We start from the raw sequence: 44,101 nt of genomic DNA, 5'->3' as shown, positions 1-44,101 counted from the left end.
AACTATAATATTTTCTAGGTTCGGTTCCTGACCGCGCCGCTTTTTTGCGTCCGCTTCTCAGGCACTTATCTAATATAACGAAGCTCCACTGAAGTGTCAACTACTTTCTCAAAAAAGTTGTCAAACTTTTTCCCTTCCCTTACAACCTCCCCACACCAAGCCTTTCTACGCAACTTCAAACGAGATTAATTATTTATATATAAGTAATGTGGCTGTAAGCTGAATGAGTTTTTAACTTTTCAGTATGGTTCTCCCATATTTTTCCATCCTGACCCAACCATTGAATTGCTGTCTCTTTGCGTTAGGATTACCTAATTCCAATCCTGCTCTTCTTTTTTGCCACGACTTTTGTAAATTCCGCCTACGTCATGAATTTGCTGGGTTTTAGCAAAAAGTTCGGCTTCTGTTAAACCCCATTTTTGCATGACCTGATCTAACCCTTGTTTGATCTCTTGCGCTCCAGGGAAACCTTGATAACGAATACGCAATCGGGCTAATTCTGCCAAGTTATAGTCTGTAGGCTCCTGAGCGAGTAAAATATCAATAACGGGACGATCGCGGTTGTAAAGTGGATGTTGTTGATCTTTACTTCCGTGCTGTTCTGCCATAGTTTATACCTTTAGTCGGATTATTAATTCATTCTGAGTCTAGAGTTGGGAATCTTCTCACGGCGTGATAATAAAGATGAGGGCAAACACACCTTAACTCTTACGGCTCTCACCACTGCCAGTCAATATTAAATAAAGATACATTGTCTTTAAGAAAATACAAAAAAGTTTTATTTAGGGTGAACATTAGCTCACCCCCAAGTCCAAGCAGCAAGGGAGCAAGAACCCGCTATGTTTGAACACTTCACTTCCGAAGCCATTAAGGTAATTATGCTAGCTCAGGAGGAAGCACGTCGCCTGGGACACAACTTCGTAGGAACTGAACAAATTCTCCTGGGTTTAATCGGAGAAGGAACGGGAGTTGCTGCCAAGGTGCTGAGTGAGTTGGGCGTTACCCTCAAAGAAGCACGTCGGGAAGTCGAAAAAATTATTGGTCGAGGTTCTGGTTTTGTACCACCAGAAATTCCTTTTACTCCTAAAGTAAAAAACCTCTTCGAGCAATCGTTTAAAGAAGCTCATAGTTTAGGACATAACTACATCAACACTGAACACTTACTTTTGGGATTGACTGAAGCTGGCGAAGGTGTCGCCGCGAAAGTGTTGCAAAATCTAGGTGTTGACCTCAGACTGATTCGGACTGCTGTTCTACGTCGTTTAGGCGAAGATACTAATGTAGGTGCTGTGGCTGGTAATAGTCCAAGGCGCAACCAGCAAGCACTTACTTTAGAAGAATTCGGCAGAAATCTCAGTAAATTAGCTCAAGAAGGCAAGCTAGACCCTGTAGTTGGTCGGGAAAAAGAAATTGAGCGTGCTATTCAAATTCTTGGTCGTCGGACAAAAAATAATCCTGTGTTGATTGGCGAACCAGGGGTTGGTAAAACTGCGATCGCAGAAGGTTTAGCACAACGTATTGTTAACCAAGATGTTCCTGAACTCTTGTTGAATAAACAAGTTATCAGCCTAGATATGGGCTTGGTAGTGGCTGGAACTCGCTTCCGGGGTGATTTTGAAGAACGCCTGAAAAAAATTATGGACGAAATCCGCTCTGTGGGTAATATCGTCCTCGTAATTGATGAAATTCATACTCTCGTGGGTGCTGGTGGCACAGAAGGTGGCTTAGATGCTGCTAATATTCTTAAACCAGCATTAGCACGGGGTGAACTTCAGTGCATTGGCGCAACAACTCTTGATGAGTACCGTAAGCACATCGAACGCGATGCTGCTTTAGAAAGACGTTTCCAACCAATTTTAGTTGGTGAACCCTCAGTTGAAGAAACCATCCAAATTCTCTATGGCTTGCGTGGTGCTTATGAACAGCATCATAAAGTAGAAATTTCCGATGCTGCTGTATTAGCTGCGGCTGAGTTAGCAGATCGTTATATTAGCGATCGCTTTTTACCAGACAAAGCCATAGACTTAATTGACGAAGCTGGTTCGCGCGTCCGTCTGCGGAATTCTCAAAGTTCTGCGAACAAAGAACTGAAGCGTCAACTGGTTAGCGTTACCAAAGCCAAACATGAAGCCGTCAGACTTCAAGATTTTGACAAAGCGGGCGAACTCCGCGACAACGAACTAGAACTGGAAGCTCAAATTAGCCAAGAGCAAGGTATTCCTATTCCAATTGTTGACGAAGAAGACATTGCTCAAATCGTCGCTTCTTGGACTGGTGTACCAGTCAACAAACTGACGGAATCTGAGTCAGAGTTGCTGTTGCACTTAGAAGATACGCTGCATCAACGCTTAATTGGTCAAGAACAAGCAGTTACTTCTGTATCTCGCGCAATTCGTCGCGCTAGAGTTGGGTTAAAGAATCCCAACCGTCCGATTGCTAGCTTTATCTTCTCTGGGCCAACGGGAGTTGGTAAAACAGAATTGGCTAAAGCGTTAGCAGCTTACTTCTTTGGTTCAGAAGAATCCATGATTCGGTTAGATATGTCTGAATTCATGGAGAGCCATACTGTATCTAAGTTGATTGGTTCGCCGCCTGGTTATGTCGGTTACGACGAAGGCGGACAACTCACAGAAGCAGTACGCCGCAAACCATATACTGTGTTGCTATTCGACGAAATCGAAAAAGCGCACCCAGATGTTTTCAATATGCTGCTGCAAATCTTAGATGACGGTCAGCTTACTGATGCTAAAGGTCGCAAAGTCGATTTCAAAAATACCTTGATTATCCTAACTTCTAACATCGGTTCTAAGGTGATTGAAAAAGGTGGTGGTGGTTTAGGTTTTGAATTCGATAATCAAGCTGAAGCTAGCTATCACCGTATTCGCAACTTAGTGAATGAGGAACTAAAAGCTTACTTCCGTCCTGAATTCCTAAACCGGGTTGATGAGATTATCGTCTTCACTCAACTGTCTAAGGATGAAGTCAAGGAAATTTCTGAGATTATGCTCCGCGAGGTAGCTAATCGCTTGACGGAAAAAGGTATCACCCTGGAAGTTACTGAAGCATTTAAAGATTTGGTGGTACGCGAAGGTTATAACCCTAGCTATGGTGCAAGACCTTTACGCCGAGCAATTGTGCGTTTGTTAGAAGATTCGCTGGCTGAAGCTATGTTATCTGGTGAAATCGGCAATGGTGATACGGCTATTGTTGATGTAGATGACGACGGTCAAGTGAGAATTCGCAAGTCAGATACACGTGAGTTGCTTTTAGCTAATGCTCGTTAATCTTTAGGCTTAATAACTTTTAAGTAAGGTTATCCTCTGGCTATTCAGCCAGGGGATTTTTTTTGACAGGACTTACGCAAAATTATGAAAAAATGTACCGCAAAGGACGCTAAGGACACTAATTTATAAGAGTTTGAGAGAGTTCTTGCGTAAGTCCTGTCAGTGTTTCATTATAAACTCCGAATCAAAATCTTTGAAACCCTTGCTATTCATCGCACACGAATTTGTCAAATGGAGTAGTTCAGTTTCAAAACTAGCAGGAGGTAGAGCTTTTAATCTACTTTTTGTAACTGGGCTACTCTTGGGTCAATAATTTTCTGTCCTAGACTGGCAAATTTAATTGCTACAGATATTTTATTTCCTGTGCCGAAAACGTGAGTTATTGCACCAATACCAAAGGTTTTGTGTAATACTTTGTCACCAACTTGCCAATTATAAGATAAGTCTTGCTGTCCGCGATTTGTTATAGCGGCTTTGGTATAGGCTTGATGAATTTTATTTTGAGTAGATAATAATTCTGGGGGCAATTCGTCGAGAAATTGCGATCGCATGGCGGGTTCGCGTGAACCATATAAACGGCGTTCGCGGGCGAAGGATAAATGCAAGCGTTCTTGGGCGCGGGTAATTCCTACATAACACAAGCGGCGTTCTTCTTCTAAGGATGCAGGATCATTCATAGAACGGTAGTTCGGGAATAATCCTTGTTCTAAACCTACCAAGAAGACAACAGGAAACTCTAACCCTTTAGAAGCGTGCAAAGTCATCAGCGAAACTGCTGTTTGTCCCTCTTTTAAATTATCTAAATCAGAACTCAGGGCCGTACTTTGCAAAAAGGCTGTTAACGAAACATCCTCATTTTCTTCTTGAAATTGTAAGACGGCGTTATAAAGTTCCTGAACGTTTTGAATTCTGTCTTCCGCTTCATCTGTACCTTGACTTTGCAAGTCTTGGACGTAACCAGATTCTTCTAATAAACCCATGACAATCTCAGAAACTGGAACTGTTGCGGCTTGTTCTTGATGGCGGCTAATCATTTGGGCGAAATTATTCACCGATTTTGCCGAACGCCCCGCTAATGTATTGACAGATGTTTCATCGCTGAGGATTTCCCACAAGCTGACACCTAATTGTTGAGAGGCATTAATCAAGTTATCAATCGTAGCTTTGCCAATTCCTCGCCGGGGAGTATTAATAACACGTAACAAACTGACTGTATCAGATGGGTTAGCGATCGCTCTTAAATAAGCTAAGACATCTTTAATTTCTTTACGGTCATAAAATTTCATCCCACCGACAACTGTGTAAGGGATTTGATTCCTAACTAACAATTCTTCAAAAGGTCGAGATTGGGCGTTAGTCCGATAAAGAATGGCAAAACTACCCCAATTTAATTCAGGATGTTGATGTTCTAAAGTCCGAATTTGCCGAATCACAAAATCTGCTTCTGCAAGTTCATCATCAGCTTTATGACAATAAATTTGTTCGCCACTTCCCCGCGTTGGTTTGAGAACTTTATCAATCCTTTGGGTATTATTTTCAATTAATTCATTCGCTGCTTGCAAAATGTTTTCACAAGAGCGATAGTTTTCCTCTAACTTCACCATTGTGCGGGTATCTTCATCTGGCAGACCGTCGCCAAAGTCGTTCTGAAATTCCAGCAAAATTGTAAAGTCTGCCATACGAAAACTATAAATTGATTGGTCGGCATCACCTACGACAAATACTGAGCGATTTTGCCAATTCCACTCGCTCTTCCTGTCTTCGCCATTGGTTACTAACAACCGAATCAAATCGTACTGAGTACGGTTGGTATCTTGATATTCATCTACCAAAATATGACAGAACTTGCGATGCCAATATCCTAATACTTGCTCGTTTTGTTGAAATAACTTAGTAGGTACAAGAATTAAATCATCAAAGTCAAGGGCGTTGTTTTGGGCTAATTTATCTTGGTAGGAATTGTAGACTTGAGCAATTACTCGCCCACGATAGTTAGGTTGGTCTTTTTCAAAGTCTTGGGGTGTTAAGCCTTGGTTTTTAGCGTTACTGATAGCGTAGCGGACAGAACGCGGCTCAAATTTTTTATCGTCGAGATTTAGTTGTTTAGTAACGATTTCTTTAACTAAAGCTTGGGCATCAGATTCGTCGAAAATGGAAAAATTACGATTCCATTTCCTGCCTTTTTCATCTTGATATTTCTCGATATCAAAGCGGAGAATTCGGGAGAATAAACTATGGAATGTGCCACACCACAAATCTTTGACATAGGTGCGGTAAACTTGCGATCGCAACTTCGTCTGTTCGTATTCTTCTAGTAACTCCAATTTTTTACCATATTGCGTCATCGCCAATTGTTCAGCGAATAGCTTTTGAATACGTTCTTTCATTTCCCGTGCGGCTTTGTTGGTAAAAGTCACCGCCAGGATATTTTCAGGATTTACACGGTGTTTGAGAATTAAGTTAGCGATGCGATAAGTCAGCGCGCGTGTTTTACCGGAACCCGCACCAGCAACAACTAACAACGGGCCACAATAGTGTTCTACGGCTTGACGTTGGCTAGGGTTAAGGTGACTGAGAAAGTCAATCGTTGTAGTCATGGCTGTGAGGTGCTGGTGAGTCGCTGCTTGTCCTATGGTATTTTAGCAGCGTCAACCCTCCGGTTTGACTAGGTGCGATCGCATAATTATCAAGCCAGAGTATTTTTATGCAGCAAAATGACTCTCGTTTCATATCGCTGTCAGTAACTTTGACTTTCAATCGGCGATCGCTTTGAGTATAACCTTGAGATGTTGACTTTACTTGCACAAAAAAGAAAGGTATCAAAAAATCATCATGAAAGAGTTCTACGTAAAAGTCGATTGTTCGCTTTTTTTCTCCTAAAAATCGAGGATGCTCAAATAAATAACCACGACTGGGATGTTTACGTGTAATGAGAACTCGAAAAATAGATTCGCCACGTTCTCCGATAACTTCTCTGACATCCACTACATTAAATACTCCTCGAATCTCTTCAGTATAAGTCTGGTAGAGGATTAAATAACCTTACTATCTACCGCCTGTATTAAGCTTTCCTAAGTATCATTCACATCCTTACTTGTCAATGAGTACATATTTCATATACTGATCAGTATAGTAAACATAAAGTTTTATGTAGCGAGGACTAGTAATGTACATAGTACAGATTGCCTCGGAATGCGCTCCTGTAATTAAAGCAGGCGGTTTAGGGGATGTTGTTTACGGACTGAGTAGGGAATTAGAAGGCAGAGGGCATTGCGTCGAGATTATTTTGCCCAAGTATGATTGTATGCGCTACGACCATATTTGGGGACTGCATGATGCCTACAAGGACTTATGGGTACCTTGGTATGGTGCAGCAATTCACTGTTCTGTGTACTGTGGTTGGGTACATGGAAGACTGTGCTTCTTTATTGAACCCCACTCGCAAGACAATTTCTTTAATCGTGGCTGCTATTACGGGTGCGATGATGATAATATGCGCTTTGCCTTTTTCAGCAAAGCTGCTTTAGAATTTCTCAATCAAAGTAACAAGCGACCTGATATTATCCATTGTCATGACTGGCAAACAGGCTTAATTCCCGTCTTACTTGCGGAAATTTACAAGTATAACGGTATGGAATATCAGCGAGTTTGCTACACCATCCATAACTTTAAGCATCAAGGAATAGGCGGTGTACAAACACTCAGGGCGACAGGTTTAAATCGGGAAGAGTACTATTTCCAATACGATAAACTGCGTGATAACTTCAACCCCTTCGCTTTAAACTACATGAAAGGGGGTATTGTTTACGCCAATGCTGTGACTACAGTTTCACCAAATCACGCTTGGGAAGCTCGTTTTACAGAAGTTGGTTGTGGTTTGGGTCACACTTTGCATTTGCATCAAGATAAATTCACAGGGGTTCTTAACGGTATTGATTACGATTTTTGGAATCCTAAAATTGACCGTTATATCCCCACTAACTATACCTACGAAGATTTTGAACAAAAAATATATAACAAAAAAGCCTTGCGAGAGCGGCTCTTGCTTGGTGCTGCTGATAAACCAATCATTGCTTACATCGGTCGTTTAGATAATCAAAAAGGTGTGCATTTAGTACACCACGCTATTTATCATGCCCTGAATAAAGGCGCACAATTTGTATTACTCGGTTCGGCGACAGAAGCCGCAATTAATCAGCATTTCCAGCATGAAAAAGAATTTTTAAATGATCACCCTGATGTTCATTTAGAACTAGGATTTAACGAAGAATTATCCCACCTCATCTATGCAGGCGCGGATATGATTGTTGTTCCTAGCAATTATGAACCCTGCGGATTAACTCAAATGATTGGTTTCAAATACGGCACAGTTCCTATTGTGCGTGGTGTTGGTGGATTGGTGAATACGGTATTTGATAGAGATTATGACCAGAATTTACCACCGGAAAAACGCAATGGCTACGTATTTTATGAAACAGATAATTATGCGCTTGAGTCTGCGATGAATCGAGCAATAGATTTGTGGTATCAGTCTCCTGATGAATTCCGTCAACTAGCTATTCAGGGAATGAAATACGACTATTCATGGAATATTCCTGGCGCAGAGTATCTCAAGATTTACGACTGGATTAAACACCGTTGGTAAGTTAAGGGTGCGTTATGGCAAAACCGTAACGCACTAGTTTATGTTGCGGTGTGTTAGGCGTAGCTTATTTTGCATTAAAAATTATCTCAAAATATCTGCCTAACACACGCTACTGGCTAAGTGGATCAAAACAATGCATTAGATTATATTCGGTGTTGCAATCAACTAGTCCGATCGCAGCATATAGCCAAACACATATAGATTAAAAGATTTTGAGAAAGTGAGAACTGCTGCTATTTACCTAAACTTCACCTCTTGTTGTGGCGGTTACAGTACATTTTTACTATAATAGATATATAATTTAGACTATAGGTGTTAGTGCAAATTGTAGTTTCTGACGCTGACCCAGTATTTGAGTGAATTCCAAAATGTGATATTTACACAAATATCACAACAAGTGTAAAACCATAAGAACCGAGCAATCAGAGGTAATTTATCTTGCCTCTATATGTTTTACTGCGTTAAGAATCGAAATTCTTAGAGGAAGATTATTTGATGATGCAATTGAGTCATTATCCATCTGCGATCGCTCAAGCTGCTCAACGAGTTAATGAACTAGATTCGCAGCTGATGGCGGTACAGTACCAAATTAACCGTTTTGAAGGCAATGCAGATCGCGCTGCTGCATTTGATATGGATCTGAAAAATGATGGTCAACGCAAGGCGCGTCGTTTTGAAGTGCTGCTTGTCAATCACGAATATCAAAAGGCAATGGACACACTGATCCAATTAAGTGCGGAAAAAGCAAATGCGATCGCTCATTTAGAATATCTGCGTAATCAGTTTAGTGTGGCTAAATTAGAAGCAAGATTGACTATTGCCCAACAACTCACTGATTTTGAATCACGAGAATTAGTGGGGTTATAGTCAACTAGTTCCATAGAGACGTTGCAAGGAAACGTCTCTATTCATTAAACAGTGAACACAGTAGTTGAGCAATTTGTTGATTAATAGTTGCAACATCAAAACGCTGACTAGCAATACTCTTAGCACGATCAGCGATGGTTGCATTTATTTCTATTTCCTGAAGGCAGGTGTTGATTACTTGTGCAAGTTCCAGAGGTTGTTCTGGTGTTACAAGAAAGCCATTGACACCATGTTCAACTAATTCCATTGCACCACCAGCTTTTGCTGCAACTACGGGTGTGCCACATAGCATTGCCTCTACAATCACTCTACCAAAGGGTTCTGGTGCAGTGGAAGTATGGGCAACTAAGTTACACGCTGCCATTAATTGGGGAATATCAGAACGAAAACCTAGAAATTTGACACGATTTTCTAACCCTAAAGCTGTAATTTGTTGGTGTAATTGTTGAACATAATCTTGTTCGCCAAATAACGCGTCCCCAACGAAAATTGCGGTTACTTGTGGCGGACACTTTGTTAAGGCATCAATTAAAATATGCTGTCCTTTCCAAGGTGCTAGGCGGCTAAAGTGTCCGACAACAAATTTACCTTCTAATCCTAACTGGTGTTGTATTTTGTTTACATCAGACTCACTAACTTGGTAGTTTTTAGGGTCAAATCCGTTATAAACAATTGCGGTTAGTTCTGATTTTCCGCCTGCTTGTACAAAGGCTTTTTGACTAGCGGCAGAATTAGCAATTACTAAGGATGCAAATAGATTGGCTAAGGTAATAGCAACGCGCAGATTAGTTTGACTAAAGTGTTCTTGAGAAAGAATATCGTGCAAATGATAGACTAAAGGGCGACGGGCAAAAAAACTTGCTAGTGCGCCAATAACTAATGCTTTTTGAGTATTAGCGTAAATTAAATCATATTGTTTAGCTATTTTTACAACTTTAATTAATAAAGGTATTAGTTGTATTAAGCTTGCTAATGCTTGGGCGAAATTACTTTGCTTACGTACTTTGATGGCTTGTGTTGTCAAAACTTCTACTGGGATAGAATGCTGCTGGAGGATATTTTTAAAAGGGCCATCAGCAAATAAGCCAACTAAAGCGCGATCGCCATAAGGTTTAGCAATATCTATTAAACATAATTCTGCGCCACCAGGTTTACCACTTTGGTCTAAAAATAAAATTTTCATAAAATATATTAGATATTTAAATTTTACATTTTTAAGCTAATAAAATATTCCGAACTTTTTGAGCTATAAAATGCCAGTCATAATAAGTAACAGCATACTGACGACAGTCTTGACGGGAGGGAATTTGTAATTTTCCTAAAAGTATATTTTCTAATTTTTCAGCTATTGCTGAATGGTTAGGAGAAGCAGTAATTAAATCTGGAGAAAATGGTGTTAAAATTTCTGGCATTCCTCCAACTGGTGTACATAAAACAGGTGTGCCACAAGCTAAAGATTCAACAACTGCTAATCCAAAACCTTCAAAAGACTGGCTAGGCATTACAGTTAAATCAGCAGCTTGATAAGCCATAGGTAATTGTTCATCAGGCAAAAAACCTAAAAATTTAACTGTATCTTCTAAGCCTAATTCTTTAGCTTGTTGCTGTAGTAAATTCTGCATATGACCGCGACCAGCAATTGCTAACAAAACATCAGGAACTTTTGGTTTAATAATTGCTATAGCTTGCAATAATTTATCAATTCCCATACGATTGACTAAACGCCGGGTAGTAAATAATATCTGACGATTATCTGGCCAGCCTAATTTCTGACGCGCCTCATACTTTGATAAGTTTGGTTGAAAGCGATGAATATTTACTCCACCTGGAATAATGTGAATTTTTTCCCAAGGTATTTGATATTGCTGATGTAAAATATTACCAAATGCTTTGCTGAGAACAATGAAGCGATCGCAGCGTTTATAAGTATTTTTTTCGATTAACCAACGCTTTAAAATAATACTGAGTTTATTATTAACCATTTCTTGCTCACTTTCTGATGCCCAAGGGCCATGAAAGTTAAATGTAATGGGGATATCTTTAGGTAAGATATCCATAATCGGAAAGCTATATAATGCAAAATGTAAATTAATTGCATCTGGTTTTTCAATTCTAGTTTTTTGAAAGTTATTACGAATAGACCAAAGCCGTTGCCAAATGGGACTTTCTGGAGAAGCTAAATTAGTTAATTTAATTGATGAATCTAACTCAGCTTCTGGTAAACCAACTCCACATAATTCTATTTTGTCTTGACGGGCTGCTAATTCATAGGTTAGTTCATAAATATACCTTTCTAAGCCTCCGGGTGTTTTAGGAAACCAGCCTATACCAAGTGTAAGTATGGAAGCAGTTGTAAAATTATAATTTTGTTTTTTATCTTGCACTTAGTTAGCTCCTATGATGTATGAGCGTGCTTACATTTACTGCAAATTCAATCCAAACAATTTTGGATCTTGGGTTTGAATGCAGCTACTACATATATCCTGTAATTTTTGAGATAATCAGCACTCTTCACGTCATACTGCATGGAGATTTTGGTTAAATCTAAATATTTAGCAAAATTTGATAAATTGCTAATTTACAGCGAGGCTATATTTAAGCAAGCACTAATTTATATGTAAATAAAATTTTGGTTTTCTACGTTACAGATTCTCTCAAGCATATATATGTCAATGCTGCTTCAGCCATAAAGTCTAATATTATTTCACGGTAAATTTAATTTATTTGTATTAAGCTTTACTATTTAGAAACTTTTGTAAGTAAATATTGTTACTTGTACAAATGTGTCCTACTATTGCTTGATAATAGTGTTAATAAATCGTGTGTTTTTGATGAATTTTTTGTAAATACGAATTTTCAAATATCAAGAATTTGTTATTTATGTAATATGCTTTGCTAGGAGCAAAATTTGTAGTAAGTTTCATATTTTAGCTTCAAGTTAAAAAGCTACTCAAGGGCGCAAATACACATCACATAATCCATAAAAGGCAATAGTAAACCATTCATATGCGATACGTCAGGGTGGATAGTTAGTGGCTATGGAAGTTAAGTGATGGTCAAAAATTAGCTAAGTCAATATATTTTGAACATTGTCTAATTAATATTTGATTATTGAATAAATATTTTTTATTCAGTTATTTTGTCATGTCTATGTTTACTAATTTAGTAAGCAATCACATCTTTGGGTATGTTATGAAAAAAGTAATTGTGCTATTTAGCAAACTCTATCAGAGAGTTAATAAATACATTTTAAAAATAACTAAATTAAGCAATAAACGACAGTTAAAAGCATTATATTTTTATATTTTTGGTCTAGCTATTGCTTTTATAGCCATATCTGTTGATATAAATATTGATTCTAATGTTACTAGCATAGCTGCAACTACATATAAAACCTCATGGTTGGGAAACACTTTTGGCGGTGGAGATAAGTGGGTACAAAATAATATTGAGGCAATGTATGTTGCTCCTAATGGTACAGTCTACACCAATAGTCATTGGGATGAAGGTGGTAGAGAGGCAAGTATATATAAAGATGGCAATGTAATAGGTATCGTTGAGGATACTCACGGTTGGAGTCGCCTTGGTGGTAAAGCTGTTACAGCTAATAGTAAATATATTTATATTGCTTTATCTCAAGGCACAATTGGCAACACAGATAAAGATTATCCACCAGATGGCATAACTTGGTACACTGTCAGACGCTATGATTTATTCGGCAAACCAGCACCGTTTACTGGAGGGCGTGGTTGGGATAAAAGTATGTTAATTATCAGTAATAAAAGTGAAGTTACTGGATTAGCAACGACAGGAAACGAGTTATATGTGAGTGATTCTGCTAATAATAAGATTCGGGTTTTTAATAGCGAAACAATGCAAGAACTGCGTAGTTTTAGCGTAGATAAACCAGGAGCGATCGCTATTGATAAACAAGGTAATATTTGGGTTATTCAAAATCAAAATAAAATTCAGTCTTATTCCGCAACAGGTAAGCCATTATCCCAACAAATTACAAATATTGCTAAACCAACAGCGATCGCGATCAATAATCAAGACAGACTATTAGTAGCCGATAACGGCCCACATCAACAAATACTAATTTACAACATTAAAAATCAGCCTGTGCAGGTTGGCACTTTCGGCACTAAAGGCGGAATTTATGCAGGTGTTCCTGGTGAAGTGCAACCATTAAAACTCTATGGTATTACAGGAGTTGGTGTAGATGCAGCAGGTAATATCTATGTCAATAGCAACGGTTTTAACAAATCAGGTACAGACTTACGCAAGTTTTCGCCATCAGGAAAACAGCTTTGGCAATTACACGGACTGTTATTTGTTGATAACGCAGATGCTGATCCTAAAACCGATGGTTTAGAAGTCTTTACTAAACAAGAACATTTTTTGATTGACTATAACCAGCCTGCTGGTAAGCAGTGGACTTACAAAGCCTACACATTAAATCCTTTCAAATACCCCCAAGATCCACGCCTGCATACTTCTCCAGATGCTACCTTTGTTCGCCGCATTCAAGGTAAGCCGTTTTTGTATCTTACAGATATGTATAGCAGCTTTGTGCAGATTTATCGTTTCAATCCTGCTAAAGATGGTAAAGTTGCAATTCCGGCGGGGATGTTTGTTGGTACACATGGCGGTGGTGAAAAATCAATGCCAGGAAATTGGCCAGCACATCAACCAGAAAAAGGAGAATGGATCTGGCGCGATCGCAACGGTAATGGTGCTTTTGACAAAGATGAGTATGATAAAAGTGAGGACTATCCCTACATCGGTGGCTGGTGGGTAGACAGCAAAGGTGATGTCTGGAAAACCTTACGGACTCAAGATGGTATCCGTCGCTATCCTCTACAAGGACTAGATGCGAATGGGAACCCCATCTACACCTATGCTTCTATGCAAAAGCAAAAGACTCCCAGCATTTTTACCGATTTGCGGCGAATTGAATATTTCCCCCAAACCGATACTATGTATTTGTCAGGCTTTACTACAGATCATCCTGCGATCGGTGATGATACCAAAGTTGTAGGTTCAGAGATTGCACGTTTTGATAACTGGAGTAAAGGTAATTCCACACCTAGTTGGCGGACTGTAATTCCTTACGACACTACTGGTAAACGCGAAGTAGCCACCGCCGCCATGAGTGTCGCCGGAGACTATGTATTTGCTGTCACAGGAAAAACGGCAGAAGTTTACGTCTACAATGCCAAGACTGGAGAGATGGTTAAAAAACTCAAACCCGGCCCAGAAGTAGCAGGTGAAAGTGGCTGGATTGATATACCACACGGTATCCGCGCCATCCGTCGCTCAAATGGTGAGTATGTAGTTTTTGTAGAAGAAGATTGGAAAGGAAAGGTAATTATGTATCGACTGAAAAGTTAAGTTTTAAACTAAAGTTAATTTATTAGCCTGGGAATAAATTTCTCAGGCTTTTTTTGACCAAAACTAGGGTGTAGGGTGTGGGGACAAAAGAAAAAACTTTTTAATTTATGCACACCCCGCCCCGAAACCAAAAAGGGTTCAAGCCCCCACTCCCAACCCCTACACCCTTCTTCTTGACTCTATAATCTAATACAGTTCAGATACATATGTCGCATTTATTGAATTGATATAAAGCTTAATCAGAGTCCAACAGTTTAAAGTATGATTCTTTTTTATTTATCAATATCTAAGTTTATTCTTTCTTTAAATAAAATTTCTGGAAAGTAAAAAATAGCAGAGTAGATAGAATATAGTACTTTAGTGTCAAAAATTGAAAAACACTATTGCTTACTATCAAAAATTCCTATTTTGATATTGAAAAAATAAAAAGCTGATGAATATTAAAGGCTATTTGCAACAAATTCAAAAATTAGTTCCTCGTTTTTGGCTTGAGCAGATGCAATATATCCAATCTAACTTAATAGTGCATTGGATTTTGTTCCGGGGAAGCAAGCCGTTATCACTTAATCAAAAATCAGCAATGGTGTTTTCTCCCCACCAAGATGATGAAACATTTGGCTGTGGTGGAATGATTGCTCAAAAGCGTGAACAAGGTGTTTCTGTAGTGGTGGTGTTTCTAACTGATGGACAGGGTGGCGGGAATTCAGATGTAGAATCAAAAAATAAAATTGTTCAAATTCGTAAGCAAGAATCAATTAAAGCATTAACAATATTAGGTGTAGAAGCATCAAAAATTTATTTTTTAGATAAACAAGATGGCAGCTTGTTAAATTTAAAAACTGAGGCAAGACTATACACAATTTCACAAATAGCAGAACTTCTCAATAAATATAAACCAGAAGAAGTATATGTACCCCATAAAAAAGACTGCCATAGAGATCATGAAGCATCATATGAATTAGTGAAAGCAGCTATTAGTGAATCAGCACGTGAACTAGAACTGATACAATACCCCATCTGGTTATTCTGGAGAGCGCCATTATTTATCATGCTCAAATTGCAGGATATAGCAGCAGCTTATAGTTTATCTATCACATCAGTTCAACATAAGAAAAATCAAGCGATCGCAGCTTATACTTCTCAACTAAATGGTCTACCTCGTGGTTTCGTGAAGCGATTTTTTGGTGCTTATGAAATATTTTTTAAAGCAGATAGTTAATTTCTAAGTTTTGGGTTTGTCAAAAAGTAAAAAGAAATAACCAAGTTTATTTCTTTTCACAGTCAAAGATAGTTTAAATTACTGCAAAGTTCATAATTTGCTAACAAACTTTATTGAGAAAATTTACTATGAGAATATTACATATTACCAATCATCTACAAAAAGTCGGTAACGGCATTGTTAACGTGGCAGTAGACCTAGCTTGTTTACAATCTCAAGATAGTCATGATGTTGCTGTGGCTTCTGCTGGGGGAGAATTTGAAACATTACTAGCACATCATAATGTTAAACACTTTCGTTTAAATCAGTCCAGACAACCGCTAAATCTGCTCAAAGCAGTTTTGTGTTTAAGAGATATTATCCAAGAATTTCAGCCGGATATTATTCATGCACACATGATGACTGGAGTTTTGCTAGCAGGGTTTTTGAGAAAAGGCTACAACTATAGTCTGGTATCTACAGTACACAACGAATTTCAGCGTAGCGCAGTTTTAATGGGATTAGCAGATCGGGTAATCGCTGTGAGTCAAGCTGTGTCCGATTCAATGGTACGCCGTGGTATACCCCAAAGCAAATTGCGCGTAGTTGCCAACGGAACATTAAATAGTCCTCGCCATCCCAGCATTCAAAATTACCAACCCCTCCCCTTACATAGCCCAGCCATCACCACCGTTGCTGGGATGTATACTCGCAAAGGTATTGCAGAGTTAATCGCAGCTTTTAGCAAAATTGCTTCAGACTTTCCTCAAGCACACTTATATTTAGTCGGTGATGGGCCAGAACGTTCCATATTTGAGAAACTAGCAAAAAGTACATCCTTTAGCGATGCCTGCGGCGGGCTGCGCCAACGCATTCATTTTGAAGGTTTCCAGCCAGAACCGCAACGTTATATGCTTGCAACCGATATTTTCGTTCTTGCTTCCCACTGCGAATCTTTTGGTTTAGTGTTAACAGAAGCGCGTGAAGCAGGTTGTGCCATTGTTGCTAGTGATGTAGATGGCATTCCCGAAACATTAGATAATCGCCAAGCTGGTATTTTAGTACCGCCTAAAGATAGTCAAACCTTAGCAACTGCCTTAGCGCAATTACTCAGCAACCCTGTACAACTTCAATATTGGAAAAACCGCGCCAAACAAAACTTAGAACGGTTCAGTGCAGTGCGAGTTCACGAAGAAACTATGAGTGTATACCGCGAACTTGTCAAAAACTACAGCGTCCGCCCAGTTATGGAAGCGAAAGAAGTTTTTCTAATGAAAACTCCCGCAACCCCATTGCGTTGAAACGATATCAGAAATTGCGTACCGAGGTGGTTAGGTATAAGGGTTTTGAATGTCTCTACCCCTGCACCCTTCTTTAAACACTTGTAGTCCATCCAAACCAAGGTGATAATTAACGCTGTTGGTGTTGGCATACAAGGGGAAGAATTTATGGGGCAAGATTTTCAAGCACTGGCAGAACTTTATAAAAACGCCCTCCTCAATGATGTACTTCCATTTTGGGAACAACACTCTATAGACTGGGAACACGGCGGTTATTTCACCTGCTTAAATCGTGAAGGACAGGTTTACGACACTGACAAATTTATCTGGCTGCAAAACCGTCAGGTGTGGACTTTTTCGATGTTGTGTAATCAACTAGAAAAACGAGACAACTGGCTCAAAATTGCCAGTAATGGTGCTAAATTTCTCGCGCAACATGGCAGAGATGAAGAAGGAAACTGGTATTTTGCCCTCACCCGTGAAGGACAACCTTTAGTACAGCCTTATAATATTTTTTCTGATTGCTTTGCAGCAATGGCATTTAGCCAATATGCGTTGGCATCTGGTGAAGAGTGGGCAAAGGATGTAGCGATGCAAGCTTACAACAATGTGTTGCGTCGTAAAGATAACCCCAAAGGTAAATACACCAAAACTTACCCCGGTACTCGCCCGATGAAAGCTTTAGCTGTGCCAATGATTTTAGCCAACCTGACTTTAGAAATGGAATGGTTGTTGCCAAGTGAAACCCTAGAGAATGTTTTGGCTGCAACTGTCAAAGAAGTAATGACTGATTTTCTCGACCAAGAACGGGGACTGATGTTTGAAAACGTTGCCCCTGATGGTTCCCACATTGATTGTTTTGAGGGACGGTTAATTAACCCCGGTCATGGTATCGAAGCCATGTGGTTTATCATGGACATTGCCCGACGCAAAAATGACAATCAAATTATTAACCAAGCCGTTGATGTGGTGTTAAATATCCTCAATTTTGCTTGGGATCAAGAATATGGTGGTTTGTATTACTTTATGGATGCAGAAGGTCATCCTCCACAGCAACTCGAATGGGATCAAAAATTGTGGTGGGTACATCTAGAATCTTTAGTAGCACTGGCAATGGGCTATCGCTTGACAGGACGTGAAGCTTGTTGGGAGTGGTATCAAAAAATGCACGATTACGCCTGGACACACTTTGCAGATCCTGAGTATGGTGAGTGGTTTGGCTATCTCAATCGTCGTGGAGAAGTGCTGTTAAATCTCAAAGGCGGCAAGTGGAAGGGGTGTTTTCACGTACCCCGCGCGTTGTACTTATGCTGGCAGCAGTTTCAAGCTTTAGGTTCACAGTCATAAATTTAAGATCCCCGACTTTTTTAAAAAGTCGGGGATCTGTGCGATCGCACTCCTATACTTAGTTTTATCCGTTCTCACAATTACCCTGACTACGCTGCTTCTCGCATGGGCGACGGCACAGATACCTCTGAAAAAGAAAGCGAAAGTTGTTCAGCTTGCGGTACAGCAGCCTGTTCCAACACCTGTACTTCGATATTCACACTAACTAAATAACTTCCTGTATCCGCACCAACTGCTTCGGCGATTAATCTCGATAAGTCTGGGCGTTTTGCAGTCAGTGGGTCACGTAATATACAGCGATCCCATTCGTGCTTGGCAGTCGGATTGAGATTGAGAATGTAATGCTTGATCATAATTGCACTGCACTAGGATTTCTGAACGCTGTACATATTATAGTACATTTGTACTGAAAAGACCAAGATTATCTAACTTGCACATTAGATCTGGCGGGCAAGATGCCCACCCTACAAGACGTTCAAATGACCAATGACTAATCGCCTTTGCCATTCACTTGGGCATTCAACAACTGTGCATCATTTACCCAAATTGCTTGTTGTGGTACAGGAATAGTAATACCTGCTTGGTCGAGGGTAACTTTTAGGCGGCGGCGGTATTCACGGGCGACATCCCATTGCTTGAGGGGCTGAGTTTTAATCCAGACACGGATGATTAAACCGCGATCGCCAAAATTATCAATACCCAAAACTTGGGGAGTTTCCACAATTTGTTGCTGCCATTGTGGATCTTGATCCATTTCTAAAGCTACCTTTTTAATCAATTCTAAAGCATGGTCAATATCAGCTTCATAAGCAATTGGAACCGTTAAATCAGCCCTTGACCAGCGACTTGACAAATTAGCGACAATCTTGATTTCGCTATTGGGAATAGTAATTAAGCGTCCTTCAGAATCTCGCAACTGTGTCATTCGCAAGTTGAGATTTTCTACCAAACCGCCAACATTACCAACATTAATCACATCACCTAATGCATATTGGTCTTCTAAGATAATCAAGAAACCGTTAATTGCATCTTTAATGAGGTTTTGGGAAGCCAGAGAAACTGCAACACCCACTAAGCTGACACCTGCAAGTAATGGCACGATATCTATACCAAGAGAAATTAGACCTAGTAAAATACCAACACCCACCCAAATAAAGGTGACAATACTTTTAGTCACGCCAGAAAATGTCGAAACTCGCAAACGTAGCCGTTCAGAAGTATCTGAGCTTAATAAAGCACCACTACTGATAAGTGTAGAAGCAAAACGATCAATCAGTGCATAACTCAAACGAGTAGCTACATAAATTCCTAAACCAACAACAGCTAACCGCAAAGGAATTTGGGCAGCAGTCAAAATTACTACCTGAATCGGTCGTGTATAAGGAAATAAACCTAAAATAATGTAACTTCCGCCTCCCCAAATCCCCGCTTGCGTTAGCTGAAATAGCCGTTTTTTAGCTTCTTTAATGTGCTGATGTTGCTGTTGAGTCAGTTGGTTAGCAATTGGTTGTGCTGTTGGAGAGGTGAGGGGAATTGAGTGGACAAAATCTTTTCGAGAACGACGTTGGTAGTAATAGACTCCGCTACTTGCGAGAACTATTACCACAGCGATACCAGCAGCAATTTTACCTTGATTGATGAGATATTGAGTTTGTCGTTCTTGCTTTGCTCTTGGTAATTCTTCTCGTAAGATATCGGCGATTTGATCAGCCGATATTGACTGATTTTCTTGTCTTAATCTGGCATCGTCAGAAGTGACAGTCATCAAATATTCGCCATTAACCTGAATTACAGGTATTTCGTTGACCGAGCGTACTTCTACATTGACTTTTTGTGCAGATGATTGAAAGTAATTCTGACTAATTTGATTTAAATTTCGTTGAATGTTTTGCAAACGTTCTGGAAAATTAGTTCTATTTGCACCTATCTGAAATAAACGACGACCATCTAAATAAATCCAGCCAGAAACAGTGCGATTATCTGATTCGTTACTGGGGCTGTTAGGAGTTTGCAACAGTGGTAAAAGTGGAATCTGGGCTGTCACTGGGATTGCAACAACAGTAGAGACTGTAATTGAGCCAAAAATCGCTAAAAATCTCAAACGCACTCCAACACCTCCTTGAGTAAAATACACTTTTGACTATTTCTATAGCCATGTTTCAAAGTTAATTTTAGTAAATATACCTAATTAATAATTACACCAAAAAAATAGAAAATGACTCTATCATTGGCATCAATACTACTGTTGCAAACTCTGCTGTTATAGGCAAATTAACCTTAATTAGATACCCGAATTATTTAAAAAATTGGGTATTTTTTGGTTAACAATGATTGAATATTTCTATATCTAAAAATAGACCGATAAATTATTTAAAATATTTTTTGAAAAAAATAGGAAACTTTAACTTGCGGATAGCGATCGCACCAACAAAATTACACAAAATCTTTCTCTAAAATCAGGTTAAAAAAAGGATGCGGGGTATAAGTGAGCAAACCCTACACCCTTACACCCTCATCTTTAACTCTGTTAACCTGTGATTTTAGCCAAAGCTTGTTCCACAGCTTGTAAAGCCAGGTCAATTTCTGCTTCGCTAACAATCAACGGTGGCACAAACCGGACAACCTTTGGCCCTGCGGGTACCAGTAATAAACCTTCTTGAATGGCGGCGTTGACAACATCACCAGCAGTTAACTGAGTGTCTGCTTGCAACTCCATACCATTGATTAAGCCCCAACCCCGAACCTCAGAAATGTAATTAGGATACTTGGTTGCGATCGCATTTAATCCTGCACGCAACTGTTCGCCCCGTTCTTGGACATTCTGCAAAATATTTTCCCGTTCTATAGTTTGGCACACACTCAACGCCACACCGCAAACAAAAGGATTACCGCCAAAGGTGCTGGCGTGTTCTCCTGGTTGGAAGACAGCGCAGAATTTTTTGCTCATCATCGCACCAATGGGGATACCACCGCCTAAACCTTTTGCACTGGTGAAGATATCCGGCTCCACACCAAGATGTTCGTAACCCCATAAGTGACCACTGCGCCCCATGCCAACTTGCACTTCATCGAAAATCAATAAAATGCCAGTTTTATCACAAATCTGCCGCAGCTTTTGGAAATAAGCCACATCACCAGGGCGCACACCACCTTCTCCCTGCAATGGTTCGATTAAAATTGCTGCTACCTGATAGTCACCTTCATCTAATTCGCTAATGGCTGTTTCTATAGCCGAAATATCGTTGTAAGGTACGTAATGGAACCCAGGCACTAATGGGTCAAAGTATTTTTGATACTTTGGTTGTCCAGTAGCGGTAATTGTTGCCAAAGTCCGCCCGTGAAAACTGGCATTAGCTGTGAGGATAATAGGTTTTTCTATGTCTAGAACTGTATGGGCATATTTGCGTGCCAGTTTAATTGCTGCTTCATTAGCCTCAGCACCAGAGTTGCAAAAAAATACGCGATCGGCACAAGAATGCTGGATAATCCATTTGGCTAATTCACCTTGTTCGGGAATGTAGTACAAATTAGAAACGTGATGCAACTTCTGAATTTGACGCGTCACCGCTTCAACCATAGCTGGGTGGGCGTGTCCTAGTGTGCAAGTGGCAATCCCCGCCACAAAGTCTAGGTACTCCCGCCCCTGTGTATCCCAAACCCGGCAACCTGCACCCTTTTCTAGGGCTAAGGGAAACCGACCATAGGTAGACATCACAGCTTCATTAAAACTATCCGTATCAAAGGGGATAGATGACACTGTATCTGACGGGGGGATGCTAGCTTGTTCAACTAGAGTTTCTAAGCTCACTACCGCTCCTCCTGAAAAATCTTTAATCTTACACTCACTTACTAGTTTCCTCGAAATTGTTAAAAATTTCTGGTGATTTATGGCTGCTCATACTTTCTTTTAGACTAACGCTTGAATATCCTTAAACGAGAAACGCTGGTAAAAAATAACCTTGTATTCCCCACTTGAGAAAAAATATCAACGTATCCAAAAAGAGTTAATGGCAGGAGCATTAGCCCTTGGCGGTGTGTTCTTGATTGGCACTTTCTGGTATCGATTTGTCGAGGGGTGGTCATGGGAAAATGCCGCTTACATGACAGTGATTACCTTAGCTACGGTGGGTTATGGCGAAACACAGCCACTTGGCAGCCGAGGACGCTTGTTTACCATTGCTCTAATTTTGTTGGGTGTGATCAATATCGGTTACATTGTCAATAGATTTACAGAAGCAATAATTGAAGGGTACTTTCAAGAGGGAATTCGACTACGACAACAGAGGCGTTTAATGGAATCCTTGACGGGACATTATATTATTTGTGGATTTAGTCGCACTGGTCGGCAAATAGCTAGGGAATTTCGCGCTGAGGCTGTACCTTTTGTAGTTATAGATTCGGATTTTGACTCTGTTCAGAAAGCGCAGGCAGAAGGTTATATAGTATACCAAGGAGATGCAACCTTAGACGATACGCTGTTTCATGTAGGGATAGAAAGAGCAATTTGTATAGTTGCAGCCCTACCTTCCGATGCAGAAAATTTATATACAGTATTATCAGCAAAAACACTAAATCCAGGTATTCGGGCGATCGCTCGCGCCAGTACAGAAGAAGCATTACAAAAGTTACAACGCGGTGGTGCAGATGCCGTAATTTCACCTTATATTACTGGTGGAAAACGCATGGCCGCAGCCGCCCTGCGACCGCAAGTATTAGATTTTGTTGACGGGATACTTTCTGGTGCAGACCGTCAGCTATATATGGAAGAATTTTTACTTGATCCCGCTTTCTCTCCCTTCGTGGGTCAAACCTTGCAAAAAGCCAAACTGCGATCGCAAACTGGGGCATTAGTACTAGCAATTCGCCGCAGTGACGGCAATCTCATTGGCGGCCCCACTGGTGACACAGTATTGATGCCAGGAGACACCCTGATTTGTATGGGTACAGCTGAACAGTTGCGGAGTCTGAACCAAGTTCTCTTACCCATTGGTTCTCAGAAATTACGCAAGCCAAAAAAGAACTGATATAGCAGGGGACAGGTGATAGGTGACAGGTAACAGGTGATAGGTGACAGAGTTAAAAGTCTTTGAGTGTCTCAGTTTTCTCATCTACTGATGTCTTAACACTACTGGGCTATCGCTATAAATCAGATGGGATTTTTAGAGAACCGGCAAATTTATGACAAATTCGGTTCCTTCGCCCAGTGTAGAATTAACTGTTAGGGTTCCTTGATGTTTTTCGACAACAATGGATTTGGCGATCGCTAATCCTAAACCTGTTCCTTTACCCACACTTTTAGTAGTAAATAAATTGTCAAATATTTTACGTTGGGTTTCTTCACTTATGCCAGTACCATTATCAGCAATGGCAACTTGAACGAAGTTATCTTTGAGCGAGGTTGTAATTTTTATCTGGTTGGGATTGGCTTCAATCTCCTCATAGCTACGTCCATGATTTGCTTCTTCTAAAGCGTCAATAGCATTCGCCAGAATATTCATAAATACCTGATTCAATTGTCCAGGAAAACATTCAACTTGAGATAATTTATCATAATGGGTTGTAACTTCAATTGCTGGACGTTGTTCGTTAGCTTTGAGCCGATGTTTGAGAATTAAAACTGTACTGTCAATGCCTTCATGAATATTAAATGGTACTTTGTAGTCTTTATCAGCACGAGAGAAAGTGCGGAGACTAATACTAATATTCTTGAGGCGATCGCACGCCATAGTCATGGAATTAATTATCTTAGGTAAGTCTTCTAAGGTAAACTCTAAGTCGATGCCTTCGGCATGATCGATAATTTCATCTCCGGGTGCGGGGAAAGTTTGCTCATATAGTTTCAAGTGTTCAATCAAATCATCAATACTAGGTTTAGCTTGTTTGAGACTAGCAGCAATAAAACCAAGGGGATTATTCATTTCATGCGCTACCCCAGCCACTAAATTACCTAGCGCAGACATCTTTTCATTTTGCACCATTTGTAATTGTGCTTGTTGTAAATCAATTAGTGCCTGACCTGCTTGTTGATAGAGTCGGGCATTTTCTAAAGAGATGGCAGCTTGAGCGCATAGCAAATTGAGTACTTTAACGCGCTCATGAGTAAACGCCCCAACCGCAAGATTATTTTCTAAGTACAACAAGCCCAGCAACTTTCCTTGATTTAATATCGGACTGCACAAAATACTCTTAGGTTGTTGTTGCTGAATGTAGGGGTCATTAATTAATTGCAAATGTACAGCAGCATCAATAATTACTACTGGTTCTAAACTGCGTTTGACAGTATTAATTAAGCCAATTGGCACATATTTTGACTCTGTAACTGGCTGTGAGTTGAGCAACATTGAAGAAAATTTAACTGTGGGATTTACCTCGTATTCAATAGCACTAACATTCAGTTGGGCTAATGCCCTAATCAATAAATTACCTGACTCTACCAGCATTAATACACACTTATCTGCCCCAGCATTTTCAATCACGATATGCAGCAATGATGAAAGCAGTTTTTCGAGTTCAATTTCGCTGGAAATAGTTTGAGAAGCTTTGAGAATAGTGCTTAAATCTAAAGCTGAAGAAACACTACTACTGCTGGAAGTATGAGAACTGGCGACAGTGCTACTGCCTAAGGTGAAGAGTGTATCGTTAGTTGAGAAAGGAGAGCGAGTCTGCTGGATAATAGAAGCGAGTAATGGGGCATAACGTTTTTCCATATCTGCAACTTTAGCTTTGGCTCCCCAACGAGCGTAACAGTAATATGCCTGCTGCATATACACTTGAGCCACCTTGTCTTTACCCCAGTCGCAGTAAAATTGAGCGCAAAGCTCATTGCTAAGTGCTTCTTCTTGGATGTAGCCGTTAGCATTAGCTAGAGAGATGGCGCGATCGTAATGTTCAATTGCATCTGCTTTATTACCCAAAACTCGTTGTTTTTCTGCCTCAACTAAATGCCATTTATGCAGATAATTCATCGGAGCAGATTGCGCCCATTTATGTAGTGTATTTTGATGAATTTCCACTTGGGCGAGAATTTCTGGCTGAGTGCGAGATACTGCCAAGTATGTCAGGGCTGTATAAAAATGGGAAATTGGGATAAAAATTAGTCCTGATACTGCCAGCAAATACGCCTTGCCTGCGTCTATGTAGTCGATCGCTGCCTTGTAATTACCGAAAGAATAAGCCAGCAATAGTTTGTAGGTATAAACCTCGGCAATCACTGTTAGCTCATTAGCTTGGTAATGTTTGGGTAGCATCGTCAGTTCATCATAGATAGTGCCACTCAAACAATCTGGCTGACTTCGCGGTTCCCTCAAGTTTTCTGCCGCTTGTCGCATTACACTTACATAAGTTTGGGCAGAATGTTGCTTCGCTTTAGTCAAGGCAGCATTGTAAGAGGCTATATCTAATTCCAAATTGTTTAATTCTGTACCACTCCAAAAGCCTGCATAACTGTAACAGCAGACATTATAGCCAGCGTGTAAAAAATCGCCTGTTTCCATACCAGACGTAAAACCATCTTTTAGCGTTGGTATTGTTGCCAAAAAGCTCTCTTGACGATGCTGAATAAAGCCACCAAACAAAATTAAAATTGTCGATTTTAATTCCGGCACATTGAACCGCTCTAGCAAATGTAATGCCAATTGCCCAAAGGCATAGCCTGAGTCAACCTCTCCTAAAAAGGCACATAGCACCATACCATGAAGTACATATCCCACCGTCGAGGCGGGCGCATTGCCAAACTGTAGCGATAAAATCACCATTTTAGAGCTAATTAAGGGCAATAATCCCGGCATTCCCTGGAATACGGGTGCAAACAACATTCCTAAAAGTTGCATAGCTGCTTGTGCCTGGCGATCGCACATTATAGGTAAGTCAGCCAATTCCTCAATGCGTTTGTCTGCAAGTTGAGTTGCGAGAATTTGTAAAGCTTTACCAATCTCAGCATCATTGGGCTGCATTGGTAGCTCAACTCCCAATTGTGAGAGTGCATCTCTACCCACTGCGATCGCAGCTAAATGTCTGGTTTGGGCTGTCTGAGCCGCAATTTGAATTTCGTAAATTTTTACTTTATCTAAAGCACTCTGGGCTGAATGCAACACCTCTTGCGCTATTTGTTCCATACCATCAAAGTCAGCATTTAAATAAGCAGCTTCGGCGGCGGCAACATAAAGATTTAGGGTTAATTCATATTGCTCTTGCCAGCAATTGGCTATGAGTAGTTCTATCCCAGCCTGAAAATAAGCTCTCGCCGCAGCATAAGCGGTAGAATTTTTAGCTTTTTTTCCTGCTGCTAAGTTAAGTTGAGCCAAGCTTTCGCGTTCTGTTGATTGAGTAATTAAATCTTGTCCGAGATTTAAATGCCCAACAATATCAAACAGTTTTTCTTCTTGTTCTATTAAAGAGGATTTTTGCAGCAGCAATTGCCCAATTTTCAGGTGAGTCGCTTGTTTTTGATGTTCAGGAATTAGAGAATAGGCAGCTTGTTGAACTCTGTCATGTAAAAATTTATATTTGGCTAAATTTTTACTAAGATTCTCATTGGACTGCGCTATTTGCTCATCAGTTTCGCCTTGATAAAATTTATAAACATCACTAATAGGTAAAATCAAACCTTCCTGCAAAGCTTTCCATAAACTAGCAGCCGTTTCAATTTCTGATTCTTCAAAAACAATTGCTAAAGTTAATAAATCGAATTGATTGCCAATACAAGCGGCTAATTGTAGAACTCTTTGAGTTGATTGCGGCAGTTTTTGTAATTGAGATACCATGAATTGCACAACATCATCTGTAACCGCCTGCTGATTTGTTTGTGTGATATTATATAGCCAGTATCCTGACTCAAATTTAAATTGAATTAATCCATCTTCGTATAATGCTTTGAGTATCTGGATAGCAAAAAAAGGATTACCTTTAGTTTCTTGATATACCTGTATAGCCAGAGGTAAAGCTAAATTTTTGGGAGATTTAAGGGTATCAGTAACTAATTGCTCAACTTCATCTTGACTCAACGGTGCTAATGTAATGGTATTAATCGTGGCTGCTGTTGTTTGAATATCATTCAAAGTCAAAATTAATTGGTGTGCTTGGTGGACTTCGTTATCACGATAAGCACCAATTAATAAAAGATGTTTTGTATCAGCCATTAATAATTGCATCAACATTAGGGATGCCGAATCAGCCCATTGCAAATCATCTAAAAATATAACTAATGGATGTTCAGCACTAGTAAAAACTTGAGTAAATTTTTGGAATAATAAATTAAAGCGATTTTGTGCGGCTGTTCCTGATAATTCTGGCACAGGTGGCTGTTGACCAATAATTTTTGCTAATTCAGGAATGACTTCAATAATTACCTGTCCATTTTCGCCAACAGCATCTAATATCTTATTTTTCCATTGCTGGATTTGGACATCGTTTTCGGTTAATAATTGCCCAATTAAATCTCGGAAGGCTTGGACAAAGGCACTCAAGGGGATATTACGTTGAAATTGGTCATATTTCCCTTTAATAAAATAGCCCCGTTGTCGCACAATTGGTTTATGCACTTCGTTGACTACTGCTGTTTTCCCAATCCCGGAAAAGCCAGCAACTAAAATCATTTCAGTTGCACCAAGGCTAACTCTATCAAATGCTTGCAGGAGAGTTGCTATTTCTGCGTCTCTGCCATAGAGTTTATCAGGGATAATAAAGCGATCGCACACATCTTTTTGAGCAATTAGAAAACTCTTAATTTCCCCTATTGACTGGAGTTGATGCCAACAATTTTCTAAATCAAATTTCAAGCCTAATGCACTTTGATAGCGGTCTTCAGCATTTTTCGCCATCAACTTCATGACAATATCAGAAAGCATCTGGGGAACTTCTTCTCTGCTCCCTAATGCAGGCATTTTAGCAATATGGCAATGCACCAATTCCATCGGGTCGTTTGATTGAAAGGGTAATTCACCTGTAAGTAATTCGTAAAAAGTAACGCCCAAAGAATAAAAGTCACTGCGGTAGTCAATTCCCCGGTTCATTCTTCCGGTTTGTTCTGGAGAAATATAAGCTAGTGTCCCTTCTAAGACATTAGGATTGACGAGAGTTTGAGTTTCTCTTGGTAGTAGAGATGCAATGCTAAAGTCTATTAATTTAATTTGTTTAGTTTCGGGATTAATTAATATATTGCTGGGTTTGATATCTTTATGAATAATTTTCTGATGGTAAAGTATTTCTAAGGTACTGCACAGAGCGATCGCTATTTGTAAAAAGTCTCTTAAAGATGGTGCAGTTTTTTCTTGGGTAATCCATTGTTTCAAAGAAATTCCGCCAAAATCTTCCATTACCAACCCATAGCTATTTTGATACGCTTCTAAGCTATAGGTTTGAATAATCAACGGTGAATTGAGATTTTTAGCAATAGTATACTGATTGCGAAACTGCACTAATTCATTGAAGCTGGGATAAGGATTTTTAAGCAGTTTAATCACTATAGCTAAGGAATCAGCTTCACGATATCCTCGATAAACTACTGTTCGAGAACCATTGTATATTTTTTCAACTAAATGGTATCCGGGAATACTGACTCTTGTACTAACCATAAGGCCAAATTTGGAAAATCTCTGGCCTTAGTTTTCCCATTTATCTGAAAAAATTCATAATTTCAAAGTATTTTTTAGATTGGCAATAGAAGATGTAATAATATCCCCGGCGTTGCTGAAAGCAAGCGATCGCATAAATATAGAGTTACCATCAAGCCTGGTGGACATATGGCATTGATGGAACAAAATTAGCAGTTTAGCGAAGCTGTTCGGGGATTTTGTACTGCTCAGGCCTTACTTTAACAGTTATCAGTTATCAGTAAAGAATGAGGTGTTTATCTTTGGGTTTAAGTCCCTGTTCACTGTTTTAAGGGCTAAGTCCAATATAAAATATTGGCATTGGGAAAACGCCGTTGAATCTCACTCTCAAAAAAGCGTTTCATCGTCTTCATAGTGTCAGCGTCATAAACATACTTAACCCCGCCAAACTTATTGCGTTTGATGGTGCGTTTCTCCTCATCCATATCGAGTTTCGATTGCGGATACCAAGTCTGCAACACTTCTTTTGACCCTGGTGTAAAGCGGTGCGAGATTAGCTCAAAAGTCAGGTCGCATTCCATATCTAGTGCTGCGCTAATCGAGTCAAACAATCGGCTGTAGTGCATTTGCCAATCTTCTATAGGCATAATTGGTGCAATCACCAGCCCAACTGGGTAGCCACCACCGCCACTTGCTTTTGGTAATGCTAACTTACGCAACGCCGCCAGCCGCGACGCTACTGAGGCTGTACCGCCTTCAAATTTACCCGAAATCGGTGCAGCATTCACGCTCACACGGCAGCGAGTATGACCGTTGTGCGGTAAGTCAAGTAAATTATCTACTGCATCAAACTTGGATACCCAACGTAAATGAGCATCTTCACGAGTGCCAAAATAACGGATACATTCAGCCAGACTACCTGTTAAATGCTCAATTCCCAAGGGGTCAGTATAACAACTAACCTCATAAGTTGTAATCTGTCCTGGTCGCTCGTAAGCTGCCAAATTCTCTAATATTTGCGGTAAGTTGGCATAGGTACGAATCACAGGCGGGCCAGATAAACTCCCAGCTAGATAACAGTATTGGCAATGTGCAGGACAACCCTCAGCAAGGTGAAATTGCCAGTCAGCAGACGGGGGGATAGGACTCAGCTTAAATTGACTGGGTGGTGCAGTCACAACGGCGAGGGTACGCTTGGCAATATCGTAAGTGGCGCGATCGCTTTCGCCGCGCAAACCTGTTAAACGATTACGTGGTAACTCTTCTATGGGGAGGTTGAGCGATCGCAATCGCTCATAAATCTGCTTTCCCCAAGGCTCATCTAAAGCGGCTGGTGTAAACATTACCCGTTCAGGCATCCACAACCTAACAGGCCGTGTTTTTGTCTCTGTCGCTAACACATCTTCTTGAATTGTATTCAGCATTCTTATTAATATCTGCAATTACTTTTTTAGAACTTGTTGCGGTTATAGCTCTAACTTTTGACTTACTTCTATTTTAGAATCTTCTAGTTTTAAATTAAGCGGTTACTACTCATCTTAGGAGTAGTAATTTCCTACTTTTAAAAGTAAACCAGAAACAGGCAAAAGAGAATAGAAAGCACTGTTGCCTATTGCCTATTCCCTCTTGCCTGAAACTATTGTGCAACAAATATCTTAGCTGTATAGCTGGGGATGTTAGTAACTAAACTATCATTTTCAACTGCTACCTCACTGTTGCTAAACCAATCAAACCAAGACTCAGCCACAGGGAATTTTGCAATTTTATAATTATTTAAATCCTGGTCAGAGAAATTAACTACAACGACGACTTGAGAACCTGTATCATTCCAACGAACAAAGGACAATACTTTAGCTTCGGCGTTGGTATGGAAGAACTCAATATTGTCAGTATGCAATGCTGGATTTTCTCGGCGTAAAGCGATCAGTTTTTTATAATGCTCGAATAAATCACTATTCTCGTCTTTTTCTAATAACGACCAGTTAATTTTTTTGGGTTTAGTTACATCCTCGCTTTTTTGCTGATATTCGCCGAATTCATCTCCCATCCATAGCATGGGTATACCCATCGCTGTCATTAATAGGACTGCGGCTAATTTAGCTCTTGTGAAGGCATCTTTGCCAAAGATACCGCGATCGCCTAATTCTCTCAATATATGTTCGCGATCGTGAGTTGCTAAATAATTGATGACATTGATACTAGTTTGATATCCTTGCCTTCTAGGGTCTAAAACCTGCATTATCTTTTCTAGCTCAAACTTTTCCCCACAAACATGAGGAATCACAAAATAATGAAAACTCTCATGCCAACAACCATCTAATGGGCCATCTGGCTTGACTACTGTACTGGTATCAGGAATGTGTTCGGCAATATTATAAAATGGCTTTGGTGCAGTACTATTTTTGGCATTTTTAGCTAACCAATTTAAAAATTCAAAGTTAGCCAATTGACGCACTGCATCAAACCGAATCCCATCAATGTGATACTCTTCAACCCAAAATTTTACTACATCACCAACATATTTCCATGCGGGTTTGATATCTAATTTCTCATCGTAATTATCGTAGTTAAACTCCGGCCCCCAGTAATTATCTGGGTCTTCGGGATAATGCATATGTTCGTAATACCAATAATTACGATCAATTAGCATTAATGGACATTCTTCATCGGTGTGATTATAAATTCCATCGAGAAAAACACGAATGCCTCTGCTGTGACACTCATCAATAAACTGTTTTAAATCTTCTGTTGAACCGTAACTTGATTCTGTTGCAAAGAAATGGCGAACTTTATAACCCCAACTATAATCGCCAGGATACTCATTCACTGGCATTAATTCAATGGCATTTATTCCCAATTCTTTAAGATAATCTAACTTGGCGATCGCTCCTTGATACTTGCCTCGTTTTTCGATATCAGCATCATTCCCAGTAAAATCGGCAACGTGCATTTCATATATTACTAATTCTTCATTACTCGGTAGTAGCGTGTCATCATGTTGCCAAACATATGTATCTACTATACGTTGACCGTCTTTGATTTTAACTATGCCCTGCTTTTTGTGTTCATCTACATCAGTAGCATAAGGGTCAATCACATCTATCCATTTATCGGCAAATTGTGGGCTTTTTGACTGAATCCGAAACTTATATTGATATACTCCATCTGCTAATGCTATTTGAGTCCGGAAATAACCATCTTCATGCTTTTCTAAAGGTATCTCTTTCCAGTCAGAAAATGAGCCAATTAAAGCAGCTTTTTCATTTCTAGGAGCAAATAATTCAAATTCTATCAAGTTCGCCATTTCTAGTTTTGCAGGATTTTTCTTAATATACTCATTTTGATTTTGTAATATAAATTAATAAAAAACGTCTTTCTTAAGAAATAAGAGTTAAGGATGATATCAATATGTTTTCATTAAACATATTAGTGGTATTATAGTTGTACTAATTTTTTTTGCTTTTTACCCAGTTACGAAATTCTCGAACCAAGTCTAAATAATCTTTTTGCTCAACCTGTGCTAAAAAATCAGCAATTTCTAGCAAAGGGAGATTAGGAAAAGCTAAACTCTGGTTAACAGATACATATTCATTATTTTGCAGTATATTAATAGTAAATTTTGTGCCATTATAAAGCCAAATTTCAGGCACACCCATAGCTGCATAAACTTCAAATCTGTTTTTAGAACCACTGGTAATATCAATTTCAATTACTAAATCAGGCGGCGGATCTAGCTGTAAATCAATTCTCTTTTTACCTCTAATTACATTGATATTTCCAATATAAAAGCATTCGTCTGGTTCTGCCCCAATAGAGTCAGGTCGTTTGAAAGTAGTAGAACCAAGAGGGTCAATACTAATTTCTAATTCTTCAGATAGAGTTTCAACAAAGCGACCCAGGATTTTTTTATAACGTTCATGTTCAGGCGAAGGAACCATAATTTCAAGATTACCTCGATTATAAGTAAGCCGAAGGCGGCGACTAGCACTAAGCTCATTTAGTAAATTTTCATAGGTTTGCCAACTGATACCAGAGAGGTGAATAATCTCTTCAGCTTGCAGCAGAATGTTACTAGCCATAGCGATATTTTGATAGCTTTATTTTTAATTTAATTGATAAATAAAAGAAAAATTTGTTATTTGAATACTACTGTTAATATGCCAAGCTAAGAAAGCGATCGCACGCGGCAAAAATCAATATTTACACATAAAATACGGTTTACCACCCCAGCCCAAGTAGGTATATAGTTGCTCAAGTCGGAGTGAAAACTACTAAGCTGGTAGATAGCACGTTCAAATTCTACCGGAAATTCTGTATCGTTGCTTGGCGATGCAGGCTTCCCCATTGGCTAAATAACTAGTAACTAAGATATGTTTGATGCATTAGCAGACCGTTTAGAATCCGCTTGGAAAAAGCTACGAGGTCAAGATAAAATTTCGCAATCCAACATTCAAGAGGCTTTGCGAGAAGTCCGCCGCGCTTTGTTGGAAGCAGATGTCAACCTCCAGGTAGTCAAAGATTTTATTAGCGAAGTTGAAGCCAAGGCGCAGGGAGCCGAGGTAATTTCTGGCGTGCGCCCTGACCAGCAGTTCATCAAGATTGTTTACGATGAATTGGTGCAGGTGATGGGGGAAGAAAACGTTCCCCTGGCAGAAACTGAACAAAAGCCTACAGTTGTGTTAATGGCTGGGTTGCAAGGTACTGGTAAAACCACCGCCACCGCCAAGTTAGCTTTACATCTTCGTAAATTAGACCGTAGCTGTTTACTAGTCGCTACAGACGTATATCGCCCAGCCGCAATTGATCAGTTGATCACCTTGGGTAAACAAATTGACGTACCAGTATTTGATTTAGGTAGCGATGCAGACCCTGTGGAAATTGCCCGTCAAGGTGTAGAACGCGCCAAGGCAGAAGGTGTAAATACAGTAATTATCGATACTGCTGGTCGTTTGCAAATTGACCAAGACATGATGGCGGAATTAGCCCGCATCAAAGAAACAGTCCAACCCCACGAAACTCTACTTGTCGTGGACGCAATGACTGGTCAAGAAGCTGCCAACCTCACCCGCACCTTCCACGAACAAATCGGAATTACAGGCGCAATTCTCACCAAGTTAGATGGTGATAGCCGAGGTGGTGCGGCGTTGTCAGTCCGCCAGATTTCCGGCGCACCCATCAAATTTGTCGGTATCGGCGAGAAAGTCGAAGCCCTGCAACCTTTCTACCCCGACCGTATGGCATCGCGGATTTTGGGAATGGGCGATGTGCTGACTTTGGTAGAAAAAGCCCAAGAAGAAATTGACTTGGCAGATGCCGAGCAAATGCAGGAAAAAATTCTGTCGGCGAAGTTTGACTTTACTGACTTTCTCAAACAGCTGCGCCTGTTGAAAAATATGGGGTCGCTGGGAGGAATCATGAAGTTGATTCCTGGTATGGGCAAGCTGTCAGATGACCAACTGAAGCAGGGAGAAACTCAGTTAAAACGCTGCGAAGCGATGATTAACTCCATGACCAAGCAGGAACGTAAAGACCCTGATTTGTTGGCAAGTTCTCCCAGCCGGCGACGACGGGTAGCGAGTGGTTCTGGTTACAAAGAATCAGATGTCAGCAAGCTGGTAGCAGACTTCCAAAAAATGCGATCGCTCATGCAACAAATGGGTCAAGGTAACTTCCCTGGTATGCCAGGAGGTATGTTTGGCGGTGGTATGGGTAATGCTTTCGCAGGCGCAGGCAACCGCCCCGCCGCCCCCGGATGGCGCGGTTACAATAGCGGCGGCGGTGGTACAAAGAAAAAGAAACCCAAGGACAAAAAGAAAAAAGGCTTTGGGAGTCTTTAGAACAGGAAACAGGTTACAGGTTACAGGTTACAGTAGAGAACTTTTCTCTTGCCTATTGCCTATTGCCTACTCCCTATTGCCTTAACTTAATAGCCGTAAACACTGTTCAAGTGTTAAAATGAGCATTTCAGCATGGGAAGTTATAATTACTTTCTAGGCTAATTGCTGCAAAAAATACCAACAAACAGGAGAACGATTCTTCAACATGATCAAACTGCGCTTGAAGCGATACGGAAAAAAGCGGGAAGCTAGTTACCGCATTGTCGCCATGAATAGCATCTCTCGCCGAGATGGTCGTCCTCTAGAAGAACTGGGCTTTTACAACCCCAGAACTGATGAAGTGCGACTAGACGTTCCTGGCATCGTCAAGCGACTACAACAAGGCGCTCAACCCACTGACACAGTACGTCGCATTTTAGTAAAAGCTAATGTTTTTGAACAGGTCAGTGCCCAACCCGCATCATAACGTCAACACACAATTTCCAACAGCTAGTCCCGACTATGTTGGACTAGTTAAATTTTTAGTGCAGCCGTTTTTAGAATCTCCAGAGACTTTAAGCGTCGATTGTGAAATTTCTCACACCCTGAAAAAGGTTTGGATTCGCATTGCTTTTGACAGTGCAGATAAAGGCAAAGTATTTGGTCGCGGTGGACGCAATATTCAGGCGATTCGCACAGTAATTGCTGCTGCTGCGGAGCTTGCTGGACAATCAGTGTACCTGGATATCTATGGCAGTGCCGCTATGGGGCGAGATGGGATGTCTTTTGATGAAGACCGCGAAGAGCGAACACCACCGCCAAGAACGAGAGAAAGAAGCGGAGACGGGCCTAGTAGACCTATTGCTAAACCCCGTTCCCGCTCGGTTTAAACTAGAGAGAAAGGAAGATGAGGGAGAAAAAGTCTGAAGTGTAAAGTGTGTAGACACCCTTTGGGTGGCTTACCGCAGGCTAGTATGAACTTTTTTCCTTTAGCCTTGATGCTTCAACTCCTACCTTCCCCCATTTTCTTTATTTCTAAATGCTATTGTTGAATGCAACTTCTAAATCTCTGTCAGGGGGTGAAACTAGGGAGTGGCTGAAGTTCGTTTGGGTGAAAATGAGACAATTGACTCGGCACTAAGACGTTTTAAAAAGAAAATTCAAAGGGCCGGGATTTTATCTGAAGTTAAACGCCGAGAAAGATACGAAAAGCCCAGTCTACGCCGTAAGCGTAAAGCGGAAGCTGCACGTAAAGGTGTCCGTTATTAATTGGTTACACCAAAGTGCAATTTGAGGTTGGCAAATTTTATTAGTTTCCACCTCAACAAAGTAGAGACGCGATCGCGTCTCTACTCTACTAAAAAAATAGTAGAAAATTAAATAAACTGTCTTGTATATAAAAAACCAAATGAAAATGCCAAGATAGTCATTGAGATTCCAACAGGAAAAATGACTCATCAGCTTAAAATAATGTAAAAATACTGTAATAAAAGCCTCAATACTAGACCATTGTTCAAAATTCCTCCTCACACATTTAAGAAATAACTATGGCAGATGCCTTAACAATTCAGCTGCCTAATATTCCGAGTGCGATCGCCCTTGCAGGTGATGGTGAAGAAAATCTCAAAATCTTGTCTCGGCAAACAGGCGCGATGTTAGTGCTACGCGGACAGGAATTGCATATTTCTGGTACAGATGCACAGATTAGCCTAGCTTCTAGATTAGTGCGATCGCTTGAAGACCTTTGGATTAAAGGCAATAATATTTCCAGTGCCGATATTTTAACAGCTCGTCAAGCCTTAGATAGCCATCAAGAAGACCAACTACAAGAACTGCGTCGAGATGTTCTCGCCAAAACGCGTCGTGGTGAAGAAGTCCGCGCTAAAACATTTCGTCAACGACAATACATTGAGGCAATACGCAAACGTGACGTTACCTTCTGCACTGGGCCTGCTGGTACAGGTAAAACTTATCTCGCTGTAGTTGTTGCCGTTCAAGCATTGCTGGCTAATCAAGTTGAAAAACTGATTTTGACTCGTCCAGCCGTTGAAGCAGGCGAAAAGTTGGGCTTCTTACCAGGAGATTTACAGCAGAAAATCAATCCTTATCTGCGTCCGCTTTACGATGCGATTTACGAATTTATCGATGTTGAAAAAGTCCCCAATTTAATGGAACGTGGCATCATTGAAGTCGCACCACTGGCTTATATGCGGGGACGCACTCTCAATAATGCTTTCGTCATTGTGGATGAAGCCCAAAACACTACACCCGCGCAAATGAAAATGGTATTGACCCGTTTGGGTTTCCGTTCTCGGATGGTGATTACAGGTGACACGACACAAACTGATTTGCCCCATAATCAACAATCAGGACTTTCAGTAGCCATAGACATTTTAAAACACGTTGAAGGTATTGCTTTTTGTGAATTCACCCAAAAAGATGTAGTACGTCATCCCCTAATACAGCGAATTGTTGCTGCTTACGAAAAGTATGAAAAATAGTTATTAGTCAAAGGTCAACAGTCAATAGTCAAAAATTTTCATCTGGCAAATGACCAATGACCAATGACTAATGACAAATAACAAAGGACAAATAATCATGAGTGCAAATTTAAAAGAATTTTTAGAAGCCTGTGAAACTCTAGGAACGTTACGATTAATCGTAACTAGCAGTGCAGCTGTATTAGAAGCACGCGGCAAAATAGAAAAGCTATTTTATGCTGAATTGCCTAAAGGTAAATATGCAAATATGCACACTGAAGGCTTTGAATTTCACCTCAATATGGATAAAATTACCCAGGTGAAATTTGAAACAGGTGAAGCAAAACGTGGCAATTTTACAACTTACGCCATCCGCTTTTTAGATGAGAAACAAGAATCGGCTTTAAGCTTATTTTTGCAATGGGGTAAACCAGGAGAATATGAACCAGGACAAGTAGAAGCTTGGCAGACTTTAAAAGAAAAGTATGGCGAAGTTTGGCAACCTTTGCCAGTAGAGTTATAAGCTAATTGTCATTTGTAGTAGGTTGAGTGGAGCGACAGCGTAACCCAACACAAGCTTCGTTTTTGGCAATTGCTTGATATTATGTCGGACTCAAGGCTTATAATTAGCGTAGGTCTGGTGTAACTTAGACACCCAAAGGCTATTGGAACCAACATAATTTTTGGGTTACGCTATGCTCTACCCAACCTACAAGAACTAAAAAATTAGTTAATAGTTTGAAACCCGCGCAGGCGGGTTTTGTCTGTGTAGACGCGGTTTCTAACTGCTTTTATTTTAAAAACCAAAATTAATATGAGGTTAATTTATAATTTATGCTTGGTTGTTTTATTCCTGCTGGGATGGGGTGGGAATGCAGCAGCAGGCGAACTATCTGAACATTTGGCAAACTTTCCGCAATGGAACAAATTAACTTCAGTACAGCCAGCTTCCGGCGATTTAGTTTATCCTGAATGGATGGCAGGTACTTGGAAAGTAACAAGTACATTAATAGATTTAGCTGCACCTTTAGCACCAGATATTATTACGCCTGGATTTGAAAGTAACCGCAAACAACTTAATCAACCTGTCAGTTTTTTAGTCAGGTTTATTAAAGAAAAACAGCCTGTAATAAATAGCTTAAAATTTATTCCCAAAATCGATAATCAATCACCAATTTTAGTTGCAGATAGAGCGTTTAATAGCTTGAATTTAGCCAAAGCTTATTTAGGTGATGAAGCTGTATTATCTGTCAAAGTAGATCCAGACAATCCTAATCGGCAAATTACATTTTTACGCGGAGAACGTCAATTAGTTTCCATCGTTACTAGCCGTGGTACAGAAACTATTTCTGATGGTAAATTTATCACTGCTGAAGTATTTCAACAACTATTTAAAGGCGGTTCTCGTCCGTACTTTAATTCTGTAGAATCGACAACAGCTTACCATAAGCTAGCGACAAGTAATCCCAAAATAGAAGCAGATCAAGTTACTGCTGTCTATCTTTCACCTCAAGACCCAGATTACTTTCAAGCCGGTTCTCGACCAGTCGCCCTTTATCGCTATCGCCTCGAATTTTATCCCGAAGAACTCTCAAATCCTCCGGAAGAATGATTTAGCAGGTTGGCTATTGACTCTTGTGTAATACATTTGTAGTATAAAAAGTCCAAGCTCAAGCTCGCGCTCTTGGACAAAATCTAACATGGCAAAATTTCGAGATATTATTGATTATTTTCGTCCCCACTGGAAACAGAGCGTTTTCAGTATTGCAGCGTCAAGTATTTACGAAATTATTGATTTGGTTGTCCCTTATGCGATTGGGCAGATTTTAAACATATTGTCTGGCCAACCATTAGACAAACCGTTGCAAGGTGCGATCGCTGCGTTTTCAGAAACCATCAACTATCCCGTTAATCAAACTCTATCTTTAGGCGTATTATTAGGGTTAATTTTTTTAGTAACTGTAGTACGTGCGCCAACACAACCTTGGTTAACGGCTTGGTTTCATTGGGATATTGCTTTAAGGTCGCGCAGAGAAAAAAATCAAACAGCTATAGAAAAAATACTTTCTCTTCCTCTAGAATTTTATGATGTAAATAACCCCGGACGAATTGCTGGCAGAGTGGCTAGAGGCGTTTCTAACCATACTTGGACTTATCCAGAAATCGCTGGACAGTTAATTCCCAAACTGCTACGTGTACTGGGAATTTTTGGGTTTATCTTATTTATTGAATGGCGAATTGCAATTTTATATCTAATCTCCTTTGTAATTATCCTTGCCTTTAGCTTGAAAGACTTAAGGCGAATAATTTGGCACGAAGAACGCTTGGACAAATATATGGAAGATACCGAAAGTCGGACTTCCGAATTAATCACCAATATCAAAACAGTAAAAGCGTTTGCTACAGAAGCTAGGGAATTACAACGGCAACAGCAACGTTTAAATCGTGAGCTTACAGTAGTCGAACATCGTATCCACAAAAGTTATGTGAAACTGCTAACTTGGCAAAAGACAGTCATCCAGTTTTGTGTATTTACGATTTTAGGTTTGACCTTAGTAGCAACGGTACACCGGAGAATTTCTCTTGGTCATTTTGTGATGACTTTGACACTTTCGAGCATGGCATATGCTGAATTAGAACCGATTAGCACCTTGGCAGAAGTTTTTGCTCGTCGCTATTCTTCGATGTTGCGGTTTCACGAATTTTTGCAAGAGCCAACGAGTGATGATACATCCAGTCTTTTAATAGAAAATGAGGCAGAATCAGCTTATAAATTTACTGGCAAAGTAGAATTTTCTCATGTAAGTTTTGGATATGATGCTAACCGCCAAGTTTTGCAAGATATCAACCTGCTAATTGAACCTTATCAAACAATTGCTTTAGTAGGTCGTTCTGGTTCTGGCAAATCTACTTTAGTAAAACTGCTGTTGCGCTATTTTGAACCCCAAGCAGGACAAATTTTGATCGATGGTCAAAATATTCGCAGCTTGGATGTAGGTAAGTATAGACGCAGGTTGGCGATCGTTCACCAAGAAGTAGATATTTTCAACGGTACAGTCTTGGATAACCTCACCTATGGTAGACCAAATGCCACATTTGAGGAAGTTCAAGAAGCCTGTAGGATAGCCAGAGTTGATGAGGTAGTGGAACACCTACCCCAAGGTTATTACACCATCGTTGGCGAACGTGGCGTGAGGCTGTCTGGCGGACAAAGACAACGTTTAGGAATTGCTAGAGCGTTGCTAGTAGAACCAGACATACTGATTTTTGACGAAGCCACATCTAGCCTAGATTACGAGTCGGAACGTTCAATTCAAATGGCGATGCGATCGATTCAAGGCACTTGTACTACTATCGTGGTTGCTCACCGTTTAAGTACAGTACGGGATGCAGACAAGATTGTGGTATTAGATCAAGGGCGAATTGTCGAAGTCGGTAGCCACGAAGAACTCTTGCGTCACGAGGGCATTTACCGCCGCTTGCACTCCCTGCAAGAAACAGGTGAACTTCTAAATTAGGTGGGTGGCGGTGAAGTTCACCGCCTTTTTTTTGAAAAAGGCTTGCACTTTTTAAATTCTGTTGCTACTATGATAAATCGTGAGACGAAACGGGTCGGTGTCCGAGTGGTTAATGGAGGCGGACTGTAAATCCGCTGGCTTTGCCTACGCTGGTTCAAATCCAGCCCGGCCCACCTCTCACAAAGTTATTAATATCTGGTATGTAATTCCAGAATTATAGCTTATAATAAAAAACGAAGAAGCTCATTTTGCCCGTGTGGCTCAGTGGTAGAGCACACCCTTGGTAAGGGTGAGGTCACGAGTTCAATCCTCGTCACGGGCTTTTGATTAGATAAACTGTTATGCATTAACTAATTATTTGTTAGTGTTGACAGAACGATGTCACTTTAACACATCTTTGTCACTGTTAACAAATAGATTTTAGATTTGTAGATTACAAATCCAAAATCTAAAATTATTCTGCCTCCTGTCTTCTGCCTCCTCCAATCTCATCAAATGTTAATAAACCTGTCGCTAATAGCAGAGGTAAAAAGTAATATACACCGCGATAAGCTAACATTGACCCTAAAACTGCTACCGCAGAAATTTTGGCAGAAAGAATTAATAAAATTACTGTTTCAAATACGCCTAACCCACCAGGAACATTACTAACAATACCGGCAAACATTGCTAGTAAATAAATTCCTAAAAAGTCTAGATAAGCTAAAGGCGTGTAAGTAGGTAATAAAGCATAAAGTACGGCTGCTGCAAACATCCAATCAAGACTAGAAATAATTATTTGCATCAGGGATATCGGGAAAGATGGAAAGCGGAATTCATGGTTGCGAATAATTAATGGTTGTTTAATAGTAAAACTAGCGATTAAATAAATTAGAATTAAGCAGAGAAATATTACACCTAAAGGACGCACGGTGGTAAATGGTAAATGTAGCTGCGTGGGAATTTTTAAAGGATGAATCAGAAAGATTAACCCAGCAACAGTAAACATTCCTAACCAAAAAGTGAAATTAACGAATGCAATTATTTGAGCGATCGCAATTCGTGAAACTTGCCATTTAGAATAAAATCGATAGCGGATAGCACTACCAGTCAACAAGGCAAAACCAATAGTATTACTAAAGCTAGAACTAATAAAGTTAGTCAAAGCAATCTTTTGCCAGTGCAGGGAACGATTAATATAAGCAAAGCCTAAAATATCGTACCCAGCCATTACTATATAGCCGAAAACTGTTAACCCAATTGCCCAAGCCAATCGTTGTTGAGGAATTGCAGCGATCGCATTGAAAATATCATGATAATTATACTCGCGTAGTTCGTTGGCGATCGCCCATATAGAAAGCACCAGCAGCAACAAGCCAAATATAGAACTAAACTCCAGTTGCAGCTTTTTAGGCATTCTTTTAATCCTATTCGCAAATATTCCATTACCTTGACACAGCATTGTCATATCACAGGCTTAAGCTTTTGATCTATAGCAGGGGACAGTGAACAGGTGACAGAGTTAAAAGTCTTTTTCTATCTAAGTTTTATCATCTACCGATGTTCTAACTGCCTTGGCTATTGCTGTAAAACCATCAAATTTTAAACCAGTAATGCAGCAACTTTCCATGACAGATGATGATTCTTTTGAAGATGTCTTAGTCGGTTCCTCAATTCACCTGCGGCGAGGAATAAATTTACAAGTTTGCCATAGTCCTGGTGTGACTCCGCCGATAGTTTTTATCCACGGAGGAATGGGCAATCATTTTAACTTTAGAATGCAGTATGAGTTTGCCCAACATCAAGGTTGGGAAGTTCTCGCCTATGATTTAGCAGGACATGGACTATCTAGCCGTTACTCACGCTATTCTATTGGGCGACATTGCCGAGATTTGGTGCGATTGTTGCATAAGTTTGGCATCGAATCACCTGTATTGTGCTGTCATAGTTATGGCGTTCCTATCGGTTTAGAATTTGCCCAACACCATAAAGTAAGTGCGATGATTGCCATTGCTGGTGGTACTCATGATTTAGCACCTTGGTGGGAAATTCCGCTAATGAAGTTGATGGCTTGGGGTGGTAGACATCTTTACCATTTACCAGGAGTGCAAATATTCAATAACTTCCTCTCGACTTCTTACCGTCATAGTGTCATGGAAAGGTTTTTTGCTGAAAATCCTGTACCTACTGATTTTGATGCTTACAAATCCTTAGAAATTTTTTGGGACTATAACTTTTTTGTCCGTCATGCACTACCGCAAAATTTGCATCTTCCAACTTTAGTAATAACTGCGGGAAAAGACCCCATGTTTACTAAAAAAATGGGAGATGAGTTAGCAAGTCATTTTGTAAACGGTACTCATTTACATTTTGCTAAAGCCGGACATCTCGTAATGGCAGAGTGTCCAGAGTTAGTTAATCAAGCGATCGCAGATTGGTTAAACAAACAAATTTATGTCTAATTTCTCAGTATGAACTACAAAAAAATTCTATTACTAATTTCAGCATTAACTTTAGTTGGCTGTAAATATTCCGAAACTATAGCTGCTAAACCACCACAAATAATCGCTTCTTCCCTACCAGCACAACCCAATGCTAGTACTTTAGCCATTCCTCTCAGCTATAAAATTGAATCTTACGACAGCAAAGTAATGCTAGGAAAGCGCACCTATGGTGTGTCTTTACCTCCTGGCTATGACCAAAATCCCCAACAACACTACCCTGTAATTTTCCTTCTCCACGGTGGACACGGTGAACCCCTTGACTGGTTCAGCGATAAAAAAGGACAAGCACTCAAAACGCTGACCAAACTCTACACCACAGGTAAGTTACCACCCAGTATTATTATCACGCCTGATGGTAACGATAAACGCGGTTCTAGCCCCTATTTTGATCCCCAATATATCGACGGCCCTAATGGTAAAGTTTCCACAGCAGTAGGATATGAACTAGTAAAAATAGTGCAGAGTCGCTATCGTACTTTACCTAATCCCGATTTTTGGGCGATGGGTGGATTATCTTCTGGTGGTTGGGGTGCAATGAATGTTGGATTGCATAATTTGCAGAATTTTTCTATTTTATTTAGTCATAGTGGCTACTTTAAAGACAAAACTGGCCCGCAAAATAGCCCAATCATTTATATCAAAACTCTGCCATCGCCAGCTATAAAAAGATTGCGAATTTATCTAGATTCAGGCGAATCTGATACCGAAGAATTAAATGATGCTAAAGAATTTTCTCAAGTTCTTAGCCAACAAAAAGTTTATAATCTATTTCGGCAGTTTCCTGGCAGTCATACTTGGCAATACTGGCGGGAACACTTAGCAGATTCTCTAACATTTGTAGGCGAGCAATTTCGGATTGCAGAAATTGCCCATGCTGCTGATAATGTAGGTGTTAAACCAGCAAAAACTCAACAGAATCATTAATCTTGATAGCAGTAGATTTAAATTTCGTCATAGATTAATGTGAACAACTAGATCCCCGACTTCTTCAATAAGTCGGGGATATAATCTTCTTAATTTCCCTGCTGATAAATATATGAAAATTTCTAAATTTTATCTAAGTTTAGCAGGTGCGATCGCTATCCTTAGTAGTGCAGCATATTACTATGTTTTTATCTTAGGTGCGCCACAACTAGATCTTAAGGGGCTACAAAAAGGGCTAGAATGCAGACAGAATAAGTCTCATAGCTCTTTGACCTTGTTGGTAGAAAGGACGCTTATTAGGACTTAATGTCAATA

The 44,101-nt window shown here is 40.0% G+C and carries 33 protein-coding genes and 2 tRNA genes; 21 read left to right on the top strand and 14 right to left on the bottom strand.

Annotated elements, in window-relative coordinates; translation table 11 throughout:
• Nucleotides 1-311 precede the first annotated feature (311 nt).
• Nucleotides 312-608 carry a DUF3288 family protein gene (locus tag H6G76_RS26755; RefSeq protein WP_190707905.1) on the bottom strand — a complete coding sequence of 99 codons (297 nt, stop codon included), beginning with the start codon at nucleotides 606-608 and terminating at the stop codon, nucleotides 312-314.
• A 231-nt stretch (nucleotides 609-839) separates the two neighbouring features.
• Between H6G76_RS26755 and H6G76_RS26750 the strand changes: the two genes are divergently transcribed.
• Nucleotides 840-3,284, top strand: a complete 2,445-nt coding sequence (locus H6G76_RS26750; protein WP_190707903.1) for an ATP-dependent Clp protease ATP-binding subunit — start codon at nucleotides 840-842, stop codon at nucleotides 3,282-3,284.
• 272 nt (nucleotides 3,285-3,556) lie between these two features.
• On the opposite strand, the gene pcrA is transcribed toward H6G76_RS26750, so the two are convergent.
• Nucleotides 3,557-5,881, bottom strand: coding sequence for a DNA helicase PcrA (gene pcrA / locus H6G76_RS26745; RefSeq protein WP_190707901.1), 2,325 nt, complete (start codon nucleotides 5,879-5,881; stop codon nucleotides 3,557-3,559).
• Nucleotides 5,865-6,269 (bottom strand): hypothetical protein, encoded by a 405-nt coding sequence (locus H6G76_RS26740; RefSeq protein ID WP_190707898.1) that lies wholly within the window; start codon nucleotides 6,267-6,269, stop codon nucleotides 5,865-5,867. Before H6G76_RS26740 ends, pcrA begins: the two co-directional genes overlap by 17 nt.
• A gap of 181 nt (nucleotides 6,270-6,450) precedes the next feature.
• Between H6G76_RS26740 and glgA the strand changes: the two genes are divergently transcribed.
• The gene (glgA, locus tag H6G76_RS26735; RefSeq protein WP_190707896.1) at nucleotides 6,451-7,929 is read left to right on the top strand and encodes a glycogen synthase GlgA; all 1,479 of its coding nucleotides are present in this window, start codon (nucleotides 6,451-6,453) and stop codon (nucleotides 7,927-7,929) included.
• A 495-nt stretch (nucleotides 7,930-8,424) separates the two neighbouring features.
• A complete protein-coding gene (locus H6G76_RS26730) occupies nucleotides 8,425-8,796 on the top strand; it encodes a hypothetical protein (protein WP_190707893.1) in 372 nt (123 codons plus the stop codon).
• A 37-nt stretch (nucleotides 8,797-8,833) separates the two neighbouring features.
• On the opposite strand, the gene H6G76_RS26725 is transcribed toward H6G76_RS26730, so the two are convergent.
• Both H6G76_RS26725 and H6G76_RS26720 read right to left on the bottom strand, forming a co-directional pair.
• Entirely contained in the window at nucleotides 8,834-9,979 is a 1,146-nt protein-coding gene (locus tag H6G76_RS26725) for a glycosyltransferase family 4 protein (protein WP_190707890.1), read from the bottom strand.
• Between the two features lie 31 nt (nucleotides 9,980-10,010).
• A complete protein-coding gene (locus H6G76_RS26720) occupies nucleotides 10,011-11,180 on the bottom strand; it encodes a glycosyltransferase family 4 protein (RefSeq protein ID WP_190707887.1) in 1,170 nt (389 codons plus the stop codon).
• Between the two features lie 808 nt (nucleotides 11,181-11,988).
• On the opposite strand from H6G76_RS26720, the gene H6G76_RS26715 reads away from it, so the two are divergent.
• The 4 genes from H6G76_RS26715 to H6G76_RS26700 all read left to right on the top strand — a co-directional run bounded on the left by H6G76_RS26715 (nucleotide 11,989) and on the right by H6G76_RS26700 (nucleotide 18,015).
• Nucleotides 11,989-14,190: a hypothetical protein gene (locus H6G76_RS26715; RefSeq protein WP_190707884.1), complete on the top strand. Its 2,202-nt coding sequence runs from the start codon at nucleotides 11,989-11,991 to the stop codon at nucleotides 14,188-14,190.
• Nucleotides 14,191-14,623: 433 nt separating this feature from the next.
• Nucleotides 14,624-15,409 carry a PIG-L deacetylase family protein gene (locus tag H6G76_RS26710; protein ID WP_190707882.1) on the top strand — a complete coding sequence of 262 codons (786 nt, stop codon included), beginning with the start codon at nucleotides 14,624-14,626 and terminating at the stop codon, nucleotides 15,407-15,409.
• 128 nt (nucleotides 15,410-15,537) lie between these two features.
• On the top strand, nucleotides 15,538-16,689 hold the full coding sequence (locus H6G76_RS26705; protein WP_190707880.1) for a glycosyltransferase family 4 protein: 1,152 nt from the start codon (nucleotides 15,538-15,540) through the stop codon (nucleotides 16,687-16,689).
• 147 nt (nucleotides 16,690-16,836) lie between these two features.
• On the top strand, nucleotides 16,837-18,015 hold the full coding sequence (locus tag H6G76_RS26700; protein ID WP_190707917.1) for an AGE family epimerase/isomerase: 1,179 nt from the start codon (nucleotides 16,837-16,839) through the stop codon (nucleotides 18,013-18,015).
• An 89-nt stretch (nucleotides 18,016-18,104) separates the two neighbouring features.
• Here the strand turns inward: H6G76_RS26700 and H6G76_RS26695 are convergent, their stop codons facing one another.
• The 3 genes from H6G76_RS26695 to H6G76_RS26685 all read right to left on the bottom strand — a co-directional run bounded on the left by H6G76_RS26695 (nucleotide 18,105) and on the right by H6G76_RS26685 (nucleotide 21,823).
• Entirely contained in the window at nucleotides 18,105-18,368 is a 264-nt protein-coding gene (locus H6G76_RS26695; protein ID WP_190707878.1) for a hypothetical protein, read from the bottom strand.
• A gap of 137 nt (nucleotides 18,369-18,505) precedes the next feature.
• Nucleotides 18,506-20,122 carry a mechanosensitive ion channel family protein gene (locus tag H6G76_RS26690; RefSeq protein ID WP_190707876.1) on the bottom strand — a complete coding sequence of 539 codons (1,617 nt, stop codon included), beginning with the start codon at nucleotides 20,120-20,122 and terminating at the stop codon, nucleotides 18,506-18,508.
• Nucleotides 20,123-20,542: 420 nt separating this feature from the next.
• Entirely contained in the window at nucleotides 20,543-21,823 is a 1,281-nt protein-coding gene (locus H6G76_RS26685) for an aspartate aminotransferase family protein (RefSeq protein ID WP_190707874.1), read from the bottom strand.
• 151 nt (nucleotides 21,824-21,974) lie between these two features.
• On the opposite strand from H6G76_RS26685, the gene H6G76_RS26680 reads away from it, so the two are divergent.
• Nucleotides 21,975-23,039 (top strand): TrkA family potassium uptake protein, encoded by a 1,065-nt coding sequence (locus H6G76_RS26680; protein ID WP_277883133.1) that lies wholly within the window; start codon nucleotides 21,975-21,977, stop codon nucleotides 23,037-23,039.
• 135 nt (nucleotides 23,040-23,174) lie between these two features.
• On the opposite strand, the gene H6G76_RS26675 is transcribed toward H6G76_RS26680, so the two are convergent.
• The 5 genes from H6G76_RS26675 to H6G76_RS26655 form a co-directional block, all read right to left on the bottom strand.
• The gene (locus H6G76_RS26675) at nucleotides 23,175-28,586 is read right to left on the bottom strand and encodes an ATP-binding sensor histidine kinase (RefSeq protein ID WP_190707871.1); all 5,412 of its coding nucleotides are present in this window, start codon (nucleotides 28,584-28,586) and stop codon (nucleotides 23,175-23,177) included.
• A gap of 314 nt (nucleotides 28,587-28,900) precedes the next feature.
• Nucleotides 28,901-29,923 carry a spore photoproduct lyase family protein gene (locus tag H6G76_RS26670; protein WP_190707913.1) on the bottom strand — a complete coding sequence of 341 codons (1,023 nt, stop codon included), beginning with the start codon at nucleotides 29,921-29,923 and terminating at the stop codon, nucleotides 28,901-28,903.
• A gap of 278 nt (nucleotides 29,924-30,201) precedes the next feature.
• On the bottom strand, nucleotides 30,202-31,869 hold the full coding sequence (locus H6G76_RS26665; RefSeq protein WP_190707868.1) for an alpha-amylase family glycosyl hydrolase: 1,668 nt from the start codon (nucleotides 31,867-31,869) through the stop codon (nucleotides 30,202-30,204).
• A gap of 142 nt (nucleotides 31,870-32,011) precedes the next feature.
• Nucleotides 32,012-32,644 (bottom strand): Uma2 family endonuclease, encoded by a 633-nt coding sequence (locus H6G76_RS26660; RefSeq protein ID WP_190707866.1) that lies wholly within the window; start codon nucleotides 32,642-32,644, stop codon nucleotides 32,012-32,014.
• A gap of 86 nt (nucleotides 32,645-32,730) precedes the next feature.
• Nucleotides 32,731-32,910, bottom strand: coding sequence for a hypothetical protein (locus H6G76_RS26655; protein ID WP_190707863.1), 180 nt, complete (start codon nucleotides 32,908-32,910; stop codon nucleotides 32,731-32,733).
• Between the two features lie 25 nt (nucleotides 32,911-32,935).
• Here H6G76_RS26655 and ffh point away from each other — a divergent pair, with 25 nt between their 5' ends.
• From ffh to H6G76_RS26605, 10 genes are all read left to right on the top strand, one after another.
• Nucleotides 32,936-34,402: a signal recognition particle protein gene (gene ffh / locus H6G76_RS26650; protein WP_190707860.1), complete on the top strand. Its 1,467-nt coding sequence runs from the start codon at nucleotides 32,936-32,938 to the stop codon at nucleotides 34,400-34,402.
• A 205-nt stretch (nucleotides 34,403-34,607) separates the two neighbouring features.
• On the top strand, nucleotides 34,608-34,868 hold the full coding sequence (rpsP, locus tag H6G76_RS26645) for a 30S ribosomal protein S16 (protein WP_190707857.1): 261 nt from the start codon (nucleotides 34,608-34,610) through the stop codon (nucleotides 34,866-34,868).
• Nucleotides 34,831-35,271: a KH domain-containing protein gene (locus H6G76_RS26640; protein WP_190707854.1), complete on the top strand. Its 441-nt coding sequence runs from the start codon at nucleotides 34,831-34,833 to the stop codon at nucleotides 35,269-35,271. Before rpsP ends, H6G76_RS26640 begins: the two co-directional genes overlap by 38 nt.
• Before the next feature lie 202 nt (nucleotides 35,272-35,473).
• Nucleotides 35,474-35,650 (top strand): 30S ribosomal protein S21, encoded by a 177-nt coding sequence (gene rpsU / locus H6G76_RS26635; protein ID WP_062292053.1) that lies wholly within the window; start codon nucleotides 35,474-35,476, stop codon nucleotides 35,648-35,650.
• Between the two features lie 278 nt (nucleotides 35,651-35,928).
• Nucleotides 35,929-36,882, top strand: a complete 954-nt coding sequence (locus H6G76_RS26630; RefSeq protein ID WP_190707851.1) for a PhoH family protein — start codon at nucleotides 35,929-35,931, stop codon at nucleotides 36,880-36,882.
• A gap of 97 nt (nucleotides 36,883-36,979) precedes the next feature.
• A complete protein-coding gene (locus H6G76_RS26625; protein WP_190707911.1) occupies nucleotides 36,980-37,384 on the top strand; it encodes a ChuX/HutX family heme-like substrate-binding protein in 405 nt (134 codons plus the stop codon).
• 291 nt (nucleotides 37,385-37,675) lie between these two features.
• Nucleotides 37,676-38,473, top strand: coding sequence for a DUF6816 family protein (locus H6G76_RS26620; protein ID WP_190707848.1), 798 nt, complete (start codon nucleotides 37,676-37,678; stop codon nucleotides 38,471-38,473).
• A gap of 88 nt (nucleotides 38,474-38,561) precedes the next feature.
• Complete coding sequence (locus tag H6G76_RS26615; RefSeq protein ID WP_190707846.1) at nucleotides 38,562-40,379, top strand: ABC transporter ATP-binding protein; 1,818 nt, start codon at nucleotides 38,562-38,564, stop codon at nucleotides 40,377-40,379.
• A gap of 91 nt (nucleotides 40,380-40,470) precedes the next feature.
• Nucleotides 40,471-40,552 (top strand) — tRNA-Tyr (locus tag H6G76_RS26610).
• A gap of 77 nt (nucleotides 40,553-40,629) precedes the next feature.
• A tRNA-Thr gene (locus H6G76_RS26605) sits at nucleotides 40,630-40,701 on the top strand.
• Between the two features lie 132 nt (nucleotides 40,702-40,833).
• Here the strand turns inward: H6G76_RS26605 and H6G76_RS26600 are convergent.
• A complete protein-coding gene (locus H6G76_RS26600) occupies nucleotides 40,834-41,775 on the bottom strand; it encodes a lysylphosphatidylglycerol synthase domain-containing protein (protein WP_190707843.1) in 942 nt (313 codons plus the stop codon).
• Between the two features lie 196 nt (nucleotides 41,776-41,971).
• On the opposite strand from H6G76_RS26600, the gene H6G76_RS26595 reads away from it, so the two are divergent.
• From H6G76_RS26595 to H6G76_RS37305, 3 genes are all read left to right on the top strand, one after another.
• Nucleotides 41,972-42,820: an alpha/beta fold hydrolase gene (locus tag H6G76_RS26595; RefSeq protein WP_242056530.1), complete on the top strand. Its 849-nt coding sequence runs from the start codon at nucleotides 41,972-41,974 to the stop codon at nucleotides 42,818-42,820.
• A gap of 9 nt (nucleotides 42,821-42,829) precedes the next feature.
• Entirely contained in the window at nucleotides 42,830-43,786 is a 957-nt protein-coding gene (locus H6G76_RS26590) for an esterase family protein (protein ID WP_190707840.1), read from the top strand.
• A 112-nt stretch (nucleotides 43,787-43,898) separates the two neighbouring features.
• Nucleotides 43,899-44,093, top strand: coding sequence for a hypothetical protein (locus tag H6G76_RS37305; protein WP_242056529.1), 195 nt, complete (start codon nucleotides 43,899-43,901; stop codon nucleotides 44,091-44,093).
• The last annotated feature ends 8 nt before the right edge of the window (nucleotides 44,094-44,101 follow it).

Origin of the sequence: Nostoc sp. FACHB-152 (assembly GCF_014697475.1) — a bacterium.
Taxonomy (GTDB): domain Bacteria; phylum Cyanobacteriota; class Cyanobacteriia; order Cyanobacteriales; family Nostocaceae; genus Nostoc_B.
The sequence above is the reverse complement of the archived record's forward strand: the minus strand, read 5'-3'. Positions and strand labels throughout refer to the sequence as shown.

Bases quoted from the DNA above. Each gene is read 5' to 3' on its own strand.
- H6G76_RS26665 (WP_190707868.1), bottom strand. From the start codon at position 31,869: ATGGCGAACTTGATAGAATTTGAATTATTTGCTCCTAGAAATGAAAAA.
- H6G76_RS26730 (WP_190707893.1), top strand. From the start codon at position 8,425: ATGATGCAATTGAGTCATTATCCATCTGCGATCGCTCAAGCTGCTCAA.
- H6G76_RS26620 (WP_190707848.1), top strand. From the start codon at position 37,676: ATGAGGTTAATTTATAATTTATGCTTGGTTGTTTTATTCCTGCTGGGA.
- H6G76_RS26675 (WP_190707871.1), bottom strand. From the start codon at position 28,586: ATGGTTAGTACAAGAGTCAGTATTCCCGGATACCATTTAGTTGAAAAA.
- H6G76_RS26750 (WP_190707903.1), top strand. From the start codon at position 840: ATGTTTGAACACTTCACTTCCGAAGCCATTAAGGTAATTATGCTAGCT.
- H6G76_RS26660 (WP_190707866.1), bottom strand. From the start codon at position 32,644: ATGGCTAGTAACATTCTGCTGCAAGCTGAAGAGATTATTCACCTCTCT.
- H6G76_RS26600 (WP_190707843.1), bottom strand. From the start codon at position 41,775: ATGCCTAAAAAGCTGCAACTGGAGTTTAGTTCTATATTTGGCTTGTTG.
- rpsP (WP_190707857.1), top strand. From the start codon at position 34,608: ATGATCAAACTGCGCTTGAAGCGATACGGAAAAAAGCGGGAAGCTAGT.
- H6G76_RS26715 (WP_190707884.1), top strand. From the start codon at position 11,989: ATGAAAAAAGTAATTGTGCTATTTAGCAAACTCTATCAGAGAGTTAAT.
- H6G76_RS26725 (WP_190707890.1), bottom strand. From the start codon at position 9,979: ATGAAAATTTTATTTTTAGACCAAAGTGGTAAACCTGGTGGCGCAGAA.
- H6G76_RS26640 (WP_190707854.1), top strand. From the start codon at position 34,831: ATGTTTTTGAACAGGTCAGTGCCCAACCCGCATCATAACGTCAACACA.
- H6G76_RS26625 (WP_190707911.1), top strand. From the start codon at position 36,980: ATGAGTGCAAATTTAAAAGAATTTTTAGAAGCCTGTGAAACTCTAGGA.
- glgA (WP_190707896.1), top strand. From the start codon at position 6,451: ATGTACATAGTACAGATTGCCTCGGAATGCGCTCCTGTAATTAAAGCA.
- H6G76_RS26595 (WP_242056530.1), top strand. From the start codon at position 41,972: ATGCAGCAACTTTCCATGACAGATGATGATTCTTTTGAAGATGTCTTA.
- H6G76_RS26755 (WP_190707905.1), bottom strand. From the start codon at position 608: ATGGCAGAACAGCACGGAAGTAAAGATCAACAACATCCACTTTACAAC.
- H6G76_RS26615 (WP_190707846.1), top strand. From the start codon at position 38,562: ATGGCAAAATTTCGAGATATTATTGATTATTTTCGTCCCCACTGGAAA.
- H6G76_RS26710 (WP_190707882.1), top strand. From the start codon at position 14,624: ATGAATATTAAAGGCTATTTGCAACAAATTCAAAAATTAGTTCCTCGT.
- H6G76_RS26700 (WP_190707917.1), top strand. From the start codon at position 16,837: ATGGGGCAAGATTTTCAAGCACTGGCAGAACTTTATAAAAACGCCCTC.
- H6G76_RS26630 (WP_190707851.1), top strand. From the start codon at position 35,929: ATGGCAGATGCCTTAACAATTCAGCTGCCTAATATTCCGAGTGCGATC.
- ffh (WP_190707860.1), top strand. From the start codon at position 32,936: ATGTTTGATGCATTAGCAGACCGTTTAGAATCCGCTTGGAAAAAGCTA.
- H6G76_RS26655 (WP_190707863.1), bottom strand. From the start codon at position 32,910: ATGGGGAAGCCTGCATCGCCAAGCAACGATACAGAATTTCCGGTAGAA.
- pcrA (WP_190707901.1), bottom strand. From the start codon at position 5,881: ATGACTACAACGATTGACTTTCTCAGTCACCTTAACCCTAGCCAACGT.
- H6G76_RS26590 (WP_190707840.1), top strand. From the start codon at position 42,830: ATGAACTACAAAAAAATTCTATTACTAATTTCAGCATTAACTTTAGTT.
- H6G76_RS26670 (WP_190707913.1), bottom strand. From the start codon at position 29,923: ATGCCTGAACGGGTAATGTTTACACCAGCCGCTTTAGATGAGCCTTGG.
- H6G76_RS26695 (WP_190707878.1), bottom strand. From the start codon at position 18,368: ATGATCAAGCATTACATTCTCAATCTCAATCCGACTGCCAAGCACGAA.
- H6G76_RS37305 (WP_242056529.1), top strand. From the start codon at position 43,899: ATGAAAATTTCTAAATTTTATCTAAGTTTAGCAGGTGCGATCGCTATC.
- H6G76_RS26705 (WP_190707880.1), top strand. From the start codon at position 15,538: ATGAGAATATTACATATTACCAATCATCTACAAAAAGTCGGTAACGGC.